Raw genomic sequence first — 53088 nt, 5'->3', positions numbered from 1 at the left:
TCGACGATCCGCTCTACATCCTGAAGCGCGAGCTGACCTGGATTCCGCTGTTCGGCTGGTACCTGAAGAAGCAGCGCATGGTGCCCGTCAACCGCAATGCGCGCGGCAAGGTCATGGCGGCCGTGATGGAGCGCACGAAGGCGGAGATGGATACCGGGCGCCAGCTCATCATCTATCCGGAAGGCACGCGCCGGCCGCCGGGCGCCACCCCGGAATACAAATATGGCATCGCCCGCCTTTACCGCGATCTGCAGGTCCCGGTCGTGCCCGTCGTCATGCATCCGGGCCTGTTCTGGCCGCGGCGCAAGTTCATCCGTTATCCCGGGCATTTCAAGGTGCAGATCCTGCCGGCCATCGCGCCGGGCATGGATCCCGATGCCTTCCTCGCCCATCTCATCGATGTGATGGAAACGGCGAGTGACCAGCTTCTGATCGAAACCGCGGCGGCGAACCCGGACCTGCCCTTGCCGCCGACCGCCGAGCAGCGGCTGGCGGAGCTGAAGGCGCATGCCGCCTGATCAGGCAGGCGGTGCGCTATAGAGGCCTTCCGCGGCGCGGCCGACATCTTCCAGCCAGTGGTCGCGGATGCCCATTTCGCGCAGATGGATGAGTGTGTTGCGCACATAGTCCATGTTATGGCCGGATTTTCCAATCGAGGCGCTGACGGTTCGCGCCGCCTCCTCGACCGTGAGCGAGCCGGCAAATTGCTGGTGCGCCCGGTCGCAGATATAGACGAGCGTCGTGATACGGCGCCCGTCACTGAGCGTCGCGGAGAGCGTGCGCTCCTTGTAGACATGGGTCACCAGTTCCCGCTCGCGCAGGTAATCGACCACGGCCTCATAGTTTTGTGGCGCGATGCGGAAGGCGACGCCGCGGCAGGAGCCGCCACGGTCCAGGCCGAGGACGAGGCCGGGTTTCTCCTCCGTGCCGCGATGCACCCAGGAGCGTACGCAGAGCGCGCGGCGGAAACCGAAGAGATGGGCCGGCTGTCGTTCCTCGAACTCGAAGCCCGGATTCCACATCAGCGATCCGTAGCCAAAAACCCAGAATTCGTTCATATCCACCGTCACTTGGACCATTTCCAGAGCGCGTCCGCGTTTCTCTTAACCGCGAAAACGCTCTATCCCTTGTTTGTCGTCGCTGCGAACGCAAAACCGCTTCGCACTTTTGCTGCACATACTCTAAAAGCCGCCGCAATTGCCGGCTTTGACGCCGTATCGGCAAATTCTGTCTGCCACCATTGGAGAACACCATGGCATCGTCAAGCCGCGCCGAGACATCCGGCGTTACGCGCAAACTCGTCCGGCTCGCCATTGCCGTCGTTCTCTTCATCGCTCTCTATACGGGCGCATGGTTCTATGCGGCAAGCTGGTTGAAGGACACGCTCGGTCAGCAGCTTGCCGCATCCGCGCAGGGCATGCATTCCGTTTCCTGCAGCAACCTTTCCGTCCGCGGCTTTCCCTTCCGCATCGGCCTCTTCTGCGACTCGGTCGGCGTCGATGATCGCCCCTCAGGCCTGTCGGCGACCGTCGGAGCGATTCGCTCTGCCGCGCAGGTCTACCGCCCGGGTCATGGCGTCATCGAGATTGACGGTCCGGCGCAGGTGCGCGTCACGCCGGATCTCGTCTTCGATGTCGACTGGGATCTGCTGCGTGCCAGCGCCACCGCCTGGACGAATGGCCTCGACCGCGCGTCGATCGCCTATGACGGGTTGAAGGGCCGGCTCAACGTGCCGTCGGAAGCCGTCTCGATCGGCATTGCCGCGACGCATGGCGAGAAGCATATCCGCCAGTCGGGCGAAGCGCTCGACATCGCCGCCTCGTTCGATGCGCTCTCGCTCGACCTCGGCGACCGGGTGCTGCCGCCGCTCGATGTCGCCGCCGACCTGACGATTGCCGATGCCGCCAGATGGATTTCCGCCGAAGGTCCGCCGGCCGATGTGCCGCTCGGGGCAAGCGTGGAACTCCGGCGCCTGTCGCTGGATCTTGGCGACGGCAAGGTCGCGACGCTGTCCGGTCCCCTCAAGGTGGGGGATGACGGTTATCTCTCCGGCACGCTCGACCTCGACATTGCCGGCATCACGGTCTGGCGTGATCGTGTTTCCGAGGCTTTTCCGGAGGTCGCGGAGACGACCGCGCACGTGGCGCAGGTCATTCAGGGCCTGTCGGCGGGCGGCGACCGCGCCGTGGTGAAGCTGAACGTGCAGGACGGAACCGTCTATCTCGGCCTCTTCCCCATCGCCTTCATCCCGCCGTTCTAAGCCTGGTCTTTCTTGTCGGCGGAGGGGCGGCCGAAGTTCGGCGCGGCGGTATCCTGGCCGGCATCGATGATCGAACGGCGGATGGCGCGGGTGCGGGTGAAGAGGTCGAACAGCTTTTCACCATCGCCCCAGCGGATGGCGCGCTGGAGATAGGCGAGGTCTTCGGAAAAGCGTGCCAGCATTTCGAGGATCGCGTCCTTGTTGTGCAGGCAGACGTCGCGCCACATGGTGGGGTCCGAGGCGGCAAGACGGGTGAAGTCGCGGAAACCCGAGGCGGAGTACTTGATGACTTCCGATTCCGTCACCGTCTCGAGGTCATCGGCCGTGCCGACGATGTTATAGGCGATGATGTGCGGCAGGTGGGAGACGATGGCGAGCACCTTGTCGTGGTGCTCCGTGTCCATCTCGTCGACCTTCGAGCCGAGCGCCTCCCAGAAGGCGGCGAGTTTGCGTTTTGCCTCCTTGTCGGTGCCGTGCACCGGGGTGAGGATGCACCAGCGGCCCTGGAAGAGTTCGGCGAAACCGGCGTCCGGGCCGGAATGCTCCGTTCCGGCCAGCGGGTGGCCGGGGATGAAATGCACGTGTTTCGGCATGTGCGGCAGCATCTGCGCCACGACGGACGCCTTGGTCGAGCCAACGTCGGTGACGATGGTGCCGGGCTTCAGGTGCGGGGCGATTTCCTCCGCCACCTTGCCCGAGGCGCCGACGGGCACCGAGACGATGACGAGGTCTGCCCCTTCAACGGCCGTGCCGGCATCGTGCACATAGTCGGTGCCGAGGTCCAGCTCGCGGGCGCGGTCGAGCGTCTCCTGGCTGCGGCTGGAAATGGTGACGGTTTTAGCCAGGCCTTTTGCCTTGACCGCACGGGCGATGGAGGAGCCGATGAGGCCGATGCCGATCAGCGCGATCTTGTCGAAATGTCCGTCCGTCATGCCCGTCGCCCTTCTTTGCCGCTGGGCTTCGCTCTAGCGGGCGGCTTGGCGTTTGTCGAGGGGATCAGCGCGGCGCGCGCTCGCGGGTTGTCGGCACGCCCTGCGGGGCCAGCACCGGCACGAAGACGCGCCGCGAGGCGCGGGCCGCGACCGGCAGGCCCTGATAGAGCCGCTTCTGCGCTTCCACGATGATGACACCGGAAAACATCGGCCAGAGCATGCGCCCCAGCCGCTCGAAGGCGCCGCGCAGCTTCTGAACGCTGCGCAGTTTCGAGGGCGGGAAGAACAGGGCTTCCGCGCTGGCACCGGGCGTGAAATTGGTCTCGCGCAGCAGCGCGGTCAGCTGGCGGCGGGAATAGGGCCGGCCGGAGCCGAAGGGCGTGTGCTCCATGCGCGCCCACACGCCGCGCCGGTTCGGCACGACGATGACGAGGCGGCCGCCGGGTGCCAGCACGCGCCACAGTTCCTTCATGGTCTCACGTGGGTTTTCCGCAAATTCCAGCGAATGCACCATCAGGATACGATCGACCGCGGCATCCGGCAGCGGCAGTTCCTCGTCGAAGACCAGTGCCGTCGAGGACAGTTCGCTCGGCGGCCAGTTCACCGCGCCCTGGCCGGCCGGCATGAAGGCGAAGGTGCGCTCGGTGTCCGCGCGAAACCGCTCGAGATAGGGCACGGCATAGCCGAGCCCGACCAGCCGCTCATCCGGCAGGCGCGCCCAAAGCGAGGTGAGCGCCATGGCGATCGAATGATCGGCGAGGCGGCCGAGCGGGGAGTGGTAGAATTCGCGGAGGTCGACGATATCGGCATGCATGGCCTGAATGTGAGCGATGCGCCGATGGACTTCAAGGCCGATTGCCTTACATTCCCGCCGACCGCCAGACCGATATGACGAGGAGACTGCCCATGACCCCGCTGGAAATCGATCTCTTTGCCTGCCGCAGCGATAATTTCGGCGTGCTGCTGCACGACCCGGTGACGGGCGCCACGGCCAGCATCGATGCGCCGGAGGAGGGGCCGATCCGTGACGCGCTTGCGCGCCGGGGCTGGACGCTCAGCCATATTTTCACGACGCATCATCACAACGACCATATCGAGGCCAACCTCGCGCTGAAGGAGCATTTTGGCGTCACGATCATCGGTCCGGCGCGCGAGGCGCCGCGCATTCCCGGCATCGACCGGACAGTGGATGGCGGCGACAGCTTCGAATTTGCCGGGCGGCACGTCGAGGTCATTCTGACGCCGGGCCATACTTTGGGGCACATCTGCTTCCACTTGCCGGACGACAAGCTGCTTTTCGCCGCCGATACGCTGTTTGCGCTCGGCTGCGGCCGGCTGTTCGAGGGCACGCCGGCGCAGATGTGGGGTTCGCTGTCGAAACTCGCCGCGCTACCGGATGGTACGACGGTTTATTTCGGCCACGAATACACACTGTCGAATGCCCGGTTTGCCAAGACCATCGATCCGGACAATGCGGCGCTTCTGACGCGGGTCGCGGAGATCGAGGCCCTGCGGGCGGCCGGCGCGTTCACGGCACCCACGACGATCGGGCTTGAAAAGGCGACGAACCCGTTCCTGCGCGCTGCCGATCCGGCCATCCGCCGTCATCTCGGCATGGAGAAGGCGGGCGACGCGGAGGTCTTTGCCGAGATCCGCGCACGCAAGGACCGGTTCTGATGACGCCAGCGGAGATCATCGCGACATTGGGCATGGAGCACCATCCGGAGGGTGGCTGGTATGTGCAGACATTCCGCGATGTCGAGGGCGGCGAACGCGGACACTCGACGGCGATCTACTATCTCCTGGAGAAGGGCGAGCGATCGCACTGGCATCGCGTGCGGGATGCCGCCGAGATCTGGCACCACTATGCTGGCGCGCCGCTCGCCCTGTCGCTGAGCGACGGCAAACGATCGGCGGAGGTGCAGGTGCTGGGGCCGGATCTGGCCGCGGGCGAGCGGCCGCAGGCCATCGTGCCGGCCAACTGGTGGCAATCGGCGGAACCGCTTGGCGATTGGACGCTGGTCGGCTGCACGGTCTCGCCCGGCTTCGTCTTCTCGTCCTTCGAGATGGCGCCTGCTGGATGGGCGCCGGGCGCCTAGGTCACGCGGTCGCGGGGCGCCGGCGCAGGATCATGTCCTTGGCTGCCAGCACCGCACCGCCGGTCACCAGCAGGCAGGCGAGGCCGATGCGCCAGGACGGTTCGGCAAAGCCCGAGAGGATCAGCACCAGTGTCGAGAGCAGCGGCGCGGCATAGCTTGCAGCGCCAAGGATCTGGATATCGCCGTTCTTCACACCGAAATCCCAGGCGTAGAAGGCAGCCCCCACCGGCAGTAGTCCAAGGCCCGCGACGGCGAACCATTCGAAGCTCGTCTGCGGCCAGATCGTGGTTTCCAGCATCAGGTGGCAGAGCAGCGAGAGGATCGCGGTGGCAAGGCAGAAACCGGTGACGACGTCGGTTGAGACGGCCTCGAAGCGGCGGGTGAGCAGCGAATAGCCGGACCAGGTGAAGGCGCAGAGGAAGGCTGCGCCATAGCCCAGCAGATAGGCGTCGTCGAAGGCAAAACCGTTGCGGCCGACGATCAGCACGGTGCCACCGAGGCCCAGGAAGGCGCCGACGACGTGGTTCCACTTCAGCGTCTCGCCCGGCAGCAGTGCGGAGCCGACGACGATCAGCAGCGGCCAGAGATAGGCGATGAGACCGGCTTCCACGGCCGGGGCGTTCCTCAGCGCGGTGAAATAGAGGAAGTGGTAGCCGAACAGGCCGAGAATGCCGGTGATCCAGACCTTGGCCGGCTGTCTCAGAAGACGCATGCGCTCCGGCCGGGCGGCCAGCACAAAAAGGCCGGGCAGGCTGCCGATCAGGAAGCAGATCGCGGACAACTGGAAGGGCGGCATTTTTCCCGAGGCGGCGGTGAAGAGTGCCAGCAGCGACCACATCAGGATCGCCGAAAAACCAATCAGGGTTGCACGCGTCTTCAAGGCTCATCACTCCCGGTCCACCGACCGGGCGCATATCAGCCGCCGAAGCGCGTGGCCGAGACGGTGACAGGGCCGAGCTTGGTCGGAATCTGTACATAGACCGGAGCATATACCTTCGCGCCATCGGCCTTGGCAAACCAGATTTCCATCGTGCTCAGCTTGCGCAAATATTCCACGTCGTCGCGGCCCTTACGGTAACCGGACTTCGGCACGAAGCGGATGCCGCAGACGACGACCTCGCCTTCGAATCCCTTGGTGGAATAGGGCTTGGTGCCCTTGGAGGTCAGTTTCAGATCCATGCGGGATTCGCCGTCGAAGATCGGCAGCGTCTTCGGGCAGATGCGGCTGCCTTCCGGAATGATGAGGCCGGAGATGGGGTCGAGCACGGCGCGCATGTCGGCGTTGGAAACGGGGACCCAGTTCTTCGGCTTGCGACGCGGCGGCACCATGCTGGCGGTGATGACGTTGCCATTGCGGAAGGTGACATCGATGGCGCGGCCACGCTTGCCGCTCTTGTAGTTCACCGAATAGTTGGTGGCGTGCAGGCGGCCGCGGCTGACCACGCCGGAAACCGACGTCGTGCCCTTGATGCTGGAAAAGATATCGGCAAGACCGGCCGATTGCATGCTGCCGGAAATCGTATAGCGGTCGCCTCGGAACGCCGACCGGAAGGTGGCGGTGGCAACCGGCAGGCCGGAAAGGCGGATGCTGTAGTCCGTGCGGTGCTCGATTTCGGCTGACGACAAGGGTGTCGCGCTGCCCGCAAGAGCAAGCGACATGACAGCGCCAGCAATCCAACCTCGCCCGTTCATCTGCACGACTCCCATTGAGACGCTCCGCCTAGCCTGCTATTGCGGCGATTCTGCGCCGCGATAAATTCCCGATCTGCTTGCTATTGCCTGCAAATCATGGCTTTTGGCAACTGAATTCAAGCTGAACGGCAGGTTTGGCTTGACGTCGCCGCCGCGTGTGACTATAGAACCGCGACTTCTCAAAAAGGCCAGATGGACTGCGGCCGGTTTCGGTGCCGGAAACGTATTGTCCAGAACCAAGAAAAAATAGGTGTACCATGTCCCGTAGTTGCGAATTGACCGGCAAGGGCGTCCAGTCGGGCAACAATGTGAGCCACGCAAACAACAAGACGAAGCGCAAGTTCCTGCCGAACCTGTGCAATGTCACGCTGATTTCCGACGCCCTCGGCCAGCGTTACCGTCTTCGCGTTTCCGCTGCTGCTCTGCGTTCCGTCGAGCACCGCGGTGGCCTCGATGCCTTCCTGCTGAAGGCCAGCGAGAACGAACTGTCGATGCGCGCTCGTCTGCTGCGCCGCCAGATCGCCAAGAAGACCGCTGCCGCTGCAGTTGCTGCCTGATTTCAGGCACGAAGCTCACGCGTTTTCATTGAGGCTTGACCGGTTGCCGGGCAGGCCTCAATGCTTTGCGCAGATGTTTGCCTAAATCGCAATCCCGGACGGAAAACCGCCTCCCGTTTTTTCCCGGAATTGCTTCATCAACTCCAGCTGGTGGCATCACCCAGGGTAAAAAAATGCAAGTGAACCGTATTACGTTTTTCTACGTCCTTCTGATGACGGCTGTGGTCGTCGCCTCCAATGTGCTGGTGCAGTACCCGCTTTCGGGCACGCTGCTGGGCATCAATCTCGGCGATCTCCTGACCTATGGTGCCTTCACCTATCCGGTCGCCTTCCTCATCACCGACCTGACCAACCGCCAGTTCGGCCCGCGCATCGCGCGCCGCGTCGTCGTAGCCGGTTTTCTGGTTGCCGTGGTCTTCTCCTTTGCCGTTGCCTCGCCGCGTATTGCGATCGCCTCGGGCTCGGCGTTCCTGCTTGGCCAGTTGCTTGACATTTCCGTGTTCAACCAGCTTCGCCGGCAGACCTGGTGGCGCGCGCCGCTGATCGCTTCGCTGTTCGGTTCGGCGCTTGATACGGTGATCTTCTTCTCCTTCGCCTTCGCACCGGCCTTCTCGATGTTCGGGCCGAACGATGCCTTCGCGATCGAATGGGCGCCGGTGCTCGGTGTCCTCACCACCGAAGCCCCGCGCTGGATCTCCTGGGCGCTTGGCGACTTCTCCGTGAAGGTGCTGGTCGGCATCGTCATGCTGCTGCCCTACGGCGCGCTGATGAGCAAGCTGAAGCCGATGCCGGGCGTCGAAAAGACGGCCTGAGCCCCTTGCTCCAAGCAATCCGTCATCCTCGCGCTTGACCCGAGGATCCCCATCCGCGATGTGCCGCTGGATGGATGGTCGGGTCAGGCTCGACCATGACGAAGGAGAGGTTTACTGGCCTCTGCCAGCAGCTAGGCCGCCCGTATTTCTGGGCGGCTTTTATTTTGTCTGCGGCAGGCGGAATTCCAGCATCAGGTTGCGCTGGAGAATGGAGTGGTTGTCGTCGGAGACGACGATGATGCGGATGTCGTCGTCGGCCATCGCCACGACGTCCAGCCCTTCCATATTGTCGATCTGGTGGCTGAGATCGACATCGATCAGCACCTCGCCGTCGACCACGGCGCCGGGACGGATCTTCGTGCCGTCGATGCGGCGGATGCGCATGCCCACACCATCCGACAGCCGGAAGCGACGTTCCAGCAGCAGGAGGTCGCCGTTCGGCAGGAAGGCGCCGTCGGTGATGTCCCAGGGGTCGTTGCGCGTCACGGCGAATGCACCCGCCAGCGGGCCATCGAGAACGGCTGCCAGCACGTTGCCCCCGGCGTCGAGGCTGCGTTCGGTGACCGTCACCGGCACGGCGCCAAGCGGGCCCGTCGCCGGCGACATGGCGAGCGTCTCCATGCCGCGATTGCTGCGCAGTTCGCGGCGTGGGAAGGGGAGCGGCAGTTGGCGCGAGGGCCTGGCGTCCATAAAGCCCGGATCCGGATAGACGTCGATGCGGTGAACCGCCTCGAAGCTGACGAGCAGTTCGCCCTTACCGATCGCCAGGCCCTCGGCATCCATCTGGTATTTGACGTTCTCGTCCTGGCCCTCGGTATTGAACATCGAGCGGGTCTTCAGGTCGGTGAGCCCGCTCAGCCGACCCTCGGCATCGCGTTCGATACGACCGGTCAACCAGTGCCCGGTGTCGAGCACGGCGACGAAGGTTTTCTGGTCATCACGAAAGCGGATCGCCGAGACGGCGCCGAGCAGCGGATTGCTCGACGAGTAGCTGATGCCGCCGAGAAATTCGAGCTTGCCGAAGGTGCGGTTGTCAGAGCCCAGCGCGAACTGCGAGATGACGTGGTTGACGACGGGCAGGTCGATGACCTCAGCCGCCACGGGCCGCGCCAGCGGCAGAGCAAATACCAGGGAGAGAGCGAGAGCCGGGAGGCTCCCCATGAAGCCTCCACGGTGCCGGCGCAGCGCCGGTTCAGCCCGCACGGCGGCGGCCGGCGGGGCGTCGGCTGGTGGCCTCGTCGGCGAAGAGCGAGGCAAGCTGTTCGGTCATGGCGCCGGCCAGCTCGTCCGCATCGACGATGGTGACGGCGCGGCGGTAGTAGCGGGTCACGTCATGGCCGATGCCGATGGCGAGAAGCTCGACCGGCGAGCGCGTCTCGATCTGGTCGATGGCGGCGCGCAGATGCCGCTCGAGATAGTTGCCAGGGTTCACCGACAGCGTCGAATCGTCGACCGGCGCGCCGTCGGAGATCATCATCAGGATACGGCGCTGCTCGGGGCGGGCGAGCAGGCGGTTGTGCGCCCAGATCAGCGCCTCGCCGTCGATGTTTTCCTTGAGCAGGCCTTCGCGCATCATCAGGCCGAGATTGCGCCGTGCACGCCGCCAGGGCGCATCGGCGCTCTTGTAGACGATGTGGCGCAGGTCGTTGAGGCGACCGGGCGATTGCGGCTTGCCGCTGCCGAGCCATTTTTCACGCGACTGGCCGCCCTTCCACGCCTTGGTGGTGAAGCCGAGAATTTCGACCTTCACGCCGCAGCGCTCCAGCGTGCGTGCCAGAATATCGGCGCAGGTGGCGGCGACCGTGATCGGCCGGCCGCGCATCGAGCCGGAATTGTCGATCAGCAGCGTCACGACCGTATCGCGGAAGGTTGTGTCCTTCTCGCGCTTGAAGGAGAGCGGCTGCATCGGATCGATGATGATGCGTTGCAGGCGGGCGCTGTCGAGGTAACCCTCTTCGAGGTCGAATTCCCAGGCGCGGTTCTGCTGCGCCATCAGGCGGCGCTGCAGGCGGTTCGCCAGGCGGCCGACCGCACCCTGAAGATGGGCGAGCTGCTTATCGAGGAAGGCGCGCAGCCGGTCGAGTTCCGCTTCGTCGCAGAGCTCTTCGGCGAGGATCATTTCATCGAATTCTTCCGTGAAGACCGTGTAGTCGACCTTCTCGTTGAAATCGCTGAAGGGATGGTTCGGGCGGCGGACTTCGCCGGGCGTGTCCGTGTCGTCGCCGTCATCCTCGACGAGATCGTCGTCGGAGATTTCCGCGCCGTCCATCTCGCCTTCGTCCATCTGCTCGTCGGACGTCTCGTTCTCGTCGGCGGGCGCGGAATCGTCGCCAGCGTCTTCCTGGCTTTCGTTGTCTTCCTGCTCGTCGCTGCGCGGCTGGTTTTCGTCCTCGGGCGTTTCCGAATCGTCCGGCTCGGTCTCGTCGTCGCCGTACTGTTCAGCGACGTTCATCGACGCGAGCATGTTGCGCACGACGCGGGAGAAGGCCTGCTGGTCGTTGATGGCGGCCGACAGGCCCTCCATGTCCTTGGCGGCCTTGTCCTCGATGAAGTCGCGCCAGAGATCGAGCACCTTGCCGGCGGAGGCCGGCGGGGTCTGGCCCGTCAGCTTTTCACGCACGATCAGGGCGACGGCTTCTTCCAGCGGGGCGTCGGCCTGGCGGGTGATCGCGCCGAAATTGGCCTTGGCGTATTTCTCCGTCAGCATGACGTTGAGGTTCTGCGCCATGCCCTGCATGCGATTGGAGCCGATGGCCTCAACGCGCGCCTGCTCGACGGCATCGAAGATCGCCCGCGCGTCCGCACCCTGCGGCGACATGGTCGCGTGGATGCGGGCGTCGTGGCAGGCCTTGCGCAGCGCCATCGAATCGCCGAGGCCGCGGGTGATCGCGACCTCGGTTGGCGAGGGGCGCTTGGTCAGTTCCGGCAGGCGGATACGCTCACCGGTCATGCCGGGCCGCTCGTTGGCGAAGGTGACCTCCACCTCCGCATCACCGGAGACGGCGCGCACACAGCCCGTTACCGCGCGGCGGAACGGCTCCATGTCGACCACGCCGCCGGGCCTCGGCTTCGAATTGTCTCCGCGAGCAGCCATGACTTTCCTACCCGACCGTCAGGCCGTCGCCTCAAGCACGATGTTGGCGGCACTTTCCTTCAGCTCGACGCCGAAGGCGCGCTGGTAGAGTTCGGCAACCAGCGTGCGTTCCAGTTCGTCGCACTTGTTGAGGAAGGTGACGCGGAAGGCGAAGGCGAGGTCGCCGAAGATTTCGGCATTTTCGCCCCAGGTGATGACCGTACGCGGGCTCATCACGGTCGACAGGTCGCCGTTGATGAAGGCGGCGCGGGTGAGATCGGCCACGCGCACCATGCGCGAGATCGTGTCACGGCCGTCCTTGCCGGAGGCAAGACGCTTCACCTTGGCGGCGACGATGCTGACTTCGTGGTCGTGCGGCAGGTAGTTCAGCGTGGTGACGATCGACCAGCGGTCCATCTGCGCCTGGTTGATCTGCTGCGTGCCGTGGTAGAGGCCCGTCGTATCGCCCAGCCCGACCGTGTTGGCGGTGGCGAACAGGCGGAAGGCGGGGTGCGGGCGGATGACGCGGCTCTGGTCAAGCAGCGTCAGGCGGCCGGCGGATTCCAGCACGCGCTGGATGACGAACATCACGTCCGGGCGGCCGGCATCGTATTCGTCGAAGACGAGCGCGACATTGTGCTGGTAGGCCCAGGGCAGGATGCCGTCCTTGAATTCGGTGACCTGCAGGCCATCCTTGACGACGATGGCGTCCTTGCCGACGAGGTCGATACGGCTGACATGGCTGTCGAGGTTGACGCGCACGCAGGGCCAGTTGAGGCGGGCGGCGACCTGCTCGATATGGGTCGACTTGCCCGTGCCGTGGTAGCCGGAAACCATGACGCGCCGGTTGTGCGCGAAGCCTGCCAGGATGGCGAGCGTCGTTTCGCGGTCGAAAAGATAGTCAGGGTCGAGGTCCGGCACATAGGCGTCCGCCTTGGAATAGGCCGGGACGCGCAGGTCCGTATCAATGCCGAAAACCTCCCGAACGGATACCGTGGTATCGGGGAGGTTGGAAATATCGAGATCCATCTTGCTCATAACGTCTCCGTGGGCCGCCGCCACCCGCGCGTCCGCCCGATATCCTGTTGTGCGCCAACTCTGCTTTTTGCTTGACCGCATTGTGCGACGCCGGGCGATTCCGCCCGGCTGCAAAAATGCTCTAGCAGAAGCCGGCCTGCTTTAACAATTGATATGCTTGGATGACCGCGCGAAAACGCTCCTCCGAGCCTCTATCTCCGCCATTTGCATCGGGGTGATGCTTTTTGACAAGGGCTTTGTATGCGGTCTTGATGTCCTGGGCCGTTGCCGTGGCGGCAAGACCCAGCGTGTCGTAGGCCTTCGCCTCCAGTGTTTTCAGTTTTCTGGCGCGCGGTTCCATGCGTGGACCGCGTCCCTTGCCCTGTTCGACGAAGCCGAAGGGATCGCGGATGCGCTGATTTGCCCCGGCCGTGCCAGAGCGGGCGGTGCCCTGCGCCGGGCCGTTCTTGGAGGCCTTGTTGACACCGATCGTCCAGGTCGGGCGGTGGCCGGTGATGGCCTCTTTCTGGTAGCGGGCGATCTCGCCGTCGGAGAGGCCGGAGAAGTAGTTATAGCCCTTGTTGTATTCCTTGACGTGCTCGAAGCAGAACATGAAATACTGGCCTTCGGCATTGCGGCCGACGGGCGCGCGATGCACGGCATTCTCTTCGCAGCCGTCCCACTGACAGGTCGGCGCGGAACGTTCGGGACGCTCCACGCGCCGCTTCGTGCGAATGCGGTCGAAGTATTTGGAATCGAGTTTCATCGCCCCATTATGGGGTTCCGGAAGGCCTGCAACAAGAATTGACAAAGCGGAATGTTGCTGGCTTTGTGGGACCCTTTTTCTGCGTTGCGGCGCGTGATTTTACATTGCCGAAGGTTTCCCATGTCCATGAAATCCAGCATCGCCGAAAAACTCGGCGCCGCCTTTTCGCCGGAGCGCCTCGAGGTCATCAACGAGAGCCATCTGCATGCCGGCCACAAGCCGGAATTCAACGGCGAAGGCGAGACGCATATGCGCGTGCGCATCGTGGCCTCCGCCTTTGCCGGCATGAGCCGGGTGGCGCGGCACCGGGCGATCAACGATCTGGTGAAGGCGGAATTCGACGCCGGATTGCACGCGCTCGCCGTCGAGGTGGCCGCACCCGGCGAACCGACACGCTGGTGATCAGGCGCGCGGCGGCTCGGGTTCGACCGGGCGGATGCGCAGCTTGGTGATGCGGTTCTTCACCCGCTTCATGACGATGAAGCGCTTGCCGTAGAAGGTGAAGGCCTGGCGCTCTTCCGGAATCGATTTCGATTCGTGGATGACGAAGCCGGCGATGGTGGTCGCCTCCTCGTCCGGCAGCGCCCAGTCGAAGGAGCGGTTGAGATCGCGGATCGACACGCTGCCATCGACGACGAGCGAGCCGTCCGCCTCCTGACGCACGCCCTGGATGTCGACATCCTTCTCGTCGGAAATATCGCCGACGATTTCCTTCAGGATGTCCTGCAGCGTGACGAGACCCTGTACCTCGCCATATTCGTCCACCACGGTGGCGAAATGCTCCTTGCGGCGCAGGAAGGCAGCGAGCTGTTCCTTGAGCGTGGTCGTATCCGGCACGAACCAGGGTTTTTGCGCGACTTCGGTGATGTCGAGATTTTTCGGCTCGACGCCCGGCACGGTGAGCGCGCGTAGCAGATCCTTGGCGTGCACGACACCGACGATGTTGTCCACCGAGCCCGACCAGAGCGGCATGCGCGTATAGGGGCTTTCCAGCACCGCCTTGACGATCTCCTCCGGCCGGTCACCGGCATTGAGCGCGCGCATGGTCGTGCGGTGGATCATGATGTCGGAGACTTCCAGCGCGTCGAGGTCGAGCATGCCCGCGGCCTTTTCGCGGTCGGACTTGTTCGGGGTGCTGTCGCGGGCGGTCTGCCCGTTGCGGCGTTCGCCCTCGGTCTCGCGCGTTTCCTGATGGCTGCGCCAAAGGGCGGCGAGCGGTGTACGCGATCGGAAAATCATTATAGCGAGAGGAATCAGGCCGAGGACAAGAAGGATCAGCAGCCAGGGGAAGGGAGCGAGCGCGGTGGGCGTGTCGCCGGTCATTGCGGCAGCTTTTCCTTAAGGAACGCGACGACTTCGGATTGCGGCACGTCGTCGGCGACGAAGGACTGGCCGATGCCGCGTGTCAGGATGAAGGTGAGCTTGCCGCCCTTGACCTTCTTGTCCTGGGCGATGGCGTCCATCAACTTTCCCGCCGGCGGCAGGCCGCCCGGGATCTGATCCATCGACGTGGGCAGGCCAACCTCACGCAGATGAGCCTCGACGCGCTTGCCGTCGTCGGGACTGCAAAGGTTCATGCGGGCGGAGAACTGGTGGGCCAATACCATGCCGATCGACACGCCCTCGCCATGCACGAGGCGGGCGCTGTCATACGCAGTGGCGGCTTCCAGCGCGTGACCGAATGTGTGGCCGAGATTGAGCAACGCGCGCTGGCCGTTCTCGCGTTCGTCAGCGGCGACGACATCGGCTTTCGCCTGGCAGCTCGTGGCGATCGCTTCTATGCGCGCCTCGCCGCCGGCAAAGACCGCCTGCCAGTTCTTTTCCAGCCAGGCGAAGAAATCGGCTTTGTCGATCAGGCCGTATTTCGCGACCTCGGCATAGCCGGCGCGGAATTCGCGCTGCGAGAGCGTGTCGAGCACGTCCGTATCGGCCAGCACGAGATCCGGCTGGTGGAAGACGCCGATCAGGTTCTTGCCGTGCGGCGAATTGATGCCGGTCTTGCCGCCGACGGAGGAATCCACCTGCGCCAGCAGCGAGGTCGGCACCTGGATGAAGCGCGAGCCGCGGCGGGCGATGCCGGCGGCAAATCCGGTAAGGTCGCCGATGACGCCGCCACCCAAAGCCACGACCGCGTCGTTGCGTTCGATGCGGGCGGCGAGCACTTTGTCGCAGACGCTGATCAGATGTTCGAAGCTTTTTGTCTTTTCCCCGGCCGGCAGCACCAGCGAGACGGAATCGATGCCTTCGGCCTTCAGCGACGCCATGAAGCCGTCGAGATAGAGCGGTGCAACGTGTTCGTCGGTGATGACGGCGACCTTGCGGCCCTTGAGGCGGCTGGCGATCTCGCGGCCGGCGGTGGCGATCAGGCCGGGGCCGATCAGGATATCGTAGGCGCGGTCGCCCAGTTCGACCCGGACGGTGCGGCCGGCAATGGCATTGGCAGTCATGGTCATCTCGTCAGCTTCTTCTGGCGGCGGTGATCGCGGCGAGCACCTCTTCCACCATGGTTTCCTTTTTAACGTCCCGCGACAGGACCGTGAGATCGGCCTCCGCATAGATCGGGTAGCGGGCGTTCATGAGGTTTTCGAGGGTCTGGCGCGGGTTTTCCGTCTTCAGGAGCGGGCGGGTGTCGCGCTTGTTGACGCGTTCCCACAGCACATCGAGATCGGCCTTCAGCCAGACGGTCAGCCCGCCGCGCCGGATATGTTTTCGCGTGTTCTCATTGATATAGGCGCCGCCGCCGGTCGACACGACCCGCGGGCCGGAGCGCAGCAGGCGCTTGATGACCCGGGTTTCGAGCGCACGAAACTCCGCTTCGCCATAGGCCGCGAAGAGATCGGCGATCGACATGCGCGAGACGCGTTCTATTTCGTGGTCGGAATCGATGAAGGGAATGCCGAGCGCCTGCGCCGTCATGCGGCCGATTGCCGACTTGCCGGCGCCCATCAGGCCGATCAGAACGAGATTGCGCTTGCCGAGCGCTGCCCGGGCCTGCTCGGCGAGCGTAAGAGGGGCCGGTTCGATCAACTCGGTCATGGTCTTTTCCGGGGTTTCGTCTCCTTCCGTATCGACAAAAGCACCGGAAGCGTCAAGTCTGCCGGATGCCTGATCTCTTGCGCTTGAGGGAGGCGGAGGCGATATAGGAGGGTATCGTCCCGGAGAATGCCATGCCCACCCTTTTCCGATTCCTGTTCTTCTGCGCCGTGATCGCCGGTTCGATCTACGGCACGATGGTGGCGCTGGTGACCTTTGTCGAACCGACGGAACGCGAGGTGACGATCCGGATTCCCTCCGAGCGGGTGAACCCGCAGCCATGAGGGATCCATCCGCCCTTCAGGTCGAGTCTTTTCTCGAAATGATGAGCGCCGAACGTGGCGCTGCGACGAACACATTGCAGTCCTACGAGCGGGATCTGGAGGATGCGCGCTCCTTCCTCAATGAGCGGAGCGTGCGCCTGACCGAGGCGACGCCGGAGGATCTGCGCGCCTATATCGGCCATCTCGCCAAACAGGGTTTTGCCGCCTCGTCGCAGGCGCGGCGGCTTTCGGCATTGCGGCAGTTCTTCAAGTTCCTCTATGGCGAAGGCCTGCGCGGCGATGATCCGACCGGCATTCTCGATGCGCCGAAGAAGGGGCGTTCGCTGCCGAAGACGCTGAGCGTCGACGATGTCAACCGCCTCATCGGGCGGGCGGAGACGGAAGCGGCGGAGCCGGGCGGCAATCACCTCATCAAGCGACGCATGCATCTGCTCGTCGAATTGCTCTATGCGACGGGCTTGCGCGTCAGCGAGCTCGTCTCGCTGCCGGCGAGCGTGCTGGCGCAGACGGGGCGGTTCCTGGTGGTGAAGGGCAAGGGCAACAAGGAGCGACTGGTGCCGCTGTCGCGTGCCGCCGTGTCGGCACTGGACGCCTATGGCGAGGCGTTGGCGGCGGAGATCGGCGACGATCCGGCGGCGGGTAACTTTCTGTTTCCCGCCCAAAGCAAGGAAGGCTTTTTGCCGCGACAGGTGTTTGCGCGCGACCTGAAGGCGCTTGCCGGACGCGCCGGCATCCGCGCCTCGACGCTGTCACCGCATGTGCTTCGCCATGCTTTCGCCAGTCATCTACTGCAGAACGGCGCGGACCTGCGCGCGGTGCAGGAATTGCTCGGCCACTCGGACATTTCGACGACACAAATCTATACCCATGTGCTGGAAGAACGGCTTCACCAACTCGTTCAAACCCATCACCCTCTTGCCAAACAGGCAAAAAAACAGGATTAGGACCCCTCTCGGTGCGACCGGCCTTTTGGCCGACTGTATCCTGGCGCGGTTTGAGCAAACGATCGGAAACGCATCTCATGCACAACTACCTCGATTTCGAAAAGCCCATCTCGGATCTGGAAGGCAAGATCCACGAGCTGCGCAAGCTCGCTGAAGAAGATGAGAGCATCGACACGACGGATGAGGTCGGCCGGCTGGAAATCCGCGCCCGCGAGGCGATGGCCGACATCTATTCCAAGCTGACGCCCTGGCAGAAGACGCAGGTCGCCCGCCACGCGCAGCGCCCGCACTTCCTCGAATATGCCGCTCAGCTCTTCGAAGAGTTCACGCCGCTTGCCGGCGACCGCAAGTTTGCCGAGGACGAGGCGATCCAGGCCGGTCTTGGCCGGTTCCGCGGCGAGGCCGTCGCCATCATCGGCCAGGAAAAGGGCAACGACACCAAGTCGCGCCTCAAGCACAATTTCGGCAGCGCGCGGCCGGAAGGATACCGCAAGGCGATCCGCGTCATGGAAATGGCCGACCGCTTCGGCCTGCCGATCATCACACTGATCGACACCGCCGGCGCCTATCCGGGTATCGGCGCGGAAGAGCGCGGCCAGGCGGAAGCCATCGCCCGCTCCACAGAAATGTGCCTCAATGTCCGCGTGCCGATCGTTTCCGTCGTGCTCGGCGAGGGTGGTTCGGGTGGCGCGATCGCCATTGCCACCGGCGACCGCGTCTACATGCTGGAACATGCGATCTACAGCGTGATCTCGCCGGAAGGAGCCGCCTCCATCCTGTGGCGCGATTCCACCCGCGCCAAGGAAGCGGCGAGCAACATGAAGATCACGGCGGAAGACCTGAAGGCCTTCGGCATCATCGACGGCATCATCCAGGAGCCGGTCGGCGGAGCGCATCGTGACCCGCAGGCGGTGATCGCCCGCACCGGCGATGTCATCGCGGCCGCACTCAAGGATCTTGGCGCCAAGCCGGGCGACCAGCTTCGCAAGGACCGCCGCCAGCGTTACCTCAACATCGGACGCCAGCTCTGAGCCGATTCTTGCCGATTGGCGGCCTCAGCGCCGCCATCGCCCAATCTCGGCCATAATCCTTGTGTCTGAGAAGGTTGCGGTTTTTCCGGCAGCCCCGCGAAAGAATTTCCGGTTAAGAATTTATGAAGTATAAGCCGGTTACGACTGCGCGTCCGCGCCTTGTGGCGCGACGGCATGCGATCTGACGATTGTTGACGGACCTTTCGAATGCGCCTGACTGTTCTTGCCGCTGTATCGCTCCTCGCTGTGGCCGCTAGCGGCTGCACCAACGAGACGCTTGACACGTTCGACAAGGTCGACGTCGATATCACCAAGGTTTCCAGCAAGACCAATTACCAGCTGTCTTCGGCGGTTCTGGGCAAGCTGTCCTCCATGGGCATCGATCGCTCCTCGCCGATGCTGCTGCGCATCTTCAAGGAAGAAGGGCGCCTGGAGCTCTGGAAGGCGGATCGCGCAAACCGCTTCAAGCTGGTGCGCAACTACAAGATCTGCGCCTGGTCCGGCAAGCTCGGCCCGAAGATGAAGGAAGGCGACCGCCAGGCGCCGGAAGGGTTCTATCCGCTCTCCAAGGCGAACATGAACCCGAATTCCAGCTATTATCTCGCGATCAACACCGGTTATCCGAACACCTATGACCGCGCCAACAAGGCGAGCGGCACGCATCTGATGATCCACGGTGCCTGTTCGTCGTCAGGCTGCTATTCGATGACCGACGAGCAGATGGTGGAGATCTTCGCCTTCGCCCGCGACGCGTTCGGCGGCGGGCAGTCGACCATCCAGCTTCAGGCCTTCCCCTTCCGCATGACCGCGGAAAACATGGCGCGCCATCGCGACAATCCGAATATCCAATTCTGGAAGATGCTGAAGGTCGGCTACGACCATTTCGAGCTGACGAAGCGTCCGCCCGAGGTCAATGTCTGCGAGAAGAAGTACGTCTTCAATCAGCAATCCGACAAACCGTTCTCCCCGACCGGCGCCTGCCCGGCGACGACGACGCCGGCGGCGCTGGAAGTGGCGCTCGGCAGCTACAACAAGACCTATGCCGCGGCCTACGCGACGGCGATGCAGAAATATAATGGCACGGTCTGGGTCGAGCCCTCGGAAGCTCAGCGCAAGGCGATCGTCGCCGACCAGCGCAAGGGCCGCGAACTCGCCTACGCACCGACCGGCAACTCGCTCGATGCCGGCAAGCTGATGACGGCGCGCGAGATCGCCGAACAGAAGCGCAAGGCCGAAGAAGCCGAGCGCCGCAAGGTCGAGGCCGCCGAACGCGCCGTGCGGGAGGCCGAAGAGGCCAAGCTTGCAGCCGAAAAGAAGAAGGTCGAGGAAGCTGAGGCCTTTGCCGCCGACGTGGCTGCCGAAAAGGCGGCCAAGCAGGCGCAAGGCAAGGGGGCACTGCCCGTGCCGGAGGAAAATCCGGGCGTTGCCGTCGTCGAGAAGAAGGAACCCAAGCCGTTCTGGAAGCTGTGGGCCAAGGACGACGAGCCGCGCAAGGCCGAGCCGGTCCCGACCGTGACGCAGCAGACGCAACAGCAGGTAACGACTGAGACCGGTGAGCAGGCGACGCGCAAGGAAGCGCGAAACCCGGCGACCGAGACCGCCGGCCAGCGTGTGGAAACACCGGCCGAAGGCGCCGGCGCACTCCCGGTTCCGGGCGACAACGCCAATGTTGAAGTCGTCGAGAAGAAGGCTGAAAAGCCGTTCTGGAAATTCTGGCAGAAATGACCGCCACAGCGGCCCGCGACGACATAGAAATCTATGACCTGCGCGGGCTGAAATGCCCCCTGCCGGTGATGAAGACGCGCAAGCGCTTGTCGTCGATGGCGGCGGGGGCGGCGCTCTGGGTCGAGACCACCGATCCGCTGGCCGTCATCGACATTCCCCACTTCTGCCATGAGGATGGCCACGCGCTCGAAACGAGCGAGCGCGTCGAGGCAGGGCATCGTTTCCTGATCCGCAAGAAACCCTGAAGTTTAAAGCCGCAGGCCCGGTATGGCGAGCGGGTTGTCCTCCAGCGCCGCGCGGTCCGGGCGGTCGATCTTCGGCGTGCCGGTGAACGCGTCGAACAGGTCGCGCACGAAGGCTTCGGGAAGGTCCTTGGTGATCAGCACCAGCCGTGTGCGGCGGTCCGATCCTTCCGGCCAGGCAGGCAGGCGTTCCGGCGGATAGAAGACGCTCTGCACGCCATGCAGCACCAGCGGGCGCTCCGGACTGGTGGACATCAGCACGATGCCCTTCATGCGCAGCAGCTTTTCGCCATGGGCAGAGCGCAGCAGGTCGATGAACATCTCCAGCGCCATCGGATCGACCGGGCGGTCGTGCACAATGCTGAAGGAGCGGATCGTCGCGTCGTGGCGGGTCACGTCATGGGCGTGCTGATGCCCGTGATGATGCTCGTGGTCATGATGGTGATGGTCGTGGCCATGCCCATGATCATGTCCGTGTCCATGATCGTGATCATGGTGATGTCCATGCGTCTCCTCGTGCAGCCAGCGCCGCACATCGGGGCTCTTGCTGCCGGGGTCGTAAAGGCCGTTGGCCAGCAGATCCGGGCCGACCAGGCCGGGTGTATCGACATCGGACACCACCGCGCGCGGATTGAGGGCGGCGATTTCCTGCCTCACCGCCTCCACCGTCGTCCTATCGACAAGCGAGGCCTTGCTGATCAGAACACGGTCGGCGACGGCGACCTGCTTGACCGCCTCCGGGTGATGGGCAAGCGTCGAAAGACCATTTGCGGCGTCCACAACGGTGATCACCCCGTCGAGGCTGAATGAATGGCTGAGCACCGGATTGCCCATGACCGATTGCAGCACCGGAGCGGGATCGGCAAGGCCGGTCGTCTCGATCACGACGCGCTTCAAAGGCTGGATCTTGCCCGTCTGCATGCGGTCCATCAGGTCGGCCAGCGTGTCGACCAGTTCGCCGCGGATCGTGCAGCACAGGCAGCCGTCGGACAGTTCGATGATGCCGTCGCTCGACTGTTCCACGAGCAGGTGGTCGATGCCCACCTCGCCGAACTCGTTGATGATGACGGCCGTGTCGGTGAGCGACGGGTCCTTCAGCAGGCGATTGAGCAGGGTTGTCTTGCCCGCACCCAGAAAACCGGTCAACACGGAAACCGGCACGCGCCGCTCAGCGAGGGTCATGGTCTATCCTGTCAGGTCAGTAGGTTGGGCGCGGGATCGGGATCGGCACATTGGCGACATCGCCCATGTCGCCGGCGGCAATCTTGTCGTCGCCGGCCGTCTTCGCTGCTTCGCCGTTCAGAAGGCCGGCGAAGACGAACTTTAGCGGCCGGTCCAGTTCGTGGATATAGGGTGAAACCAGTTTCTGGCGGCCGGCTTCGTCGCGGCCTTCGCTGCGCACCTTGGCGGCGTGTTTCGAGCAGATTTCCTGCGAGACGTCGGCGACGATGTCGCGCGTTTCGCCATAGGGGCGCAGCTGGCCGAGCGTCGGCACTTTGCCCGCGCGCATCGTCAAGCCCTTTTCCAGCATGCCGGCCGAGATGTCGGCGCGGGCGCCGAGGCTGTCGGAGCCAAGCACCACGGAAACGACGCTGCGGCCGTTGCGGGTGGCCGACGACACCTGGTTGAAGCCCGAGGCGCAGATGAAGCCGGTCTTCATGCCGTCCGCGCCATCGAAGCGGCCGATCAGCATGTTGAAATTCGGATATTGCTTCTTGCCGGTGGTGAAACCTTCCAGTGCGAAATAGGGCGCGTATTGGGGGAATTCGCGCTTCAGCGTCACGGCGAGAACCGCAAGGTCGCGTGCTGTCGTGTACTGGCCCTTGCCGGGCAGGCCGTTGGGATTGATGAAGTGCGACGAGCTCATGCCGATGCGGGCGGCCTCGGCATTCATGCGGTCGACGAAACCCTGCTCCGAACCGGCGATCGATTCGGCGATGGCGACCGACACGTCGTTTGCCGATTTGACCAGAATGATCTTCAGCGCGCTGTCCAGCGTCATCTTCTGGCCGGGCTTGAAATACATCTTGCTCGGCGGCTCGGCAGCGGCGTGTTTGCTCATCACGACCGGGCTTTCCAGCGACAGTTCGCCGGCCTTGATGGCGCGGAAGACGGTGTAGGCGGTCATCAGCTTGGTGAGCGAGGCCGGATACCAGCGCTGGAAGGCATCCTCGTGCTCGATGACCTGGAGCGTGTTGACGTCCACCAGCATGCGCGGGGCGGCCGTTGCCGTCGTGGTCAGAAGGGATGCTGCGAGCAGCAGGGCGGTACTCAGAAGCCGTGCGCTCCGGCGCGTCGTTCGTCCGTTCATCAGCAAGGGTGTGTCCTCGAAATCGGGAGTTGTCTCGAACCGTCGCCCTATTTAACCTATATGGCACCGTGATGGCAAAGCCATCGAAGAGAGATGGCCAAATTTCCGGCCGAACAGGACAGGAAGATCGCATGCCCATTCTGAACCGCGCCGCAGAAATGCAGGACGAAATCGCTGAATGGCGCCGAACCATCCATCGCCAGCCGGAAATCCTCTTTGCCGTGGAGAAGACCGCGGCCTTCGTGGCAGAAAAACTCCGCGAATTCGGCGTTGATGACATCGTCACCGGCATCGGCCGCACCGGCGTCGTCGGCCTCATCCGTGGCAAGGGCGAGGGGCGGACGATCGGCCTTCGCGCCGACATGGATGCGCTGCCGATCGAGGAGACAAGCGGCAAGCCATGGTCCTCCACCGTCAAGGGCAAGATGCACGCCTGCGGCCATGACGGCCACACGGCCATGCTGCTCGGCGCGGCGAGGTATCTTGCCGAGACGCGAAACTTCTCCGGCAATGTCGCGGTCATCTTCCAGCCGGCCGAAGAGGGTGGCGGCGGCGGCAACGAAATGGTCAAGGACGGCATGATGGAGCGCTTCGGCATTGCCGAAGTCTACGGCATGCACAACCTGCCGGGCATGGCGGTCGGCTCCTTCGGCACGCGTCCGGGGCCAATCATGGCGGCGACCGACGAATTCGTCATCACGGTCAAGGGCCGCGGCGGCCATGCGGCGCTGCCGCACAAGACCGTCGATCCGATCGTCATCGGTGCCGCTGTGGTGACGGCGCTCCAGACCATCGTGTCGCGCGTTGCCGATCCGATCGCCTCGCTGGTCGTCTCCGTCACCAAGTTCAATGCCGGCTTCGCCCACAATGTCATTCCCGAGCAGGCGCAGCTTGCCGGCACGGTGCGCACGCTGAGCGCGGAGATGCGAGGGGAGGCGGAAGCCCGCATCCGCCAGATCTGCGCGGGTCTTGGCGCAGCGCATGGTGCGGAGATCACGGTCGGCTATCATCGCAACTACCCCGTCACGGCAAACCATGCGGACGAAACCGGCCACGCCGTCGCCGTCGCTCAGGAGATTGCCGGCGAGGCTGCGGTCGATCCGGCGCTTGATCCGATGATGGGCGGCGAGGATTTTTCCTACATGCTGCTGTCCCGTCCCGGCGCCTTCATCTTCCTCGGCAATGGCGATACCGCGGGCCTCCACCATCCGGCCTACGACTTCAACGACGACGCCATCCCGCATGGCGTGAGCTATTGGGTCAAACTCGCCGAAAGCCGGCTCGCCGCCTGACAAAAAGAGCCCGGCTGCAGGGACGTCAGCCGGGCGAGGCGGGGAGGATCGGATGTATGCGATCAGTGGCAGACGCGGATCTTCTTGATGACCAGGTTGCCCCACTTGTCGTAGCGCTTCACCTTCTTCCAGAAGCAGTCGTAGCCATAGTCGTCGCTGATGGTGACGTGAGCGCCGTGGCCCCAACCATGGCCGAAGCCGAAACCGATCGAAAAGCCGCCGGCCTGCGAAGGGGCGGCGAAGGAAAGCGCCGCGACGGTTGCGACGATAGCGGAAAGCATTATCTTGCGCATGGCGAGTGTCCTTGGGTTTTGGTGGGTGGAGCCATCTCCATCCGATGACCCGACTGTCGCATGGGCTGGCCCGCCGCGCTGTTCCGCATGGAACGCATGAACGTTCCGCGGAAAATCTCTTGGCTTCGCGCCCGGGCTTTTGTATGGGTGCAGTCAGTGGTCCCGTAGCTCAGCAGGATAGAGCACCAGATTCCTAATCTGGGGGTCCCGCGTTCGAATCGCGGCGGGATCACCAAAGAAATCAAATGGATATAACTGTTTCCCGCCTGTCCGCCATGTCGCGCATGTTGCAGTCTGAACACCCTGATTTCCCGGCAATCGCCTGAGTTCACCGCGAATCCGTGCGACATGGATTGCAACATGCGAAATGCTCTGGCAGCGTCTCGGACCAAGGAAGCCTGCGCTCCACTCGAAGATTAGGAATCCAATGAGTTTTTACCTCAATGTGGCCGGCCTCATCGCAAATATCATGGGTGTTGGCATCGTTTTCTTCTTCGCTCTACCCCAGCCCTCTTTTGACGCGGGAGGAGGACTTGGGGTCGATGACAGCTTTAGGTTCCCTGATGGGAAGACACTGGGTGAAATGAAAAGAGATGCGGCGCGCGACAGGAAGGTATTCGGCTTCAGGGCACGAGTCGGTCTCTTTCTCATGTTCGTTGGCTTTGTGTTCCAGCTTCTCGCCGCCTTTGCGTCGTGAGTTCCATGTCTCTTGACTCCCGCGTGCATCCTGCCAATCTCCTCGCCAAAACAGAGAGGAAATCATGGCTGCACTGATAATGATCCTTGGGCTACTTCAGATTGCCGGCGGCGTGTTCGTCGTAGTCACGGCTAAGTCCGCGATCCATGAGATTTTAGCTACGGCCGCGTTCGGCTTCGGTGTGATCAGCGTGGCGCTCTCGGTGATCATCGCGAAGATAGATGACGCTGTAAAATCTAAGGTAGGCTGACCTACAAAGGATTGGGAATTCAATGTCCGTCGAAAATTTGCAGGCAATACGAGAATATCTGGTGAAATTGCGTCGAGAGGTCGCGGTCGGTGCCGTCGAGGAAATAGACGGCGAGTTTCGAAACAACGCAAAAAGAAGCATTCAGGATCTCGTCTCCATTCAGGAAACGATTGAAAAGGTAGATCGCGCCATTGCGGACGAGACCGAGGCGGCCGGACCAGAGCCATCAGTCTATGAGACCAGAGGCATACGCGAGATTTAAGCAGCCCTCCTGAACCACCCGTCGAAGATTGCCGGGGTGAGCGGCGGGAATGTGAAAATGCGGGCTGGCGCTCTCCGTGCACGATAGGCGCGATTTGCCATCATGCTTGAGCACCGCGGTGAGCAGTAGACTGCAAAGCTCACCCTCGGCCGGAAGACAACGCGGCAGCACTCGCAGCTCTTTTCGGGTGGAAGGCTCGCTTCGCGTGTCTTGATGACGCCCTTGTTAGCGCACTCCTTGCAGCAATATTTCTTGGTGCGGCCGGCCGGGCGGAAGAGTGTTTCGCATTCCGCGCAGTTGATGTTGGCGAGGAGATCGCCCTTGGCAGCGCGACTGCAGGCTCGAGAACAGTGCTGGGCGCCTTTCTGACGGCTCTTGAACATCGTGCCGCATATCTTGCACGGCCGAGCCGGCGAGCTGTTCACGGCAATCTCATAATGTGCCCGCTGATAGACCATATCGCCGTGGGTCTGCGAATCCCGGTAGCGCTTCTCCAGCGCGCTCTTGGCGCAAACCGTCGAGCAGAACCGGAAGCCGCGCGCCTGGTCCTCTTCGTCTATGTCACCAGCGCACCAGACACATTGAGTCCTGCCCTCAGTGTAGTACCACTGCCCTTCCAACCAGCTTGGCCGCTTCACGCCAAGAGCATCGAATGCGTTCCCGATCAAGGCCAGGGCCTCGGCGTCGGAAAGCCCCCACGAATGGCCGTGCTCGATAAACCAGTTGCGCAGGGCGTGGCGCGTGCCCGCTTCGTTCTGAAACGGGGAGAACCGCCAGTCGCGTAAAGTGTCCATCACGGCAGAGACGAACTGCTCGCTGTCCGACTTGCGAACGGGTTTCGGTTTCCTGTCACGCGCCGAGAGGAAGTGATCGAGATAGACCATGGTGTCACCCCGTCATGCTATCGAAAAGGCCAGCCGTGAGTGGACGCTTGCTGATCGGCGGGAGCGCTTTCACGCCTTCCGGCAACGGCCTGCTGCCCTCATGGATGTGCCCGAGAAAAACGGCATCCATGGCGAGAAGGATGTCGACATGGTGCTCGCCGGGGCTGACGCGGCGCAGGCGGAAATATGCCTCCATCTCGGCGAACGAGATGGGGTTCGCGCCAGCGGCGTGTGCGGTGCGTGTTGACGATAGGTCCTTGAACCACTGCCAGATGAGATCGCCACCTGCGGGGATGCGGGCCGACGAGCCCGTCGCAAGCTGTTCCCTCAGAGCGGCGACGAGGAGGCTTTTCAAGTTTCGCGTCATGGCTTCCTCAGATGCTTGGCGAAGGCTTCCGGCAACTTGGGCTCGGGTGTCGGGAGTTCGGTTACGATCGGCGACGGGATAGCGCCGGCGGAATAGGTCACGATTTCCCGCTCGCCGACGTGGGTGACATTCATGAACCCACCGACGTTGTGATCGGCCTTCGCCTGGGCGGCGAGAAGTGCCGGCATATTCGCAATCGGATCGTCGCTGAAGCTCTTGAAGACGTGTTGCGGAACGGTCGGAGTGATCGCGACATAGGGGATATCCTGCACCCGGTATCCGGTATTGAGCGTCGAGACCGTAAAGGCGGCCGGGCCTTTCTTGCTCCAGCCCGCAACGAATAGGTCTATGCCGACCTTCCATGCGTGGTTCTCGCTCATGTCCTCGTAGGTGATGGTGGAGAGTTCGCGAAAACTGCGATCGAGGAACGCGCGTGCGCTCTCGAAATCCGTCGCCTCGAGCGCGAGGATACGGGCAAACATGCCGTTCGCCGCGAGCGTTCCGCGCGTGGCAATTGCCAGCTTCATGTGAGGCAGGGGAATGCATTTCGTGGCATGAAGGCGCCGGCCGCTCGGCTGGATGCCAAGGGTGTCGGTGACGATTACGGCGCTGTCTTCGAGGACGAGAACGTTCACGGCGGTCATGGGCGGCTCCTATATTGGATACCCAGACTAATCGAAGTTGTCGCCAGAAGGCCAATGCCGCCAATGACAGCCTGTCCGACGGCGGACGCGGCGAAGCCAACAGAGAAAAAGCTGGTGATGATTGGCGTCAGGATCGGGTCGTAGTGCGACGTGGTGCACCGGAGAGACGTGTCAGCGCGCGCCATGTCAGCAAGACGGCGCTCTATCTCCGGCGATGGCAAATTTTCGAAGTGGCTGCGCATGGTTATCCCTTCCTCGAATTGTAGATTTTGGTCATCGTGCCGGTGCCGCCCCGCTCCTGCTGTTTCTGATACGTTGCGACTCTGGCCTGCGCCTCATTGCGAGCGATGCCCGGCGCTTCCGTCTTCACGACGTTCTTGACGAACGCTTGCAGGTTTCCGTTCTGGTCAACGGACACGCCGACGTCGACCTTCATTCCGCCGCCACCGCCGCCACCTGCTGGAATGTTGTGGTTCGGGGTAATCCGGGCGCCGCGTGGCGCATTGATGATCTCAGCCCCGCGCTCGCCCACCCACGTCGGGCCGCCGCGCCAGAACTCGGTGCCTCGGGCGTTCTTGCCGATGCCGCCGAAGATCGAACTGATGAGCGGGCCGAATAAACCGCCACCCTTCACGCCGCCCCCGCCAAATATCTGGTTGAGCGCGCTATCGAGCATCATGTCGCCGACGCGGGAAAGCGCGTTGCGCAGAGCGTCCGAGGCGGAGGCACCCCGCTTGAGATCGGAGATGAAGCCCCCGACAACGCTCTTTGCTTGCTGGCCGAACTCTTCCGCCCGTTCACGAAGGTCGTCCTGGCTGAGAGCAAGGCGCCGGGTTTGCTCTTCCGCCGCCGCCATCTGGCCGGCGAGTTGCTTGATGCTTTCAATCTGGGTCGGCGTTAGATCGACACCGGCCTGTCGGGCGTCGTTCAGAAGCTCCTGCTCATACCGAAGGCGCGCTGCAGCCTCCTTCGTCATGTCGAGCGCCTGGCCTTCAAGGTGCTGGCCGTCGATGAATTCGCGGGCTCGCGCTACCACTTCCGCATAGGCATCCGACTGCTCTTTCAGCTTCTCATTCTTGGCGACGATTCCGGCGTCTTGCCCCGGCATACTCAGGGAAGACGCATCGAAGTTGGAGCGTATCGTCGCGTCATCGATACCGCGCAGTCCCTCCCATTCGTTGCGAAGTTCAGAGGGGTTATTCCCGCGCTGGCGCATAAGCTCCTGCGCAAGCCGGTCCTGCATGTCTGGGCTGAAATATTCCGAGCCTGATATACCGAGGCTCTTGCGGAGGCCGCGGAGTGTCTTTTGCACGATCTGATATCGGCCGACGGCGGAAGAGTTGTGCGTGTTGGCCGGGTCGCGCAGCATTTCGGATTGCATCGCGTCGATGTCGTCCAGGGTCATCAAGACAAGGTTGCGGTCGCCGCCGGTGAACTTGCCGTAGCCTAGCGTCTCGTTGTAGCCCCTGCCCTTGTCGGTGCCCTCAGCGTGGCCGATGAGGTCGAGGAAGCCCTTGCCGGTGAAGGGGCCGCGCGAGCCGCCGGGCACTGTGATGGCATCAAGCACAGTTGCCGCGGAATCATTGCGTCTGCCGATCTCACGGGCGATCTGAGCCTCGGTCTCGGCGAGCTTGGCGAGTTCGATATCGATCTCTTGAATTCTACCCTTGGCGGCTGGGCCGTCTGGGTTGCGGTAAAGCAGGTTTCCGCTTTCGCCAGCCAGGATCTGCATGCGCTCGTTTTCGAGCTCGACACGTTGCATGCCCAGCTTGGCCTGCTTGTCCTCAAGTGTTGACTGATTCTGATCCTTGAAGTCGTTGTAACTGTCGAGGAAGCGGAACCATGCCGACACCGCGTCCACGATAGCGGCCTTCAGATGGGTGCCGATCGTGGTTGTGATGAGCTGGAACTTCTGGTCGACCTCCTCCGCCTTCTTGATCATGCTGTTGTCCATGACAAGGCCGAGGTCTTCGGCGGCCTTGATCTGGTCGCGAATGCCGCGCTCGCCCTTGGCAATAAGCTGGACGAACTTCTCACCGCCGGTGCCGCCGAAAAGCTCGTCGGAAATGCGGATCTGCGCCGCCTTGTCGAGTCGCTCCAACTTGCCGATGATCTCGACAAAAAGTTCGTCGGGCTCCTTCAGCTTTTCCTTGAGTTCTTCGGCGCTATAGCCGAGCCGCTTGAATGCTTCGGCCGCGCTGCCGGCGCCTGTGACAATGAACTCGTCCGCGCGGAGGCTGAGTTCCTTGAGGCCATCTGTCAGGGCATCTACGCCTATGCGGTTCTGCTCCGCCACGAACTTGAGACGCTGGAAGGCCTTGAAGTTGACCCCGGCCATCTTCGCCTGGTCGCCCATCTCGAGAATGGATTTCGTGCTCTCGACCGCCGCCTGCCGGATACCCTCTAGCGCGCCGACGGCGGCACCGACCGCGAGACCGCCGATGAAGGCTTTCCCGAACGAACCTATGCGGGTCGATGTCGTGGCAAGGGCTTGGTTGATCCGGGTGGTGGACCGGATCATGTCCCGCTCCATGTTGGCGGTGGCCTTCTTGGAGCCGAGGGACATTTCGCGATAAGTCTTTGCGGTCACGCCGCTGGCCTTCGCCATGTTCTTTTCGAGGTCCTTGATCCGGGCCTCAAGCAGGACGACAAGGCGTTCTTCGTCAGTTGCTGGCATCAGGCGAAACTCCATTCTGTGATGTCACCGGTGAAGGTGTCGTAGGACGAGATGCCCGAATCCCCGGCGGCGCACCGGGCGACGGCCATGGCGGTTGCAACGGCGCCGTCGATGCGGTCCTTGCTCTTGCCCTTGTGGAAGCTGCGATTGCCGGCCGTGTCGGTGCGGATCGCGATGTTGTCGAAGTGCCACCGGAGGATGGGGTGGCCGCCGTGCTGGAACTGCCGGGCGAGGATCGCTCGCTCGAGCTCATTGATAGCCGGCGACATGGTGACCCAGCCTTGCCGGAACTCGACGACAGGCAATCCCTTGTCGAGCAGATTGTTGATCGAGTTGCGGGCGAGCGCCGGGTCGAAGGCGATCTCGCGGACGTTGAACCGCGCGCAAAGCTCCTCGATCGCTGCTTCCACGGCGCTGTAGTCGACGACGTTGCCTTCGGTCAGGGTGATGAGGCCTTCCTCCTCCCATACGCGATAGTTCACGCCATCCTGGCCGGCCTTCTTGTCGATGTTGTCTCTAGGCAGGAAGAACCACGGCTGGACGACATACCCGCTTTCACGGTCACCCCAGGCGGCAACAACGGCGGTTAGGTCGCTCGTGCTGGAAAGGTCGACGCCGAGATAGCAAGGCGTTTGCTCGGCTTCGAATGTGCTCAAATCTGAGCACATCTTTCCCTCGTCATAAACCGGCATGGAGACGAATGGAGAGGCGCTGTAGTCCAGCCAGCAGTTTAGGTGAAACTGGCGGAAGTTGTCGCGCTCGGCCGGTTGCTCCTTCGCCTCGTGGGCCATGGAGCGCAGGCCGTCGATATCTGGATAGCCGTCGGCGAGGCCGGGATTGACGAAGTGCCAGAGGTCCTCGTCCTGCCAGTCGGCATCATGGTCAGTTTCGAATAGCACCGGCAGGAAGCGTGGATCTTCGATCTCGCCCGACTGGACCTTGCGGGCGTACTTCAGGCGCTCATAGGCAAGGTTCTCCTGGCCGCGACCTGCCTGGGTAATGATGATCAGGAGCGAGCCGGTCGTCTTGTTCAGCGACGTGCGCAGCGCGGCCCACATCGACCGGGCGATCTCGCCCTCCCAGTTGATCAGCTCGTCGGCGAGGACAAAGTTTGCGGTTTTGCCGAGCTTGCCTTTCTTGGCTGATGCCAGCGCCCGGAACTTCGCCTTGCTGAGGCGGTGCTCCAGAACGAAGGTGCTCTCGGTCGGCTTCATCTTCTCCTGAAGCCAGTCGGTCTCGTCGACAATGCTCACGGCCTCGTCATAGGCTATGCGCGCGTCTTCCTCTGCCGAGCCGGCAACGAACACCTGACCGGACGGAACGCGCTCGTAGCCCACCGTATGGAGCAGTGCGAGGCCGGCGCCCATCGTGGTCTTGCGCGCACCTCGCGGGAGCATGATGAAAACCGTCTTCACCTGCCGGCGGCCGTCGGGGAAGCACGGGCCATAGATGCGGCGCACGATACGCTCCCAGAAGAGCGGGAGGTCAAACTTGCCGTCTTCGCTCTTCGGATGATTGAGCGCGCGCAGGAACTGCACGGCCTGCTCACCCTTGCCGAACGGATCATCAATTTCGGAGCCGTCGAAGATCCACTCCGGCCGAGTGGCTTTGAACGTTCCCGCTTTTGAGGGAAGGTTAGACTTGGAGGCCATCAGGTGCGCCTCCTGTCTTCGGCTTTTCGCCGCCGCCGAATCCCTGCTTTGATCGGGCGGCCGGGGTCAGGCCAAGCTCTGCCGAGAGGCGGGCAACGGTCTCCATCGCCTTCGCCATGATGCCGCTGGCGGGGTTCGGCTTCATCATCTGGTGAGCTGTGGCGACGAGGAGGCCATGATCGGCGATTGCCTTCTGGCATTCGCGAACGGTCCACAGGGCGATGACGTAGGTTTCCAGCACGCCCATCATGGAGGCGGTCAGGATCTTCCGCTGCACCATGTCGGCGGCGATATCGTTCCACTCTGGAACGACTTCTTGCGGCAGGCGATCGGGAGCCTTCGGCACACCCTTGAGCCCGCCGTCGATCGCCTTCAGCGTTGCCTTTGCGCCGCGCGTGCCCTTACTGCTCATTCGGCACCTCCTAAAAGGTGACGATTTCCCTCCTTTTGACGAAAAGCTAAAAGGTAACCGTGGGTTACCATAAAGCGAATAACACTGAGCGGGCATAGGTTTATCGTCTTCATGCGGCCCTCACGGCGCGAAGCTCCAGCGCCTTGCGGCGTCCGATCTCCTTCGTCTCTTTGAGGTTGAAGGCCTGCCCCTCGTATTCGATCCGGTCGGCCGTGGTGACGCCAGCCAGCCAGCGGGTGCGGAAGATAATCACGGTCTCGTCGACAGCCCCGCCCCGGATGAACTCCTCGGTGCTTGCCTGGATGATCTGGGCGCGCAGAGTGGCCTTGTCGGTCCAGTCCTGCACCGGCGTGCCGTACTCGTTCACGGTGTTCGTGAACCCCTGAATTTTTATGGTGCGATCGAGTTTGCCGGAGCGCATCAGGACACCTCCTGCACAAGGGCTTTGACGGTGACGATGGCATGAGAGGTCTCGCCGTCCGGATCGCGGAGGGAGCGGACGGTCTGGACGTGGCAGTCGACACAGTGGAAGCCCGGATCAAGCGGCAAATTTGCCTTTTGAATGGCCGTGCGGATCGCTCCGGCGATGGCCTTCACGCCCTCGGTACTCGGCTCCCGCTTCCAGATATGGAGGTCCATATAGACGCGGGTCAGGGTGCGGCCGATGCTGTTGCCCTCATCCACGCTCTGGCCTTCGCCGATGACAATGGAGGGTGACGGCGCGGGGCGCTCGTTGCGGTCGAGGATGGAGGCGGCCGGGACCAGAGAAATTACCGAAGTTTCGGCAATTAGCCGGGCGCGGACGGCCTTCTGCAGGGCGAGTTCCGGGGTCATTTGCGGCTTCCCCAATTGTCTTTGACGGCCTTGCGGATCGCCCGCTTGATCGCACTCGTCGCCTTCTTCCGCTGGAGCCGGACGGCCGGCCAGAAGAACGGATGAGCCGGCGTCTTGGTGGTGCCGTATTCGACAAGGTGCGCATAGCGAACGTCGGTGTTCCCGACGGTTACGGCGGCGGCGGTGGAGGGCACGACGGACGATCCGCCAGGCTGCGAATAAGGCGGCGTCGACTGGCCCGGCCCCGTGACCTCGATGCTCTCCTGAAGGTCGCCGGTGTCGCGCGGCGCCATGATCCGCATAAGGGTGGAGAGGTCAGTGGCCTCTTTCACGAGCGCCGGCGCCACCGCGTCGCGGACGCGCCTAGGGATCATCGCCATGCGCTGCTGAATTCGGGACAGTCCGCCATCGTCAGCCAAAGGAATACTCCCGATACTCGTTGACGATCGCCCAGACGCCGAACGGGATCTCTTGCGCAGAGACACCCACGAGGGTTGCCTCGCGGTTCTCAAACCAGTGGGCGGCAAGCTGAAGCACTGCCTCCTTGAGCGAGGGCGGCACCGTTGAGACCGGCGGCTCTCCGGCAGGTGGATATGTGGTCTCGATCGCGAAACCGAGCAGGCGCTCGATGTGGTCTTGCGCGGCCGCGATCTTGCGGCCCATCAGCGCGTCATCGGCCGTTCCGAGGTCTGCACTCCAGCCGATCTGTTCCTTCAATTCGGCAGTGGTCACAATCATCGAACGATATCCTTTCTGCCGTTCAAAAATTCAGGGCCAATTGTGAAAACTTTCGCACGACTGACCCCGCGCCGGTCCCCCGATGAGGTGGAAAGTTGAAGACCACCCCCGGGTCTGCCATGATGATGCGACCGAGCCTCATGGAGCTGATGATGGTCACGTCCCTTTCTGAACTCACACCCGATGAACAGCATTGGTTGAAGGAACTCGCGAGCGGAGGTGGGATGATGATTCCCACCGCCATGGCAAAGCGGCTCAAGGATCTGGGCCTTGCTGAGCAGAAGCTTGGCGGCGTGGGTATAAGCGACGCTGGCAAGCGCTTGGTCATGTCCCGCCGACGTCGCTGAGGCCATGTTCATGCCTCCTCGGCGGCGACGCGGACGATGTTACTGTTGACGCCAAGGCTGGCATTTAGCTTCAACACGCTGTTGGCCTGGTCGTACTGCTCGCTCTGGCTCATCACCTTGGCGATGAAATAGCGTTCGGAGGGGGTGCCGCCGGGAGGCGCATCGTTGAAGACCACCTTGAAGGCGTAGTCGTAAGGCGTCTTCTCAGCGGCAATGAGGGCGAGCTGGCCTGCATCATCGGCATCGATACCGCAGATGAGTTCCATGGTGCCGGCCGAACGCGGTCCTTTGAGCACCCTCGTGCGAGCATCAGAGATAGCGGTGAAGTTGACCGCTTCGGAGGTATCCCCCACCGAGCCCGCGGCCTCCAATTCCTTGATCTCAACCCACGTCTGAGGCGGCGTGGTAAAGTCAGCGAGGACGAAGCCATCGCTTTTCTGCTCCATGGTGCCGCCGATATAGGCCTTGAGGCCTGCCGTTGCATGCACGGTCATAGGGTGTTCCTTTCCTGTCGCCGCTCCTCGGCGGCCTCGATTGCGTTGCAGCGCTGGCAGCCGGCCCGCCAATTAGATCGGGCCATGCGAAGGTCTGGGCGCGTGCGGATGGATTTAATGTGCATGACGACGGTGGACCTTGCCCCGCAGCGTGCGCACAGTTCGTTTTCAGGCTGGGAGAGAAAAGCCCTTGCCTCTGTCTCCCAGGCCTTGTCGTAGCCGCGCTGTGAGGCGCTGGGACGCTTCTTGTCGAAGCGTGCCTTGCGCTCCCTGTCGTCGATACGGGCACGCTGGCAGCGCTCACCGGAAGGGTGTGCCTTGTTGCAGCGGCCGCAGACGTAGGGAGCGCGGGACGGCATCAGGCCACCGGACGTTCTGCAGCGTTGCCCTTGATGGCGATCACGCTTGCGAAGATCGACGTGCCGCTGCCCTTGGTGAGGACCGGGCGCACCCAACGCTTGAAGCCGCGATAGCCGACCTTGGCCGTGGTGCCGGCACCCAGATTGCCGGACACCGGCGCCTGATAGTGATCAGCATCCACGTCGGTGTAACCCGAATCTGTGTCCGACTCCTGGAGCTTCAGCGTGAAGGCACCAGAGCCGGTAATGGCGCCGGTGGCGACGACAAACGCCACACTGTCGAAACCGAGGAGGTCGACACCGGAACCGTTGGTGTTGGCGGCGATATCGGCAGGGGCGATGCTCTGCACGACACCGATGTTGTGAACGAGGTCACGCATGGGCGTTTCTCCTTACGAGGTTGCCATCTTGAGCTTGCGGAGGGCTTCGGCGAGGACCGGGCCGCCCCCGAGGCGACGGCGAGCATGGAAGCGAACCATGCCCTTCGTTGCCTGGGTGTACGGGTCGCGCAGGATCGACATGCCGACGCGGTCATAGATCCGGTAGGCGCGATTGAAGTCACCGAACATGACCGGATAGGTGCCGTTCGCGATATCCGGCATGGTCGGATCTTCGATGATCGGGCGGCCGAGCAGCGTGGACGGCTGGCCCTGCTGATAGGAAGGCTGCCACAGATAGTTGCCCTGGCCGTCCTTCAGTGTGCGAACGACGCCGAGCGTGGTGTTGTTCATCAGCCAGGAGGCATTGTTGCGATACGCCGCCGGCAGCGCGTACATCACGGCAATGAGCTTGTCGGGGTTGATGTTGGTTGCGTGGCCGTTGACCACCTCAGCCACGCCGGTGGTGCGCTGGACGCCCATGGGCTTCTTGGCGCCGTCGCCGTTCGAGAAGGCCGAACCTTCCTTGAGGGCGAATTCCTGCGAGAGTTCGGAGGAGATTTCGCTTTCGACGTTGATGGCCGAGTCGTCGAGGAGGCGCAGCGACACGTCGATGTAGCAGGCCAGCTCGTGCATGGGGATTTCGAGCTGACCATAGGTCATGGTCGTTTCGTCGCGGTCTTCGTCCTCACCCACCCAGTTCGCCGTTGGGCGGCCGGTCAGTTTCGGCAGGATAACGGAACCGGCGCCGGTGGAGCCAACGCGGACGGCTTGGCGGATCGGGGAGATGTCCACGATGCCGCGAATGACTTCCGTCTGGAATTCGGCCGGGGCGAGATAGCCGCCCTTCGTATCATCGCCGACGATCAGCGCGCGAACCTCTTCCGGATCCATGCGATTGTCGCCCAGGCGAAGGAAGTTGGTGAAGGCGCGGCGCTCCAGCGTGATTTCGCCCGTCTCACCGCCGGGCGTGTGCGGGCGGTTCATGCGGGTTTCCATGTCCGCGATCTGGGCGCGCAGCTCGGCGGTGCTTGCTTCCGAGGTCGTGCGGTAGGACGCGAAGTCGGTGGTCAGCGCTTCGACGGCGCGCGTGGCGACAGCCAGCGGGTCGTTATCCGGCTCGTCGCGGGTTTCCAGCGGGCCGAAGTGTCGGCCGGTTGCGAGGATACTTGCGGCTGCGCAAGCGATCGCTGCATGCTTCATGTCAGTTTCCTTTCGATACCAGAGCGCATTGTGCCTTCCGGCATGCTTCGATGAAGGCCGCTGCGCTCGTATCGCGGCCGTAGCTTCGAACCTGGGAGATGCGGGCACGGCCGGCACTCGGCAGGCCCACGATGGAGATTTCGCCGACGTACATATCGGTGAGGACGCGCAGACCGTCGGTGCCGCGCTTCTCGTTGCGGGACCTGAAGCCGATCGAGAGGCCGTTCACGGCCCCGGCTTTGAGAAGGTCAAAGACCTCCCGGCCGCGCGTAGTGCTGAGGACGATCCGGCCCTTGACGAAAAGCCCCTTGTCGTCCTCGCGGACCTCATCCCATACGCCGATGATGTCGCGCGGGTCGTGCGACCAAAGCATGAGCGGCCGGGTGCCAGCCGCGCGATGCTCGGCAATGGTTCGCTTGAAGGCGCCACGCTGCACGCGCTCGTTATGGGCGTTGCGCTCATCCCAGATGACGGCATAGCCGGAGAACTCACCGGCATCGGTCGGCGCTTCGAAACGGAGGGCAAGGTCAAGGTGATCCATCAGCCGCGCTCCGGTGCGAAGTTGCGACGATCGCCGGCAAAGGCATCGACTTGAGCTTGGAGCCAGTCGGCGGCCTTGAGGATGCGCAGTACGTTCTTATGGTTGAACGCGAGAGCGGAACCCTCGTGCTGGACCTCCCATCGCAGGACCGTCTTTGCGAGGCAGTTGATCCGGGCCGCTTCCCGGTTCGCCGCGGTGATCGTGCCATCCGGCTCGGCGCGCTCCGCCAGTTCGTCCATCATGGCGAGGCGGGCTCGGCGCTGCGTGTCGCTGTCAGGGCCGGCGAGCCACAAGGTCATGCCGGTTGGCTTGCCTTCCCAAGGGTCGATGATTTCGAGCTTTCTGCCACGGTCTTGGTCGACCACGTTGGCCCTGATGTCTTCAAGGTTCATCTGCCGGCGGCTCCTTGTCCTCGGGCTTTTCGTCTTCGAGCGGCGGCCCGCCATTGTGGCCGGGTCCGGGTGCGTTCGGATTGATGTGCGGGTTGCCGTACTCGTCGCCGCCCTCGTAGGGGGCGAGGTCGAGCCAGTTGCGGCCCTCGTTCGGGTTAAGCACCTTCGCGCTGATGAGGCTGTTGATCGCCGTGGCGCGGGCAGTGAGGTCGGCGCGGGTCAAGTCGTCCCGGTCGAGCAGGATGCGATAGCGCTTGCGCTCGTCCTTGGTGAACAGCGCTCGGGCCAGCGAGGTCTCCAGAGCTTTCAACCAGGGCTCAAGGCAATAGATCAGGAATTCCCGGCCCATTTGCTCTGAGTTCGACCATGTGGCGCGGTCGAGCTCGAACAGCATTGACGGAGGCACGCGGAAGGCGCGGGCAATTTCGAGGATCTGGAACGTGCGCAGCTCAAGGAACTGGCTGTCCACCGAGTTGAGGCCGAGCTGCTTGACGTCGGCGTCATCCCATAGCACCGCTGTCTTGCCGGTCTTGCTCGGCCCCTGAAACGCTGCTCGCCACCCCTTGAGCATTTCCAGCGCGCCCTTGGCGCCGAGACCCTTCTTGTTGAGGATCACACTGCCGGGCATCGCGCCGTTCTTGAAGAAGTTGGCGGCGTGCTCCTCCATGATCTTCGCGGTGCCGATCGCCTCGGCCGCGAGTGTCAGCGGCGAGCGATCAAACGGGCCGCGAACATGGAGGATTTCAGCGGAGCGGCGGCGCACGCCTTCGATGCGGTACTCTGGTTCCCCGGTCTTGGGCTCGTAGGCCACCGAAATCATGGAAGGCTGGTAGCGGATGATTTCCCGTACCTCGTCACCGACGCGGTTGACGTAGGCCAGGCCGCCCCAGTCGCGGGTGAGCGCATCGGCGGTCAGATCGCGTATAAGCTCGAAGCCGGACGTCCAGCTATTCACGTCGCCGCGAAGCATGTCGCCGATCGGGTGGTGGAGGTCTTCGGTTTCGGTCCCGCCCTCTGCGCGCCGCATGATACGGACAGGGAGGCAAGCGGCGGCTTCGGAGATGACGCGGACAGCAGCTGCGACGGCCGGGACACGAAGTGCGGCGGCGCCGGAGACGGCGACTGAGCCGGACTCCTGACCGCCCCAGAGAGCGTCCAGAACGCCATCCTCATCCTTGAGGTTTTCGTCTCGGGTTTCGAGCTTTTCGGTACGGGAGAATGGCCACAGCTTCATAGAGCAGTTTATGCCCTGTGTACGGCCTGACTGGATAACGGTTTGAAACGGGAATTCATGGTTTAATCGGGTTTCAAACCTGATTCGTGAGGCTGCGGAATGTGGATCGAGCTAACAACCACTGAAAATGAGAAGTTTGCGGTAAATCTCGATCACGTAGTTCGGATGGTCCCGATGGCCCAGGGCACGCAAATTGTCCCGGCCGACGGTGCTCCGTTTTATGTGAACGAGGAATTGCACATGATCATTGGCCGCGTGCGCACGATTGAAAACTTTCGGCGCGGCGGATGATCAATGGCCGCCTCTCCGAAGGTAGGTTATTAGATCCTCCTCAAACGCATAGTACCGGCCACCGATTTCTTTGACCGGCGACCCCGGCTGCTTCGCCAACGTGTCGCGCACGAAATCGGCGCCTACACCTATGCGCCGGCCGATCGCCGGCAACGTCCAGATGATGCGTGACGGGTTGCCGGAAGCACTATGCGTTTTCCGCATATTGCCCTCCAGCATGGCGTCAAGGCGCGCGGGCGTGAGGATTGGCCTATTCAAATTCCACCTCTTTCATCACTTCCATCGGTACGCCGAGGTTCTGGTAACGCTCCGCCTCGGCTTTCGCGATGCCGACATGGGTGGTGTTGAACGACTCCCGCCGTGTCCCGTCAGCCTCAACCGCGATGAAGAAGAACCTGAAGTAGGTGCCGAGGTCGCCCCATTGGCGTTCCTTCCGCACCAATACCTTTGCCGGTGGCGGCTCCTTCTGGACCCTGGCGAGCGCGGCGGCCTCCTGCTTCGGAACGTCGAGAATGCCCCACTTGGCGCGGAGGTGCGCGAGATCATCGTCAGTGATGTCCTCGGTCATGCCACGCTCCTTTTCAGCGGGATAAGATCGCCACCGCCCTTAGGCCGCGGAATGTTGTAAATCGTTTCCATCGCCGCCTTGTGGATGAGAGCCGGCATCGCGTTAATCACGTTGCTCGGCTTGCTGTCGGCCCATTCGAAAAGGTTGAGCTGCGTCATGCGTTCGCCCTCGCTTTGACATCCCATGACTCCATGTCGAATGGTGTCAGGTGCCCGTCCATGAGCATGCCGAGGCAACGCTTCATTTCTTCTGGCGGGCACCCACGGCTCAGGAGGAACAGCTTGCCCTCGTCGATGCTATGAGGAACGGGAAGTGCTCGCGTATACGTACCCCCTTGATCCTTCTCAGCAGCAGAGCTTTGTGATTGTGCCTGTGCTTCTGGATCTGAATATGAATCTGATTGTGGTTGTGGTTGTGGTTGTGGATGCTTAGGCCCGGCTTTATCCCGGCTTAAGCCCGGCTTTTCTTCGAGCCGAGGGCGCCCCCCCCTTCTGCCAGCCTCAGAGCGCTTCTTGTGGGTCTCTTCGGACTGGGCTCGAAGGGTCTCAAGGCGAGGATGCCGCCAGTCATCGGCAAAGAGCGTCCAGATAGCTTCCTTGACGAAGTCCCACCGTTCGGCAGCGCATTTCGCTATGCGAGCAAGACGCTCGTCATCGCTGGGAAGCCGGCCATGCTGCCACATATGCATCTTGAGTAGTGCATAGGCGCCGTACTCCTCCGCATTGAGATGGGAAGTCTCAGCCAGTTCATCGCCGACATAAACCGGCATCCAGGGTAGGTGGGTCATCCATGAGCCTTTCGATAAGCGCGCATACGGTCGGCCCACGCTATGGCCTCGCACGCCTCGACGGCGGAGAGACCGAACCGCTCTTTCAGTGCCGGCACAACAGGGTGGGGAGGCTCGCCGAGATCAGCGAGCCAGTGGGCGGCCTGTTCGACCGCGGCGGAGTGAGAGTGCTCTGGAGGGGTCAAGGTTTGGCCTCCAGCTTCGCCTTGAGGGCGTCAAAGCGATTCTGCAGGTCGTTGATCTCATCCGCTATGGCGAGAGTCGGGCAAAGCGGTTCGCCCAGCATGGCGCGTAGCTCCTTCGCGCATTTCATTGCTGCAACGAGCTTTCGCGATACCTCGTCGCAGACGCCGAGGATGGCTGCCTGGTGGGTCGGATCGTTGATTGCATGCGCGGCCATGAACACCGCGTCGTTCAGCGCTTCGGCTCCGTCCAGCTGGTTGATGACGTCGATCGCCTTGAGCGTGAGGGGTGAGGTCATGCCAGAAGCTCCACCTGGGTCAGGGTCCGATAGCGTCGATGCCCCATGCGAAATGGTTTGGCTCGGATGAGGATTTGCTCTCGCTCCCAAGCGTCGTCTTCGTCGTCGTACGTCTGGCGATCGAGGGCAGCACTAGCGATTTCTTGCATGAGGTTGTTGAGGCGCTCCGCCTCGACCTTGAACCACAGATAAGAGCCAGTCAGCGATGAGCCGTTCGCGTTCCATTCATTGGTCAACAGAACGTGGTGCGCTGCCTGGACGCCGTCAAAGAGGTTTCGCATGTCCTGAAGTGTCATGCCGTCGAAACGAGAAGGCATTGCCTCTCGGGCTCCGGCCGTGGTATTCGTTACCTCGTTCATTTTCGCATCCTTCCTGGGGATCGAGCTTGGACCATGGCCCGGAACCGTTGGCGCGGTTGCCGGGTCAATTTCGTTCTTGGCGGCGCGTTCAGGGGTCATGCTGCGTCCTCCATGAAGAACGCGATGAGCTTGGCGCGGCTGGCGACCCATCGGCCCTTTACCTTCTTGGCAGGAATCTCGCCGCTCTCTAGAAGCTGGAAAGTCACACGCGGCGTCCTGCCGATCACCTTTGCTATTCCTTCCCCGCCCCAAACCAGATCGAGCGAGGCACTATTTTGGTTTTCCATTTACTGTTCCTTTACGAATAGAGGGTAACCACGGTGGTTACTGGACCACGGTGGTCACTTGAAGTCAAGACCACGGTGGTCCATAACAGAGGAAAAGTGAGGGGCCGTTATGGGGCGCGAAGATCCGCAACTGAAATTGAGACTCACCGAAGCGCTGAAGGCGAGAGTAACTGCTGCCGCGCAGGCAAACGGACGTTCAGTCAACGCGGAGATTGTCGCCGCGCTTGAGACTGCATTTCCGGATCCGGCCAAGTATCGGGAGGAGTTGAAGTTCCTTGATGAGATTGATGAGATACAGCAGCGACTAGATCGTATTCGAGCGGCTCGCCTAGCCGAGGCATCCGAGAGTTTCACCGAGGAGTTCATCGAGGAGAACGCCGAGAAGATAAAGGGAAGGCCTCGTCAGCCGAAAAAGAAGGACCATTAGATGTCAGTCCGGAAGCGCACTTGGACAACCCCCAAGGGCGAAGAGAAATCCGCCTGGGTGGTCGATTACTTCGACGGTGCCGGCAAGCGTCACCTGAAGACGTTCCGGCTGAAGAAGGAGGCGGATTCTTTCTCTGCCACAGCAAGCGTCGAGGTGCGCGAGGGGGTGCACGTCGCGGACAGCGCCAGTGTGACGATCGAGGCAGCCGGCAAGCTATGGCTTGCGAGTGCTCGCGCTGCCGGATTGGAGCGTGCAACGGTCGAGGACTACGAGCGTCACGTTCGCCTGCACATCAATCCGCACATTGGCGCTATGAAGCTGCCGGCGCTGACCATTGCGAAGGTGCGAGCATTTGAGGACGCTCTTCGCACCGCCGATCGTTCCTCAGCCATGACCAAAAAGGTGCTGGTCAGTCTCGGCACGTTGATTGCAGACGCGCAGGAGCGCGGCCTAGTCGCTCGGAACGTCGTGCGTGACATGAAGGGCCGGCGCGGTTCTGGCGAGAAAAGGCAGGAGCAGCGCCTGAAGGGGCGATTGAAGGTCGGCGTAGACATACCAACGCGGGAGGAGGTTAAAGCCCTCCTTGGTGCCCTCTCGGGCCGGTGGCGTCCGTTGCTGTTGACAGCGGTCTTCTGTGGCCTACGTGCCTCCGAGCTGCGGGGCTTGCGGTGGAAGGATGTTGACCTTCAGAAGGGGCTCATTCGAGTGCACCAGCGCGCCGATCGGTTCAACGACATCGGCCGCCCCAAATCCCTCTCGGGTGAACGAGCCGTGCCAGCGCCGCCGATGGTCTTGAACGCGCTTCGTGAGTGGAAGCTGGCATGCCCTAAGCGGCTTACGAACAAGGTGAACGAGGATGGCGAGAAAATCGAGGTGCTCGATCTCGTCTTTCCGAACGGCCTTGGCAAAGTCGAGCAATTGAACAACATCCTCCGCCGCGGCCTGCATCCGACATGGATCGCCGCCGGCGTCACGGTCGAAACCGGAGAGATAGACAAGAAGGGTCAGCCAGTGCTGGCGCCGCGCTATAGCGGCATGCACGCGCTGCGGCACTTCTATGCCTCGTGGTGCATCAATCGGAAAGAGGATGGCGGCCTGGGCTTGCCTCCCAAGATCGTTCAGGAGAGGATGGGCCACTCGACCATTGCGCTCACGATGGACCGCTATTCTCACCTCTTCCCGAAGGATGATGATGCTGATGAAATGGCGGCCGCCGAGCGCGCTTTCATGGCGTGAGTGCAACATGGTTGCGACATGGCGCACGCAACCTACTGGAAATCCGGGCCTTGGAGCGGTTTCCTAATCTGGGGGTCCCGCGTTCGAATCGCGGCGGGATCACCATAGAGACATGGCGCCCGATAGTGCGGAGCAGGCCTTGCAGATCCTGGGTGGAAAACGCGACCGTGATGACGAGCCGGAGGCAAGGCCGTCGCCGCTGGCGTCGAGCCCGCCGACCTTCGAGCACATCATCACCGGGGCGGACGAGAGTTTCCTCTGGCGGCTCGATGATTATCCCTGGGAGCGCAATGTCTGGAACTTCCACCCCGAGTTCGAGATCCATCTGATCCGCAAGGGGGGAGGTGTCGCCTTCGTCGGCGACTATATCGGCGCTTTTTCCGCGAACTACCTCACCGTCATCGGCAGCGATCTGCCGCATGACTGGGTGACGATGACGGCGCCTGGCGAGATCATCGAGGGGCGGGACATCGTCGTCCAGTTTCACCCCGACCGGATCCGCGAGGCGACACGGCTTCTGCCGGAATTCGCCCAGCTCGAGACGTTTTTTGCGCGCGCCCAGCGGGGGCTCGTCTTTCACGGCGAGACGCTCGCTAGGGGCGTCGATCTGGTCGAGCGCATGGGCGAGACGCGGGGAATGGCGCGGCTTGCGCTGTTCCTACAACTGCTCGACCTGCTCGGCGGTTCCTCCGAATTCGAGATCCTCTCTTCACCGGAATATTCGCCGAAGCTCGATGCGGAAACGCTGGATGTTTTGCAGCGGGCGCTGGTATTCATCTATCGCAACTTCGCGACGGATATCCGGCTTTCCGACGTGGCGGATCTGGCCGGTATGAGCGAGAGCGCCTTTTCCCGCTTCTTCAAGAAGAACACCGGCAATACCTTTACCGACCACGTCAACAAGCTGCGCATCTGGCAGGCCTGCAAGCTGCTGGCCGAAAGCGAAATGCCCATTACCGACATCTGTTTCGAGGTCGGCTATATGAACATTTCCAACTTCAACCGCACCTTCCTGCGGCAGCACCGCATGACCCCGTCCGCCTATCGGCGGCTGGCGCCGCATCGCCGGTCGCTGCGTGACGATGTCGTCGCAATCCGATGAAACCTTGCGCATGCGGCAGGGTTTTTTCGCAGTGCAGCATAACAATTCGCATTAAAGTATAGAATCGCCGCATGACGCGCGCTAGCTCGCGCCAATTCCTCCGCTAGTATCAGCATTAGCGAAGATATTCGCTGTCAGATTGACGTCGGCGCGAGGAGGTTGCGCCGCGCCAACCACCGGATCCTTAGGGGAGGTTCAGTTCCATGAAAACCGTGAAGACGCTCGTTTCGAGCATCGCCTACGCATGCCTTCTTGCCAGCTCGGTCTCGTCGATTGCGCTGGCGGCGGAGTGCTCCGGCACGATCCGCGTTCTTGCCCAGCCGCGCGACGGGCTGACGCTTCTGGAAGACTACAAGGATGAATTTGCCAAGCTCAGCGGTGGCGCGTCCTTCGAGATCGACTATCTCAACGAGAATGACCGCCGCGCCAAGACCAAGGCGGATGCATCCACCATCGGCAAGTACAATGTGTACTATGTTGACGAGGCGAACATCGCGCTCTTCGCGTCGTCCGGCTGGGTCGTGCCGCTGACGGACTATTATCCGAGCGAATACGACTATGCCGATTTCGATCCCGGCCGGCAGAAGGTTGCGACCTATGACGGAAAGGTCTGGTTTGCACCGATTACCGGCGGCGGCGACCTGATGGTCTACCGCAAGGACCTGCTCGAGGCTGCCGGCATCAAGCCGCCGACGACGCTCGACGAGCTGAAGGTCGCGGTCAAGGCGCTGCACCAGCCGGACAAGGGCATCTACGGTATCGCCCTGCGCGGCCAGCGTGGTTCGGGCGCCAATGTCTGGCGCTGGATGCCTTACTTCAAGGGTTTCGGTGGCGAGTGGTTCGACGGCAGCACGCCGAAGTTCAACAGCGAGGCCGCGGTCAAGGCGACGGAAACCTATCTCGACCTCTTCCAATATTCCGCACCGGGCACGAAGACCGGCGGCTGGGACGAATCCACCGGCGCCTTCACCTCCGGTCAGGTCGCGATCCTGATCGAATCCACGCCGCTCGTCGGCATGGCGATCGATCCGAAGTCCTCGCAGGTCGCCGGCAAGGTTGGTTACCTGCCGCCGCCGACACCGCTGACCGGCGGTGGTTACGGCCACGGGCTTGCCATCGGCACCAAGGCAAATGCGGACGATGCGTCGAAGGCGTGCGCCGGCCTGTTCATCGCCTGGGCGACCTCGAAGGAAAATGAGCAGCGGCGTCTTGAAGCCAACCAGTTCAGCGAACTGAACCGCACCAGCATCATGACGAGCGAGACCTTCGCCAAGCTCTATGGCCCGGATCTCGGCCAGGCGCTGGCCGATACCGGCAAGGTCACCGCCGTCAACTTCTGGCAGAGCCCGCTGTGGCCGGATCTCGGCGATCGCTGGGGCATCATCCTGGAAGAACTGATCGCCGGTTCGCGCACGGACATCAAGGATGGCCTGAACGAACTCGAAGGCTTCGCCAAGGACCTCGTTGCCCGCAGCCAGTAGCCTTTGAGCCGCGCGGCCGCTTTCGCCTCCCGAGACGGCGGCCGCGCAATCCTGAGGGATGATCCATGAAAACCAGAAACAGCCTGCCCGCCGTCTTCCTGGCGCCGCCGCTTGCCATTCTCGCGGTGCTCGCCTTCGTGCCGACGGCCTATGCCATCTATATTTCCTTCCGCAACCGCGAACTCAGCCGGCCGGATGGCAGCTTCGTCGGACTTCAGAACTATCTCGATCTGTTTTCCGATCGCCGCTTCCTCAATGCCGTCGGCGTGTCGCTGACCTGGGAGGTCGTTACGGTCACGCTGACGCTTGTCGTCGCTATCGGGCTCGGCATCCTGCTTTTCGAGTTCGCCTCGTCCCGCATGCGGGCGGTCATGACGCTGCTCTTCCTGGTGCCGGTCATCCTGCCGCGCGTGTCGGCGGCCTTCGTATGGAAGTTCGCCTTCCATCCGCTCTATGGCATCGTCACCTATCCCTACAAGGCTATCACCGGCCAGCCGCTCGATCTTCTCTCCAGCCCGGCGACGGCGCTGATGACGGTGGCGCTGGTCGATGTCTGGCAGTGGGGCCTGTTCTTTGCCGTCATCGTGCTGAAGCTTCTGGAAACCCTGCCGCCGCAACCTTTCGAGGCTGCCCGGCTGGACCATGCGCGCAGCTTCGAGATCTACGCCTATATCGCCATCCCCATGCTGAAGGCCCCGCTCATCTCGCTCGCCTTCATCAAGATGATCGAATCGCTGCGCGCCTTCGACCTCATCTATGTCATGACCCGCGGCGGCCCCGGCATCGCGACGGAAACGCTCGACATGTACGCCTTCTCGCAGGGTTTCATCGAATCCGGCCGCATCTCCTACGCCTCGAGCATGGCGGTGCTGATGATGGTCGCGACCACCGTCATCTTCACGGTGATCTGGAAGAGGGTGAAGCCATGACCATCTCACGTTTCCTCGGCAAGGCCGTTCTCTATCTTGCTGCCTTTTCAGCGGTCTTTCCGATGGTCTGGACGGCGATCAACGCCTTCAAGAACCGGGTGGATATCGTCACCCCGACGCCGCTCTTCATCTTCACGCCAACGCTCGACAATTTCGCCTATGTGCTGGGGCGCGAGAGCGTTGCGGCCGGTCTCGTCAACTCGCTCTTGAGTGCGGGAGGCTCGGTGCTGATCGGCGCGCTGCTCGGTCTGCCGGCGGCCTATGCCATCGCGCGCTATCCGAACCGCTGGTCGGCCGACATCCAGTTCTTCGTGCTGTCGCTGCGCTTCCTGCCGCCGGTTGCGGTCGCCATCCCGCTGATGGTTATCTGGCTCGATCTCGGCTTCTACGACACGCGGCTGTCCCTGATCGTCACCTATACGCTGCTGACGCTCGCGACCGTCATCTGGCTCGGCGTGCCCGCCTTTGCCCGGGTGCCGAAGGAGGTGGAAGAGGCGGCGCGCGTCGATGGTTACGGCCCCTATGCGGTCTTCCTGCTGATCGCGCTGCCGATCGCCTCACGCTCGTTGATCGGTGCCGTGGCCTTTGCCTTCGTGCTGGTCTGGAACGAGTTCCTGATCGCGCTGATGCTGACGACCTCAGATGCCAAGACGCTGCCGATCGTCGCCTCGGAACTCACCCAGCTCGGTCGCGACGTGCCCTGGGGCATCCTCAATGCCTCGGTGGTGCTGCTTTCCATCCCGCCGCTCCTGCTCATCGGCATCCTGAGCGGCCTCCTTAACAATGCCTTCCGGCGCAAGAGCAATTGACGACAGGATAATCCAACCATGCAAGCCTTGGTTCTCGAAGAAAAGGGTGTGCTTGCCCTTCGTGATATCGATCTTCCGCTGGCCGTCGGCCCGGATGATGTGAAGATCGCCATCCATACGGTCGGCGTCTGCGGCAGCGACGTGCACTACTATACCCATGGCGCGATCGGTCCCTATGTGGTGCGCGCACCCATGGTGCTCGGCCATGAGGCGGCGGGCACCGTCGTTGCGGCTGGCGAAAACGTCCGTCATCTGGCGGTCGGCGACCGGGTCTGCATGGAACCGGGCATCCCGGACCTGTCCTCCCGCGCCGCGAAACTCGGTCTGTACAATGTCGATCCGGCCGTGCGCTTCTGGGCGACGCCGCCGGTGCATGGCATCCTCGCGCCCTATGCGGTGCATCCCGCTGCCTTCACCTATCGCCTGCCGGACAACGTCTCCTTTGCGGAGGGGGCCATGGTCGAACCCTTCGCCATCGGCATGCAGGCGGCGGCGCGCGCCCGCATCGTGCCGGGCGATGTTGCCGCCGTCATCGGTGCCGGCCCGATCGGCATCATGGTAGCGCTGGCAGCGCTGGCCGGCGGGTGTAGCCGCGTGCTGATCTCCGATTTCAGCGCGGAGAAGCTGGCGATTGCCGCGGCCTATCCGGGTATCGAACCGGTGAACCTCAAGGAAACCACCTTCGCCGAGGCCATAGGCAAGGCGACGATGGACTGGGGCGCGGACGTGGTGTTCGAGGCGAGCGGCAGCGCCAAGGCTTTCGACGGGCTGTTCGATCTCGTTCGGCCGGGCGGTGCCGTCGTGCTGGTCGGCCTGCCGGTCGATGCCGTGCGATTCGACGTGCCGGGCGCCATCTCCAAGGAGGTCCGCGTCGAGACGGTGTTTCGCTACGCCAATGTCTTCGACCGAGCGCTGGAACTGATCGCCTCCGGCAAGGTCGATCTCAAGCCGCTGATCACCGGCACCTATGCCTTCCGCGACAGCGTCGCCGCCTTCGACCGGGCAGTGGAGGCGCGGCCGACGGATGTGAAATTGCAAATCCGCGTCCAGGGAGAGGATTGAGCCATGGCTAACATCGTCTGTGCCAAGGTGGACAAGGCCTATGGGGCCGTCAACGTCATCCGCGATTTCAACCTGGAGATCGCGGACCACGAATTCGTCGTCTTCCTCGGCCCCTCCGGCTGCGGGAAATCCACGCTGCTGCGCATGATCGCGGGACTGGAGGATATTTCCGGCGGCGAGGTGTCGATTGCCGGCCGGGTCGTCAACGATCTCGAACCGCGCGATCGCGGCGTGGCGATGGTCTTCCAGAACTATGCGCTCTATCCGCATATGACGATCTACGACAACATCGCCTTCGGCCTGAAGCGCATGAAGGTGGACAAGGCGGAGATCGACAGCCGCATTCAGGCGGTGGCTGGAACGCTCGGGCTGGAACCCTATCTCTCCCGCAAGCCGACGGAGCTGTCCGGGGGCCAGCAGCAGCGCGTGGCGATTGCGCGCGCCATGATCAAGACGCCACGGGTCTTCCTGTTCGACGAACCGCTCTCCAACCTCGACGCCAAGCTGCGCAACCATATGCGCGTCGAGATCGCCCGGCTGCACCAGGCGCTGAAGACGACGACCGTCTATGTCACGCACGACCAGCTAGAGGCGATGACGCTGGCCGACCGGATCGTGCTGATGAAGGGCGGCGCCATCGAGCAGGTCGGCACGCCGGCGGAAATCTACGAGCGGCCGCGCACGCTTTTCGTTGCCGGTTTCATCGGCACGCCCAACATGAACTTTGTCGATGTGACGGCGCATGCGGACGGCGAAAACTGGCGGCTTGACGGCGACGGTGTGCGCTTCGTGGTGTCCCGCGGGCGCTTCGATCTCACGGAGCGGCAGGCTGTCACGCTTGGCGTGCGTCCCTCGGCGCTGGTCGCCGGCGGGGGGGTGAGCGATGCCAACAGGCTTGCCGGTGTCATCGACCTCGTCGAATTCCACGGGGACGACGCCCTCGTGTCCTTCCGGGTCGGCGGCAAGGAGGTGAGCGCATTGGTGCCGGCGGTGATGCGGCCCAAGGCGGGCACGCCGGTCGCGTTTAGCGCAAAGGAAGAGGCCCTGCATCTCTTCGACCGGGCCTCGGGCATGTCTCTGCTACGGGCTTGAGTCGTCGCCGTAAAATGGAAGACGGGCGCGGCTGGAGACCAGCCGCGCCCGCTTTTGTTTAAGACTGGGCGAGGTCGAAGCGGTCGGCGTTGACCACCTTGTTCCAGGCCGAAACGAAGTCCTTGACGAACTTCTCCTGTGCGTCGCTTTCGCCATAAACTTCGGCGAAGGCGCGCAGCTGCGAGTTCGAGCCGAAGACGAGGTCGGCGCGGGTGGCCGTCCACTTGACGTCGCCGGTCTGGCGGTCGCGGCCTTCGAAGACGGTCTGGTCGTCCGATGCGGCCTTCCAGGCGGTTCCCATGTCGAGCAGGTTCACGAAGAAGTCGTTCGTGAGCGCACCCGGGCGCTTGGTGAAGACGCCGTTCTGGGACTGGCCGTGGTTGATGTCGAGCACGCGCAGGCCGCCGAGCAGGACCGTCAGCTCCGGACCGGTGAGGGTCAGGAGATTGGCCTTGTCGATGAGCAGAGCTTCGGCCGGAATGCTGGCATCCGACGTGTCGTAGTTGCGGAAGCCATCGGCGACCGGCTCGAGCACGGCGAAGGATTCGACATCGGTCTGGTCCTGCGTCGCATCGGTGCGGCCGGGCGTGAAGGGCACGTCGACAGCGTGGCCCGCAGCCTTTGCCGCCGTCTCGACGCCAGCGGCGCCACCGAGCACGATCAGGTCGGCGAGCGACACCTTCTTGCCGCCCGCTGCCGCGTCATTGAACGCCTTCTGGATGCCTTCCAGCGTTTCGAGAACCTTAGCGAGCTGGGCTGGCTGGTTGACCGCCCAATCCTTCTGCGGGCTGAGGCGGACGCGGGCGCCGTTTGCACCACCGCGCTTGTCGGAGCCGCGGAAGGTCGAGGCGGAGGCCCAGGCGGTCGAGACGAGTTCGGCGACGGAAAGGCCGGAGCCGAGGATCGTCTGCTTGAGGGCAGCGATGTCGGCCGCGTCGACCAGCGGATGATCAACCGCAGGAACCGGATCCTGCCAGATCAGCGCTTCCGCCGGCACTTCCGGGCCGAGATAGCGGGCGCGCGGGCCCATGTCGCGGTGGGTCAGCTTGAACCAGGCGCGGGCGAAGGCGTCGGCGAACTGATCCGGATTCTCGTAGAAGCGACGGGCGATCTTCTCGTAGGCCGGGTCGGCACGCAGCGCGAGGTCGGTGGTGAGCATTGCCGGGGCATGGCGCTTCGAAGGATCGTGCGCGTCCGGCACCGAGTTCGCGCCGGCGTCGTGCTTGGGCTTCCACTGATGGGCGCCGGCCGGGCTCTTCGTCAGCTCCCATTCGTAGCCGAACAGGTTCCAGAAGAAGTTGTTGGTCCAGCGCGTCGGCGTCGAGGTCCAGGTGACTTCCAGGCCGCTGCCGATCGTGTCGGCGCCCTTGCCGGTGCCGAACTTGTTGTCCCAGCCGAGGCCCTGCTGCTCGATCATGCCGGCTTCCGGGTCGGAGCCGACGAGGCCTGCGTCACCCGCACCATGGGTCTTGCCGAAGGTGTGGCCACCGGCGATGAGTGCCACGGTTTCCTCGTCGTCCATCGCCATGCGGGCGAAGGTGTCGCGGATGTCGCGTGCGGCGGCAAGCGGGTCGGGAACGCCTTCCGGGCCTTCCGGGTTGACGTAGATCAGGCCCATATGCGTGGCAGACAGCGGCTTGTCGAGCTGGCGTTCGCCGGTGAAGCGCTTGTCGCTGCCGAGCCAGGTGGTCTCGGAGCCCCAATAGGTGCTTTCATCCGGCTCCCAGACGTCGGCGCGGCCACCGGCGAAACCGAAGGTCTTGAAACCCATCGATTCGAGCGCGACGTTACCGGTGAGGATGAACAGGTCGGCCCAGGAGATTTTCTTGCCGTATTTCTGCTTGATCGGCCAGAGCAGCCGGCGGGCCTTGTCGAGGTTGACGTTGTCCGGCCAGCTGTTCAGCGGCGCGAAACGCTGCTGGCCCTGGCCACCGCCGCCGCGGCCGTCGTAGATGCGGTAGGTGCCGGCGCTGTGCCAGGCCATGCGGATGAAGAGCGGGCCATAGTGCCCGAAGTCGGCCGGCCACCAGTCCTGCGAATCGATCATCAGGGCGCGAAGGTCCGCCTTGAGCCCCTCATAGTCGAGGGTCTTGAATTCCGCGGCATAATCGAACTGTTCACCCATCGGGTTGGACAGGGCGGAATACTGGTGCAGCAGCTTGATGTTCAGCTGGTTCGGCCACCAGTCGCGGTTCGACCGCATGGACGAATCCGCTGCGATGCGCCCGCCATGGGCGACAGGACACTTGCCCGTGGTTTCGACTTTCGTATCCATGATGTTCTCCCGTCTGATCTGATTGGTTGTTCCGCCCGGAGGGCTTGGCACGTCTCCGGGGCCGAGTTGTGTTGGCGGATGCGAAAAGACGCGTCCACCCTGGGCGATGACCTGTGGTTCATCTCCTTGCATAGGGACTTAGCAAAAGGCTGGCATAAATTTAAGTTTGATTTATTGATCGGCGCGATAAGATAAGCTTATGATGAACTTTACCCTCAGACAACTGCGCTATTTTGAAGCGATGGCCCGCCACAATCATTTTGGACGGGCGGCCGACGCCTGCTCGATTTCCCAGCCGGCGCTGTCGACGCAGATCAAGGAACTGGAAAAGGAACTAGGCAGCGACCTCTTCGAGCGCGGCGCGCGCCAGGTCCGGCTCACCAATTTTGGCGAGGCCTTTCTCGTGCGCGTGCGGGAAATCCTGCGTTCGGTCGACGAACTGGGCGATGTGGCTCGGGCGGCCAGGAACCAGCTGGCGGGGCGTCTCCGGATCGGCATCATCCCCACCGTCGCCCCCTATATGCTGCCGCGGATCATCGGCAATCTTACTCGGCTTTATGACGGGCTCGACATCCATGTGCGCGAAACGCAGACCGCAAAACTGGTCCAGGAACTGACCGAGGGACGCCTCGACACCGCAATCGTCGCTTTGCCGGTGTCTGAACCGTCACTCACCGAAGTGGCGCTGTTCAACGAGGATTTCGTGCTCGTTCGCCCGGGCAAGGACGAGGGCAAGCCCGTTCCCAATCGCGACATGCTGAGCGAAATGCGGTTGCTGCTGCTGGAGGAGGGGCACTGCTTTCGCGAGCAGGCGCTGTCCTTCTGCAAGGTGAACACGGAGCGTCCGCGGGAACTGATGGATGGAAGTTCGCTGTCCACGCTGGTGCAGATGGTCGGCGCCGGCATCGGCATCACCCTGATCCCGGAGATGGCCGTGGCGGTGGAAACCCGTTCGGCGGCCGTTTCGATCGCCAGGTTCAATGCCCCGCAACCGTCCAGAACGATCGGCATGATCTGGCGCAAGACCAGCCCGCTTGCCGAACAGCTTTTGCAGATTTCCGAAGTGGTGCGGCAGTCGGCCGCCGACGTCGTCAGGCCGGGTTTGCCGGCGTGAGACTAGTTGTGCAGGGGACGATCAGACGTCTTCCTTCTCGCGCTCGGGCGTGACGACGCGC

Annotated in this window: 64 protein-coding genes, 1 tRNA gene and 1 pseudogene (2 of these 66 running past the window's edge); 27 read left to right on the top strand and 39 right to left on the bottom strand. The window is 62.9% G+C overall.

Annotation, left to right across the window (positions count from 1 at the left end; genetic code table 11):
• On the top strand, positions 1–518 hold the 3' portion of the coding sequence (locus GR138_RS26840) for a lysophospholipid acyltransferase family protein (RefSeq protein WP_160862333.1). Its footprint begins 274 nt before the window's first position; 518 of the gene's 792 nt are visible here — the last part of the coding sequence; the start codon falls outside the window, past its left edge; it ends in the stop codon at positions 516–518.
• Here GR138_RS26840 and GR138_RS26835 read toward each other — a convergent pair whose 3' ends face one another.
• Positions 519–1070: a gamma-glutamylcyclotransferase gene (locus GR138_RS26835; RefSeq protein ID WP_160862332.1), complete on the bottom strand. Its 552-nt coding sequence runs from the start codon at positions 1068–1070 to the stop codon at positions 519–521. It lies immediately after the preceding gene.
• A 182-nt stretch (positions 1071–1252) separates the two neighbouring features.
• Here GR138_RS26835 and GR138_RS26830 point away from each other — a divergent pair, with 182 nt between their 5' ends.
• Complete coding sequence (locus GR138_RS26830; RefSeq protein WP_160862331.1) at positions 1253–2260, top strand: DUF2125 domain-containing protein; 1008 nt, start codon at positions 1253–1255, stop codon at positions 2258–2260.
• Here the strand turns inward: GR138_RS26830 and GR138_RS26825 are convergent.
• Together GR138_RS26825 and GR138_RS26820 are read right to left on the bottom strand one after the other, a co-directional pair.
• On the bottom strand, positions 2257–3192 hold the full coding sequence (locus tag GR138_RS26825; RefSeq protein ID WP_160862330.1) for a prephenate/arogenate dehydrogenase family protein: 936 nt from the start codon (positions 3190–3192) through the stop codon (positions 2257–2259). The two genes, GR138_RS26830 and GR138_RS26825, sit on opposite strands and share 4 nt — an antisense overlap.
• Before the next feature lie 64 nt (positions 3193–3256).
• Positions 3257–4006, bottom strand: coding sequence for a class I SAM-dependent methyltransferase (locus GR138_RS26820; protein ID WP_160862329.1), 750 nt, complete (start codon positions 4004–4006; stop codon positions 3257–3259).
• Positions 4007–4098: 92 nt separating this feature from the next.
• Between GR138_RS26820 and gloB the strand changes: the two genes are divergently transcribed.
• Together gloB and GR138_RS26810 are read left to right on the top strand one after the other, a co-directional pair.
• On the top strand, positions 4099–4869 hold the full coding sequence (gloB, locus tag GR138_RS26815) for a hydroxyacylglutathione hydrolase (RefSeq protein WP_160862328.1): 771 nt from the start codon (positions 4099–4101) through the stop codon (positions 4867–4869).
• Entirely contained in the window at positions 4869–5291 is a 423-nt protein-coding gene (locus tag GR138_RS26810; RefSeq protein ID WP_160862327.1) for a cupin domain-containing protein, read from the top strand. The genes gloB and GR138_RS26810 overlap by 1 nt, the downstream gene beginning before the upstream one ends.
• 1 nt (position 5292) lies before the next feature.
• Here the strand turns inward: GR138_RS26810 and yddG are convergent, their stop codons facing one another.
• Together yddG and GR138_RS26800 are read right to left on the bottom strand one after the other, a co-directional pair.
• The gene (gene yddG / locus GR138_RS26805; protein WP_160862326.1) at positions 5293–6171 is read right to left on the bottom strand and encodes an aromatic amino acid exporter YddG; all 879 of its coding nucleotides are present in this window, start codon (positions 6169–6171) and stop codon (positions 5293–5295) included.
• 35 nt (positions 6172–6206) lie between these two features.
• Positions 6207–6983, bottom strand: coding sequence for a DUF3108 domain-containing protein (locus tag GR138_RS26800; RefSeq protein WP_420853723.1), 777 nt, complete (start codon positions 6981–6983; stop codon positions 6207–6209).
• Positions 6984–7240: 257 nt separating this feature from the next.
• Between GR138_RS26800 and rpmB the strand changes: the two genes are divergently transcribed.
• Positions 7241–7540: a 50S ribosomal protein L28 gene (gene rpmB, locus GR138_RS26795; protein ID WP_069060840.1), complete on the top strand. Its 300-nt coding sequence runs from the start codon at positions 7241–7243 to the stop codon at positions 7538–7540.
• 173 nt (positions 7541–7713) lie between these two features.
• Positions 7714–8352, top strand: coding sequence for a VUT family protein (locus GR138_RS26790; protein ID WP_160862324.1), 639 nt, complete (start codon positions 7714–7716; stop codon positions 8350–8352).
• Between the two features lie 159 nt (positions 8353–8511).
• Here GR138_RS26790 and GR138_RS26785 read toward each other — a convergent pair whose 3' ends face one another.
• From GR138_RS26785 to GR138_RS26770, 4 genes are all read right to left on the bottom strand, one after another.
• Positions 8512–9513, bottom strand: a complete 1002-nt coding sequence (locus GR138_RS26785; protein ID WP_160862323.1) for an esterase-like activity of phytase family protein — start codon at positions 9511–9513, stop codon at positions 8512–8514.
• A 31-nt stretch (positions 9514–9544) separates the two neighbouring features.
• Complete coding sequence (gene cobT, locus GR138_RS26780) at positions 9545–11446, bottom strand: cobaltochelatase subunit CobT (protein WP_160862322.1); 1902 nt, start codon at positions 11444–11446, stop codon at positions 9545–9547.
• Between the two features lie 18 nt (positions 11447–11464).
• Positions 11465–12463, bottom strand: a complete 999-nt coding sequence (gene cobS, locus GR138_RS26775) for a cobaltochelatase subunit CobS (RefSeq protein WP_069060844.1) — start codon at positions 12461–12463, stop codon at positions 11465–11467.
• A 121-nt stretch (positions 12464–12584) separates the two neighbouring features.
• Positions 12585–13208: a J domain-containing protein gene (locus GR138_RS26770; RefSeq protein ID WP_160862321.1), complete on the bottom strand. Its 624-nt coding sequence runs from the start codon at positions 13206–13208 to the stop codon at positions 12585–12587.
• Positions 13209–13328: 120 nt separating this feature from the next.
• On the opposite strand from GR138_RS26770, the gene GR138_RS26765 reads away from it, so the two are divergent.
• Positions 13329–13610, top strand: coding sequence for a BolA family protein (locus GR138_RS26765; protein WP_160862320.1), 282 nt, complete (start codon positions 13329–13331; stop codon positions 13608–13610).
• Here the strand turns inward: GR138_RS26765 and GR138_RS26760 are convergent.
• From GR138_RS26760 to GR138_RS26750, 3 genes and pseudogenes are all read right to left on the bottom strand, one after another.
• Positions 13611–14309, bottom strand: a pseudogene (locus GR138_RS26760) (transporter associated domain-containing protein); the annotation flags it as partial.
• A 218-nt stretch (positions 14310–14527) separates the two neighbouring features.
• Positions 14528–15655 carry a 3-dehydroquinate synthase gene (aroB, locus tag GR138_RS26755; RefSeq protein ID WP_160862318.1) on the bottom strand — a complete coding sequence of 376 codons (1128 nt, stop codon included), beginning with the start codon at positions 15653–15655 and terminating at the stop codon, positions 14528–14530.
• Between the two features lie 10 nt (positions 15656–15665).
• The gene (locus GR138_RS26750) at positions 15666–16244 is read right to left on the bottom strand and encodes a shikimate kinase (protein ID WP_160862317.1); all 579 of its coding nucleotides are present in this window, start codon (positions 16242–16244) and stop codon (positions 15666–15668) included.
• Positions 16245–16375: 131 nt separating this feature from the next.
• Here GR138_RS26750 and GR138_RS30375 point away from each other — a divergent pair, with 131 nt between their 5' ends.
• The 5 genes from GR138_RS30375 (at position 16376) to GR138_RS26730 (ending at position 20470) form a co-directional block, all read left to right on the top strand.
• On the top strand, positions 16376–16525 hold the full coding sequence (locus tag GR138_RS30375; RefSeq protein WP_202402872.1) for a hypothetical protein: 150 nt from the start codon (positions 16376–16378) through the stop codon (positions 16523–16525).
• On the top strand, positions 16522–17469 hold the full coding sequence (gene xerD / locus GR138_RS26745) for a site-specific tyrosine recombinase XerD (protein ID WP_160862316.1): 948 nt from the start codon (positions 16522–16524) through the stop codon (positions 17467–17469). Before GR138_RS30375 ends, xerD begins: the two co-directional genes overlap by 4 nt.
• 77 nt (positions 17470–17546) lie before the next feature.
• The gene (locus GR138_RS26740; RefSeq protein ID WP_160862315.1) at positions 17547–18500 is read left to right on the top strand and encodes an acetyl-CoA carboxylase carboxyltransferase subunit alpha; all 954 of its coding nucleotides are present in this window, start codon (positions 17547–17549) and stop codon (positions 18498–18500) included.
• Positions 18501–18707: 207 nt separating this feature from the next.
• Complete coding sequence (locus GR138_RS26735; RefSeq protein WP_160862314.1) at positions 18708–20225, top strand: L,D-transpeptidase family protein; 1518 nt, start codon at positions 18708–18710, stop codon at positions 20223–20225.
• Positions 20222–20470 (top strand): sulfurtransferase TusA family protein, encoded by a 249-nt coding sequence (locus tag GR138_RS26730; RefSeq protein ID WP_160862313.1) that lies wholly within the window; start codon positions 20222–20224, stop codon positions 20468–20470. Before GR138_RS26735 ends, GR138_RS26730 begins: the two co-directional genes overlap by 4 nt.
• Positions 20471–20473: 3 nt before the next feature.
• Here GR138_RS26730 and GR138_RS26725 read toward each other — a convergent pair whose 3' ends face one another.
• Positions 20474–21649 carry a CobW family GTP-binding protein gene (locus GR138_RS26725; protein ID WP_160862312.1) on the bottom strand — a complete coding sequence of 392 codons (1176 nt, stop codon included), beginning with the start codon at positions 21647–21649 and terminating at the stop codon, positions 20474–20476.
• A gap of 16 nt (positions 21650–21665) precedes the next feature.
• The gene (locus tag GR138_RS26720; protein WP_160862311.1) at positions 21666–22778 is read right to left on the bottom strand and encodes a D-alanyl-D-alanine carboxypeptidase family protein; all 1113 of its coding nucleotides are present in this window, start codon (positions 22776–22778) and stop codon (positions 21666–21668) included.
• A gap of 131 nt (positions 22779–22909) precedes the next feature.
• On the opposite strand from GR138_RS26720, the gene GR138_RS26715 reads away from it, so the two are divergent.
• A complete protein-coding gene (locus GR138_RS26715) occupies positions 22910–24070 on the top strand; it encodes a M20 aminoacylase family protein (RefSeq protein WP_160862310.1) in 1161 nt (386 codons plus the stop codon).
• Positions 24071–24132: 62 nt separating this feature from the next.
• Here GR138_RS26715 and GR138_RS26710 read toward each other — a convergent pair whose 3' ends face one another.
• Positions 24133–24363 carry a hypothetical protein gene (locus GR138_RS26710; protein ID WP_160862309.1) on the bottom strand — a complete coding sequence of 77 codons (231 nt, stop codon included), beginning with the start codon at positions 24361–24363 and terminating at the stop codon, positions 24133–24135.
• Between the two features lie 158 nt (positions 24364–24521).
• On the opposite strand from GR138_RS26710, the gene GR138_RS26705 reads away from it, so the two are divergent.
• The 4 genes from GR138_RS26705 to GR138_RS26690 all read left to right on the top strand — a co-directional run bounded on the left by GR138_RS26705 (position 24522) and on the right by GR138_RS26690 (position 25572).
• A tRNA-Arg gene (locus GR138_RS26705) sits at positions 24522–24598 on the top strand.
• A 192-nt stretch (positions 24599–24790) separates the two neighbouring features.
• Positions 24791–25060 carry a hypothetical protein gene (locus GR138_RS26700; RefSeq protein ID WP_160862308.1) on the top strand — a complete coding sequence of 90 codons (270 nt, stop codon included), beginning with the start codon at positions 24791–24793 and terminating at the stop codon, positions 25058–25060.
• A gap of 64 nt (positions 25061–25124) precedes the next feature.
• Positions 25125–25310: a hypothetical protein gene (locus tag GR138_RS26695; RefSeq protein ID WP_160862307.1), complete on the top strand. Its 186-nt coding sequence runs from the start codon at positions 25125–25127 to the stop codon at positions 25308–25310.
• Between the two features lie 22 nt (positions 25311–25332).
• Positions 25333–25572 (top strand): hypothetical protein, encoded by a 240-nt coding sequence (locus tag GR138_RS26690; protein WP_160862306.1) that lies wholly within the window; start codon positions 25333–25335, stop codon positions 25570–25572.
• On the opposite strand, the gene GR138_RS26685 is transcribed toward GR138_RS26690, so the two are convergent.
• From GR138_RS26685 to GR138_RS26640, 10 genes are all read right to left on the bottom strand, one after another.
• Complete coding sequence (locus GR138_RS26685; RefSeq protein WP_160862305.1) at positions 25569–26456, bottom strand: hypothetical protein; 888 nt, start codon at positions 26454–26456, stop codon at positions 25569–25571. The genes GR138_RS26690 and GR138_RS26685 overlap by 4 nt on opposite strands.
• A 4-nt stretch (positions 26457–26460) precedes the next feature.
• Positions 26461–26823, bottom strand: coding sequence for a phage tail assembly chaperone (locus GR138_RS26680; protein ID WP_160862304.1), 363 nt, complete (start codon positions 26821–26823; stop codon positions 26461–26463).
• The gene (locus tag GR138_RS26675) at positions 26820–27467 is read right to left on the bottom strand and encodes a hypothetical protein (RefSeq protein ID WP_160862303.1); all 648 of its coding nucleotides are present in this window, start codon (positions 27465–27467) and stop codon (positions 26820–26822) included. The genes GR138_RS26680 and GR138_RS26675 overlap by 4 nt, the downstream gene beginning before the upstream one ends.
• A gap of 244 nt (positions 27468–27711) precedes the next feature.
• Positions 27712–30159 carry a hypothetical protein gene (locus tag GR138_RS26670; protein WP_160862302.1) on the bottom strand — a complete coding sequence of 816 codons (2448 nt, stop codon included), beginning with the start codon at positions 30157–30159 and terminating at the stop codon, positions 27712–27714.
• Positions 30144–31796 carry a terminase large subunit gene (locus GR138_RS26665; protein ID WP_160862301.1) on the bottom strand — a complete coding sequence of 551 codons (1653 nt, stop codon included), beginning with the start codon at positions 31794–31796 and terminating at the stop codon, positions 30144–30146. Before GR138_RS26665 ends, GR138_RS26670 begins: the two co-directional genes overlap by 16 nt.
• Positions 31780–32208, bottom strand: a complete 429-nt coding sequence (locus tag GR138_RS26660; RefSeq protein ID WP_160862300.1) for a phage terminase small subunit P27 family — start codon at positions 32206–32208, stop codon at positions 31780–31782. Before GR138_RS26660 ends, GR138_RS26665 begins: the two co-directional genes overlap by 17 nt.
• 109 nt (positions 32209–32317) lie before the next feature.
• The gene (locus GR138_RS26655) at positions 32318–32629 is read right to left on the bottom strand and encodes a phage head closure protein (protein WP_160862299.1); all 312 of its coding nucleotides are present in this window, start codon (positions 32627–32629) and stop codon (positions 32318–32320) included.
• On the bottom strand, positions 32629–33042 hold the full coding sequence (locus tag GR138_RS26650) for a DUF3168 domain-containing protein (protein WP_160862298.1): 414 nt from the start codon (positions 33040–33042) through the stop codon (positions 32629–32631). The genes GR138_RS26655 and GR138_RS26650 overlap by 1 nt, the downstream gene beginning before the upstream one ends.
• Complete coding sequence (locus tag GR138_RS26645; RefSeq protein WP_160862297.1) at positions 33039–33461, bottom strand: HK97-gp10 family putative phage morphogenesis protein; 423 nt, start codon at positions 33459–33461, stop codon at positions 33039–33041. Before GR138_RS26645 ends, GR138_RS26650 begins: the two co-directional genes overlap by 4 nt.
• Complete coding sequence (locus GR138_RS26640) at positions 33454–33780, bottom strand: head-tail connector protein (protein WP_202402871.1); 327 nt, start codon at positions 33778–33780, stop codon at positions 33454–33456. Before GR138_RS26640 ends, GR138_RS26645 begins: the two co-directional genes overlap by 8 nt.
• Before the next feature lie 95 nt (positions 33781–33875).
• On the opposite strand from GR138_RS26640, the gene GR138_RS26635 reads away from it, so the two are divergent.
• Complete coding sequence (locus GR138_RS26635; protein ID WP_160862296.1) at positions 33876–34127, top strand: hypothetical protein; 252 nt, start codon at positions 33876–33878, stop codon at positions 34125–34127.
• An 8-nt stretch (positions 34128–34135) separates the two neighbouring features.
• Here the strand turns inward: GR138_RS26635 and GR138_RS26630 are convergent, their stop codons facing one another.
• From GR138_RS26630 to GR138_RS26580, 12 genes are all read right to left on the bottom strand, one after another.
• Entirely contained in the window at positions 34136–34621 is a 486-nt protein-coding gene (locus tag GR138_RS26630) for a hypothetical protein (RefSeq protein WP_160862295.1), read from the bottom strand.
• 358 nt (positions 34622–34979) lie between these two features.
• Entirely contained in the window at positions 34980–35360 is a 381-nt protein-coding gene (locus tag GR138_RS26625) for a hypothetical protein (RefSeq protein ID WP_160862294.1), read from the bottom strand.
• 12 nt (positions 35361–35372) lie between these two features.
• On the bottom strand, positions 35373–36560 hold the full coding sequence (locus tag GR138_RS26620) for a phage major capsid protein (protein ID WP_160862293.1): 1188 nt from the start codon (positions 36558–36560) through the stop codon (positions 35373–35375).
• 1 nt (position 36561) lies between these two features.
• Positions 36562–37101 (bottom strand): HK97 family phage prohead protease, encoded by a 540-nt coding sequence (locus GR138_RS26615; RefSeq protein ID WP_160862292.1) that lies wholly within the window; start codon positions 37099–37101, stop codon positions 36562–36564.
• Positions 37101–37493 (bottom strand): hypothetical protein, encoded by a 393-nt coding sequence (locus GR138_RS26610; protein WP_160862291.1) that lies wholly within the window; start codon positions 37491–37493, stop codon positions 37101–37103. Before GR138_RS26610 ends, GR138_RS26615 begins: the two co-directional genes overlap by 1 nt.
• Entirely contained in the window at positions 37483–38727 is a 1245-nt protein-coding gene (locus tag GR138_RS26605; RefSeq protein ID WP_160862290.1) for a phage portal protein, read from the bottom strand. Before GR138_RS26605 ends, GR138_RS26610 begins: the two co-directional genes overlap by 11 nt.
• Before the next feature lie 541 nt (positions 38728–39268).
• On the bottom strand, positions 39269–39586 hold the full coding sequence (locus GR138_RS26600) for a hypothetical protein (protein ID WP_160862289.1): 318 nt from the start codon (positions 39584–39586) through the stop codon (positions 39269–39271).
• Positions 39583–39744, bottom strand: a complete 162-nt coding sequence (locus GR138_RS30370) for a hypothetical protein (protein WP_246200748.1) — start codon at positions 39742–39744, stop codon at positions 39583–39585. Before GR138_RS30370 ends, GR138_RS26600 begins: the two co-directional genes overlap by 4 nt.
• Positions 39741–40373 (bottom strand): YdaU family protein, encoded by a 633-nt coding sequence (locus GR138_RS26595; RefSeq protein WP_160862288.1) that lies wholly within the window; start codon positions 40371–40373, stop codon positions 39741–39743. The genes GR138_RS30370 and GR138_RS26595 overlap by 4 nt, the downstream gene beginning before the upstream one ends.
• A 181-nt stretch (positions 40374–40554) precedes the next feature.
• A complete protein-coding gene (locus GR138_RS26590) occupies positions 40555–40854 on the bottom strand; it encodes a hypothetical protein (protein ID WP_160862287.1) in 300 nt (99 codons plus the stop codon).
• On the bottom strand, positions 40851–41312 hold the full coding sequence (locus tag GR138_RS26585) for a hypothetical protein (RefSeq protein ID WP_160862286.1): 462 nt from the start codon (positions 41310–41312) through the stop codon (positions 40851–40853). The genes GR138_RS26590 and GR138_RS26585 overlap by 4 nt, the downstream gene beginning before the upstream one ends.
• Entirely contained in the window at positions 41309–41500 is a 192-nt protein-coding gene (locus GR138_RS26580) for a DNA-binding protein (protein ID WP_160862285.1), read from the bottom strand. The genes GR138_RS26585 and GR138_RS26580 overlap by 4 nt, the downstream gene beginning before the upstream one ends.
• Positions 41501–41609: 109 nt before the next feature.
• Here GR138_RS26580 and GR138_RS26575 point away from each other — a divergent pair, with 109 nt between their 5' ends.
• From GR138_RS26575 to GR138_RS26540, 8 genes are all read left to right on the top strand, one after another.
• Positions 41610–41927 carry an Arc family DNA-binding protein gene (locus GR138_RS26575; RefSeq protein WP_160862284.1) on the top strand — a complete coding sequence of 106 codons (318 nt, stop codon included), beginning with the start codon at positions 41610–41612 and terminating at the stop codon, positions 41925–41927.
• Positions 41928–43163 (top strand): tyrosine-type recombinase/integrase, encoded by a 1236-nt coding sequence (locus GR138_RS26570; RefSeq protein WP_160862283.1) that lies wholly within the window; start codon positions 41928–41930, stop codon positions 43161–43163.
• A gap of 112 nt (positions 43164–43275) precedes the next feature.
• On the top strand, positions 43276–44265 hold the full coding sequence (locus GR138_RS26565; RefSeq protein ID WP_160862282.1) for an AraC family transcriptional regulator: 990 nt from the start codon (positions 43276–43278) through the stop codon (positions 44263–44265).
• 203 nt (positions 44266–44468) lie between these two features.
• Positions 44469–45746, top strand: coding sequence for an ABC transporter substrate-binding protein (locus GR138_RS26560; RefSeq protein ID WP_160862281.1), 1278 nt, complete (start codon positions 44469–44471; stop codon positions 45744–45746).
• Between the two features lie 65 nt (positions 45747–45811).
• Positions 45812–46675 (top strand): carbohydrate ABC transporter permease, encoded by an 864-nt coding sequence (locus GR138_RS26555; protein WP_160862280.1) that lies wholly within the window; start codon positions 45812–45814, stop codon positions 46673–46675.
• Positions 46672–47484, top strand: a complete 813-nt coding sequence (locus GR138_RS26550; RefSeq protein ID WP_160862279.1) for a carbohydrate ABC transporter permease — start codon at positions 46672–46674, stop codon at positions 47482–47484. Before GR138_RS26555 ends, GR138_RS26550 begins: the two co-directional genes overlap by 4 nt.
• Before the next feature lie 18 nt (positions 47485–47502).
• A complete protein-coding gene (locus GR138_RS26545; protein WP_160862278.1) occupies positions 47503–48546 on the top strand; it encodes an NAD(P)-dependent alcohol dehydrogenase in 1044 nt (347 codons plus the stop codon).
• Positions 48547–48549: 3 nt separating this feature from the next.
• Positions 48550–49638: an ABC transporter ATP-binding protein gene (locus tag GR138_RS26540; protein ID WP_160862277.1), complete on the top strand. Its 1089-nt coding sequence runs from the start codon at positions 48550–48552 to the stop codon at positions 49636–49638.
• A gap of 58 nt (positions 49639–49696) precedes the next feature.
• Here the strand turns inward: GR138_RS26540 and katG are convergent, their stop codons facing one another.
• Positions 49697–51913 (bottom strand): catalase/peroxidase HPI, encoded by a 2217-nt coding sequence (gene katG, locus GR138_RS26535; RefSeq protein ID WP_160862276.1) that lies wholly within the window; start codon positions 51911–51913, stop codon positions 49697–49699.
• A gap of 199 nt (positions 51914–52112) precedes the next feature.
• Between katG and GR138_RS26530 the strand changes: the two genes are divergently transcribed.
• Entirely contained in the window at positions 52113–53027 is a 915-nt protein-coding gene (locus GR138_RS26530) for a LysR substrate-binding domain-containing protein (RefSeq protein ID WP_160862275.1), read from the top strand.
• A gap of 21 nt (positions 53028–53048) precedes the next feature.
• Here GR138_RS26530 and GR138_RS26525 read toward each other — a convergent pair whose 3' ends face one another.
• A protein-coding gene (locus GR138_RS26525; RefSeq protein ID WP_160862274.1) for a CAP-Gly domain protein crosses the window boundary here: on the bottom strand, positions 53049–53088 show its 3' portion. It continues 341 nt past the right edge of the window; 40 of the gene's 381 nt are visible here — the last part of the coding sequence; its start codon lies off the right edge, out of view — the gene reads right to left on this strand; its stop codon occupies positions 53049–53051.

Source organism: Shinella kummerowiae (assembly GCF_009827055.1).
GTDB classification, from domain to species: Bacteria; Pseudomonadota; Alphaproteobacteria; order Rhizobiales; family Rhizobiaceae; genus Shinella; species Shinella kummerowiae.
The sequence above is the reverse complement of the archived record's forward strand: the minus strand, read 5'-3'. Positions and strand labels throughout refer to the sequence as shown.

Coding starts and splice junctions, on each gene's coding strand:
- GR138_RS26830 (WP_160862331.1), top strand. CDS start 1,253: ATGGCATCGTCAAGCCGCGCCGAGACATCCGGCGTTACGCGCAAACTC.
- GR138_RS26825 (WP_160862330.1), bottom strand. CDS start 3,192: ATGACGGACGGACATTTCGACAAGATCGCGCTGATCGGCATCGGCCTC.
- GR138_RS26820 (WP_160862329.1), bottom strand. CDS start 4,006: ATGCATGCCGATATCGTCGACCTCCGCGAATTCTACCACTCCCCGCTC.
- gloB (WP_160862328.1), top strand. CDS start 4,099: ATGACCCCGCTGGAAATCGATCTCTTTGCCTGCCGCAGCGATAATTTC.
- GR138_RS26810 (WP_160862327.1), top strand. CDS start 4,869: ATGACGCCAGCGGAGATCATCGCGACATTGGGCATGGAGCACCATCCG.
- GR138_RS26800 (WP_420853723.1), bottom strand. CDS start 6,983: ATGAACGGGCGAGGTTGGATTGCTGGCGCTGTCATGTCGCTTGCTCTT.
- rpmB (WP_069060840.1), top strand. CDS start 7,241: ATGTCCCGTAGTTGCGAATTGACCGGCAAGGGCGTCCAGTCGGGCAAC.
- GR138_RS26790 (WP_160862324.1), top strand. CDS start 7,714: ATGCAAGTGAACCGTATTACGTTTTTCTACGTCCTTCTGATGACGGCT.
- GR138_RS26785 (WP_160862323.1), bottom strand. CDS start 9,513: ATGGGGAGCCTCCCGGCTCTCGCTCTCTCCCTGGTATTTGCTCTGCCG.
- cobT (WP_160862322.1), bottom strand. CDS start 11,446: ATGGCTGCTCGCGGAGACAATTCGAAGCCGAGGCCCGGCGGCGTGGTC.
- cobS (WP_069060844.1), bottom strand. CDS start 12,463: ATGAGCAAGATGGATCTCGATATTTCCAACCTCCCCGATACCACGGTA.
- GR138_RS26770 (WP_160862321.1), bottom strand. CDS start 13,208: ATGAAACTCGATTCCAAATACTTCGACCGCATTCGCACGAAGCGGCGC.
- GR138_RS26765 (WP_160862320.1), top strand. CDS start 13,329: ATGTCCATGAAATCCAGCATCGCCGAAAAACTCGGCGCCGCCTTTTCG.
- aroB (WP_160862318.1), bottom strand. CDS start 15,655: ATGACTGCCAATGCCATTGCCGGCCGCACCGTCCGGGTCGAACTGGGC.
- GR138_RS26750 (WP_160862317.1), bottom strand. CDS start 16,244: ATGACCGAGTTGATCGAACCGGCCCCTCTTACGCTCGCCGAGCAGGCC.
- GR138_RS30375 (WP_202402872.1), top strand. CDS start 16,376: ATGCCCACCCTTTTCCGATTCCTGTTCTTCTGCGCCGTGATCGCCGGT.
- xerD (WP_160862316.1), top strand. CDS start 16,522: ATGAGGGATCCATCCGCCCTTCAGGTCGAGTCTTTTCTCGAAATGATG.
- GR138_RS26740 (WP_160862315.1), top strand. CDS start 17,547: ATGCACAACTACCTCGATTTCGAAAAGCCCATCTCGGATCTGGAAGGC.
- GR138_RS26735 (WP_160862314.1), top strand. CDS start 18,708: ATGCGCCTGACTGTTCTTGCCGCTGTATCGCTCCTCGCTGTGGCCGCT.
- GR138_RS26730 (WP_160862313.1), top strand. CDS start 20,222: ATGACCGCCACAGCGGCCCGCGACGACATAGAAATCTATGACCTGCGC.
- GR138_RS26725 (WP_160862312.1), bottom strand. CDS start 21,649: ATGACCCTCGCTGAGCGGCGCGTGCCGGTTTCCGTGTTGACCGGTTTT.
- GR138_RS26720 (WP_160862311.1), bottom strand. CDS start 22,778: ATGAACGGACGAACGACGCGCCGGAGCGCACGGCTTCTGAGTACCGCC.
- GR138_RS26715 (WP_160862310.1), top strand. CDS start 22,910: ATGCCCATTCTGAACCGCGCCGCAGAAATGCAGGACGAAATCGCTGAA.
- GR138_RS26710 (WP_160862309.1), bottom strand. CDS start 24,363: ATGCGCAAGATAATGCTTTCCGCTATCGTCGCAACCGTCGCGGCGCTT.
- GR138_RS26700 (WP_160862308.1), top strand. CDS start 24,791: ATGAGTTTTTACCTCAATGTGGCCGGCCTCATCGCAAATATCATGGGT.
- GR138_RS26695 (WP_160862307.1), top strand. CDS start 25,125: ATGGCTGCACTGATAATGATCCTTGGGCTACTTCAGATTGCCGGCGGC.
- GR138_RS26690 (WP_160862306.1), top strand. CDS start 25,333: ATGTCCGTCGAAAATTTGCAGGCAATACGAGAATATCTGGTGAAATTG.
- GR138_RS26685 (WP_160862305.1), bottom strand. CDS start 26,456: ATGGTCTATCTCGATCACTTCCTCTCGGCGCGTGACAGGAAACCGAAA.
- GR138_RS26680 (WP_160862304.1), bottom strand. CDS start 26,823: ATGACGCGAAACTTGAAAAGCCTCCTCGTCGCCGCTCTGAGGGAACAG.
- GR138_RS26675 (WP_160862303.1), bottom strand. CDS start 27,467: ATGACCGCCGTGAACGTTCTCGTCCTCGAAGACAGCGCCGTAATCGTC.
- GR138_RS26670 (WP_160862302.1), bottom strand. CDS start 30,159: ATGGAGTTTCGCCTGATGCCAGCAACTGACGAAGAACGCCTTGTCGTC.
- GR138_RS26665 (WP_160862301.1), bottom strand. CDS start 31,796: ATGGCCTCCAAGTCTAACCTTCCCTCAAAAGCGGGAACGTTCAAAGCC.
- GR138_RS26660 (WP_160862300.1), bottom strand. CDS start 32,208: ATGAGCAGTAAGGGCACGCGCGGCGCAAAGGCAACGCTGAAGGCGATC.
- GR138_RS26655 (WP_160862299.1), bottom strand. CDS start 32,629: ATGCGCTCCGGCAAACTCGATCGCACCATAAAAATTCAGGGGTTCACG.
- GR138_RS26650 (WP_160862298.1), bottom strand. CDS start 33,042: ATGACCCCGGAACTCGCCCTGCAGAAGGCCGTCCGCGCCCGGCTAATT.
- GR138_RS26640 (WP_202402871.1), bottom strand. CDS start 33,780: ATGATTGTGACCACTGCCGAATTGAAGGAACAGATCGGCTGGAGTGCA.
- GR138_RS26630 (WP_160862295.1), bottom strand. CDS start 34,621: ATGACCGTGCATGCAACGGCAGGCCTCAAGGCCTATATCGGCGGCACC.
- GR138_RS26625 (WP_160862294.1), bottom strand. CDS start 35,360: ATGCGTGACCTCGTTCACAACATCGGTGTCGTGCAGAGCATCGCCCCT.
- GR138_RS26620 (WP_160862293.1), bottom strand. CDS start 36,560: ATGAAGCATGCAGCGATCGCTTGCGCAGCCGCAAGTATCCTCGCAACC.
- GR138_RS26615 (WP_160862292.1), bottom strand. CDS start 37,101: ATGGATCACCTTGACCTTGCCCTCCGTTTCGAAGCGCCGACCGATGCC.
- GR138_RS26610 (WP_160862291.1), bottom strand. CDS start 37,493: ATGAACCTTGAAGACATCAGGGCCAACGTGGTCGACCAAGACCGTGGC.
- GR138_RS26605 (WP_160862290.1), bottom strand. CDS start 38,727: ATGAAGCTGTGGCCATTCTCCCGTACCGAAAAGCTCGAAACCCGAGAC.
- GR138_RS26600 (WP_160862289.1), bottom strand. CDS start 39,586: ATGACCGAGGACATCACTGACGATGATCTCGCGCACCTCCGCGCCAAG.
- GR138_RS30370 (WP_246200748.1), bottom strand. CDS start 39,744: ATGACGCAGCTCAACCTTTTCGAATGGGCCGACAGCAAGCCGAGCAAC.
- GR138_RS26595 (WP_160862288.1), bottom strand. CDS start 40,373: ATGACCCACCTACCCTGGATGCCGGTTTATGTCGGCGATGAACTGGCT.
- GR138_RS26590 (WP_160862287.1), bottom strand. CDS start 40,854: ATGACCTCACCCCTCACGCTCAAGGCGATCGACGTCATCAACCAGCTG.
- GR138_RS26585 (WP_160862286.1), bottom strand. CDS start 41,312: ATGACCCCTGAACGCGCCGCCAAGAACGAAATTGACCCGGCAACCGCG.
- GR138_RS26580 (WP_160862285.1), bottom strand. CDS start 41,500: ATGGAAAACCAAAATAGTGCCTCGCTCGATCTGGTTTGGGGCGGGGAA.
- GR138_RS26575 (WP_160862284.1), top strand. CDS start 41,610: ATGGGGCGCGAAGATCCGCAACTGAAATTGAGACTCACCGAAGCGCTG.
- GR138_RS26570 (WP_160862283.1), top strand. CDS start 41,928: ATGTCAGTCCGGAAGCGCACTTGGACAACCCCCAAGGGCGAAGAGAAA.
- GR138_RS26565 (WP_160862282.1), top strand. CDS start 43,276: ATGGCGCCCGATAGTGCGGAGCAGGCCTTGCAGATCCTGGGTGGAAAA.
- GR138_RS26560 (WP_160862281.1), top strand. CDS start 44,469: ATGAAAACCGTGAAGACGCTCGTTTCGAGCATCGCCTACGCATGCCTT.
- GR138_RS26555 (WP_160862280.1), top strand. CDS start 45,812: ATGAAAACCAGAAACAGCCTGCCCGCCGTCTTCCTGGCGCCGCCGCTT.
- GR138_RS26550 (WP_160862279.1), top strand. CDS start 46,672: ATGACCATCTCACGTTTCCTCGGCAAGGCCGTTCTCTATCTTGCTGCC.
- GR138_RS26545 (WP_160862278.1), top strand. CDS start 47,503: ATGCAAGCCTTGGTTCTCGAAGAAAAGGGTGTGCTTGCCCTTCGTGAT.
- GR138_RS26540 (WP_160862277.1), top strand. CDS start 48,550: ATGGCTAACATCGTCTGTGCCAAGGTGGACAAGGCCTATGGGGCCGTC.
- katG (WP_160862276.1), bottom strand. CDS start 51,913: ATGGATACGAAAGTCGAAACCACGGGCAAGTGTCCTGTCGCCCATGGC.
- GR138_RS26530 (WP_160862275.1), top strand. CDS start 52,113: ATGATGAACTTTACCCTCAGACAACTGCGCTATTTTGAAGCGATGGCC.